Here is a 56,298-nt window from a genome sequence, read left to right on the forward strand (position 1 = left end):
TAACCGTCCTGGAAGAAGGTGTACTCCTGCTCGATGCCGAAGATCGGCTCCTGCGCGGCGAACTTCTCGGACACCTCGGCGAGCGCGGCACGCGTGTTGGACTCGTGCGGCGTCATGTCGATGTCGAGGACCTCGCACAGGACGAGAACGTCGTCGCCGCCGCGGATCGGGTCGGGGCAGGTGAAGACCGGCTTGAGGACACGGTCCGAGGAGTGCCCCTCGGCCTGGTTCGTGGAGGACCCGTCGAAGCCCCAGATCCCCAGCGCGTCGAGACCGGCGGGCTCGCCCGCGATGATCTTCGTCTTGGAACGGAGCTTCGCCGTCGGCTGGGTGCCGTCGATCCAGATGTACTCAGCCTTGAAGGTCACGGGCCACTTCCTTCGGGGTGTGTCTGACGCACTTGCGGGTGCTGCGGCGCTGCGGCACTGGGGCGCCGCCTGTCTGCCCGGCAGCTTGTCAACAGGCGATTTCCCGATCATTGCTCGAATGTGAACCCCGTGTTACCTGGTGGTTCTGTGGTGCGGCTCACGGTGTGAGCGCGCCGCCCCGGCCGGAAAGCGGCCGTTCGCGGACGCCGGCCGGGATGCGGGCGGAGAAGGGGGCGGGCTCGTATGCGATGGGGTTCCGCGCGCTTCCGCGCGCCGTGCACCCCGGAACGCGTCGGTCCTGCTGCCCGTGGCCGCGAGCAGCAGGACCGGTGACACCTGGGAGGTGTGTGCCGGGGCGCCGCCGGCTCAGAGAAGAGTCCGGCAGCCGGGGTTCACCCCACCTTCTCGATCAGGGCCCGCCGGATCAGGAACTTGCCGGGCTCCCGGACCTGTTCGAAGGCCGCGTTGTTGAGCAGGGCGCAACTGCCGGAGACCGAGGTCACCTCGACGGTCGTGGACTTGTTGTTGTCCAGGTTGGTCACCCTGAGCTTGGTTCCCGCCGGGAACTGGTTGCTCGACGCGGCCGGTGCACCGCCCTCGCCGGAGAGCGTGACCGTGGAGCCGTTGCAGACCTGCTGCCCGGAGGCGGCACCGCCGCCGTTTCCCGCGTTCCCCGTGTTGCCCGCGTTGCCGGCCGGTGCGGAAGCGGCGGGCGCGGAGGCCGCCGGTGCGGAAGCGGCCTGCGAGGGCTGCGTCGCCTGGGAGCCCTGAGCCGACTCCCCAACGATGCACCCGGACGCCTGCTGCTGCACCTTGATCTGCGCGATGACCGCCTCGCGGTTGGCGATCCGGGCCGCGGACTGCGCGTCCGGGTTCGCCTTCTGGCCCTCGATGAATTTCTGGTTGTTGCCGAGGGCTGTGGCCAGCCCCCCGCAGACGGTCGGGTCCCCGGCGGACAGCGTGTTGGCGTTCTGCGTGTCCTGCGAGGCGTTCGAGGTGGACGCCATTGCGAAGGCCCCGGCGCCCGCCACCGCCGCGGCGCTGACGAGCAGCGCGATCTTCTTCTTCGTACCGAGAGTTCTCCTGCGCGACATGCGCGCCTCCTGAGGGATAGGGGAACGTACGCCGGTATGTACGAGATACCGAACGAAGCTACTCAGCGGTCACCGATGCCAATCGAAGTGGCGTGCGTCACACCGGAGTCGGCGGCGGGTGGTCGCGGTCAGCTCCTCCCGTCCTCGTAGGCCACCACGGTGTCGTTGACGTGCTGGAGCAACCCCTCCGCCTGGGCGGTGAGTTCGGCCTCTCCCGTTTCCGAGCCGTCACTCCACTGCCCGTTCGCGAACACCACCGACCGGACGGTCATCGTCCGCCGGAAGACCCCGGCCGAACCCGGCGGCACCGTCGGCAGACCGGCCCGCGGGGGCGGATCCAGCGAGACCACCTGATAGGTGACCGGGTCCATGGAGGACATCATGAACACGCGTGAGGCGTCCTGCACCCGCTCGAAGCTCAGCACGGTGACCGTCACCTGGGAGCGCCGCGCGGCGTCCGTGAACAGTGCCGCCGTCGACCGGACGCATTCCCCGCCCTGTTCGATCAGCTGGGCCAGTTCGGGCGACATGCCCCGGGCGCAGTCGATGGTGGTGGCCAGGTCGACGCGCGCGTACCGGGAGCCGTCCTGGAGCCGGACGCTCGTCGAGGGGAAAGCCTGCTCCGGCCGGATGACCGGGCGGGCCAGGAGCGAGGGCAGTGTGCTCGGGGCGTCGGACGGGAGGCTCGCGTCCACGGACGGGACGGCCGCGAGGCCCGAGGCGGCCGCGGTCGTCGCCGACGCGGTCACCGGGGGAGCGGACACGTGCCGGTCGGCGTCGCCCCCGTCCTCGATCAGCACGGCGCCGACGGCGACGGCGGTGACGAGGACCGCGCCCGTCCAGGCGGTCGTCGTCCGCCCGGTCCGCCGACGCCGCCGTATGCGCTCCTGCTCGGGAACGAACCCGAGTCCTTGATCACCGAAGGTCATGGCGGCGGAGGGTAGCAGCGTCCGGCACGCCGACTCCCGCCGCCGGACCAACCGTCGGCTTCCCGGCTAACGGGACAGAGCGTCCCGTACGGCCTCGTCCGTGCGGGCCACCAGCGCGGTGCCGTCGTCCGCCGTGATGATCGGGCGCTGGATGAGCCGGGGATGCGCGGCGAGCGCGGTGATCCAGCGTCCGCGCGTGTCCGCGTCCCGCGCCCAGTCCTTCAGGCCGAGTTCCGCGGCCTCGGCCTCCTGGGTGCGGGTGATGTCCCAGGGCTCCAGACCGAGGCGGTCGAGCACCGCACCGATCTCGTCCTCGCTCGGCACGTCCTCCAGGTAGCGGCGGACGGTGTAGTCGGCGCCCTCGGCGTCGAGGAGTGTGAGGGCGCTGCGGCACTTGGAACAGGCGGGGTTGATCCAGATCTCCATGCCATACACGGTAGCGGTCGAAGGGGCCGAAAGGCCTTGTGATCAGGGGCGTTTGTCAGTGGTGGACGGTAGAATAGAAGCAGTGTTCGAGGGTTCGCCGGAGGTTCCGGACCGGGCCCTGACCGCGACAGGAGGATGCCTGTGCCCGCTGCCGCACTGAAGCCGAAGCCGTTGCCGACCCAGTCCACCGCCAAGCGTTCCGTGCAGCTCGATCTGCCCTATGTGCCCGTCGACAAGCGGCCGTTGCCGCCCGGGCGACCGCGCGAGTGGTACGTCATGCACAACCGCCGCCTCAAGGCCATGCGTCTGGCGATCGCCCTGCTCGACCTGGGCGTGTATATGCCGAACCAGGCCCGCAACGAGAAGATCCGCAGCACGGCGCAGCTGATCGGCGTGCACGCGCCGTCGGACACCACGTGCCACATGGTGCGGGCGCTGCTGCGGTACAGCCGGTGAGGCGGGCGCCGGGTGCCGTCGTGCGTGACGGCGCCCGGCGCCTGTGGCCGGTGTCCGCGCCGGTGAGCCGGGTCCGCCGCGGTGGCCGGTGTCCCACACCGCGGGTCCGGGCGCCGGCTCCTCGTCTCGCGCGCCGCCGTGCGGCCCCCGCAGGACGGTCACCTCACCAACTCCTTCTCCACCGGTGTCCGGAACCTCGGCGTCACCCTGGTGGTCCCCAGCCACCCCGCCAACCGCTCGGCCTCCGCCCCGATCGCCGCCTCCGCCCCGCCGCCCACGCCGTCGTCGGCCAGGATCCGCCAGACGATCTCGCCGTCGGCCCGCTGGGCCCAACCCCCCACCACCCGCCCGTTCCACCACACCGTCGGGCCCACGTTCCCGCTGTAGTCGAACAACTGGGGGCGCAGCTCCGGGGCCAGATACCAGTCCCGGCCCTGCCAGCCCATCGCCGTGGGATCGAGAGCGGGCAGCAGGGCCGCCCACGGCTGAGCCGGGGCGGACACCGCGTCCACGTCGTCCTCGACGACGTACCCCGTCCCCTCGTCCAGGGTCACCGCCCGCGCCCCGATCGCCTTCAGCGCCCGGCGGACGTCCGTCACCCGCCAGCCCGTCCACCACTTCAGGTCGGCCTCCGTGGCCGGGCCGCACGCCGTCAGCCAGTGCCGCAGCAGGTCCGACTGGGCCTGCTCCACGGGCAGTTCGGCGTGCTCGGGAGCGAGGGCCCAGCGGAACTGGCTCGACGTCCACGAGCCCAGGGGGCGCCCCCTGACCACCTTGCCCTCCACCCCCAGCACCCTCAGCAGCCGTGTCACGACGGTGTGGACGCCTTCGTAGGGCTTGCCCGCCGCGTACACGAACTGCTCCCGCAGACGCGGTTCCTCCCGGGCCAGTTCGGCCGCGGTCGCCTGGCCGAGCCGGCCCAGAGCGGCCAGCGCCGACTCCTCGACCTCCTTCAGCCAGCCCGCGTCCGGTGCGCCAGCCTTCGCCATGTCCTTCACCAGGCCGGCCCGCTCCCGCGCGGCGACCGCGAGGCCGGTCGAGGCGTGCACGACCGCCGTGGACCCCGTGGGGAACACGAAGACGGTGTGCCGCATGCCGTGCATCCGCACCAGGCTCCGGTCCGCGTACAGCGCGCGGTCGGTCTCCGGCACCGTCGCCGCCGGGTCGGCGAGGCGGGCGCCGACCGCCAGATACACCGTCGCCGGGTCCGAGCCGTGCAGGGCGAGCAGCGCGTCCGCCACCGCCTCGGGTGTCGCGACCCGCGCCTGCGGGGCCAGCCGGTGCCGCAGGGCCAGCCGCGCCCGCCGCTCCTGGGCATCGATGTACCGCACCCCGTCGCCCGTCCCGTCGCCCATCCCGGCCTCCACCCGTCCTCGCCTCGTCGCGCTGTCGCCGTCCGGCACTCGTCCCTGTCCGCATCCTCTCCGACCCCACTGACAATCGGCCCCGCCTCCCGTGACGGCCGACGCCCCGCCTCGGCGCCCCCTGGCCGCCGAGGCCGACTGTCATCACCCGTTCGGCCTACCCGGCATGCGGCCGGCCCCCTGCCGCCCTTCACTGCGAACAGGGGCCGCAGACGCCGCGAAGTACCGAGAACCGGGAGGCGATCGTGGTGCGGAGACGACGCGCATGACCACCCCCGCCGACCGTGCCCGGCGCGGCAGGGACGCCCGTAAGCGCGTCCCCCGTTCCGCCCACGCCGTCTGGATCCCGTCCGTCGACCGGCCCGATCCCGTGGCCCTGCTGGAGCGGCAGGGCCGCGACCGGCTGCCCGAGCTGCTGCCGATCCGGTACGGGCGGATGGCCGCCTCGCCCTTCGCGTTCCTGCGCGGCTCGGTCGCCGTGATGGCCGCCGACCTGGCGTCGCAGCCGCACACCGGACTGACTGTGCAACTGTGCGGCGACCCCCACCTGCTCAACTTCGGGCTGTACGCCTCCCCCGAGCGGGCGCTCCTCTTCGACCTCAACGACTTCGACGAGACGTTCCCCGGGCCCTTCGAATGGGACGTCAAACGGCTCGCGGCCTCCGTCGCCGTGGCCGCCCGGGAGAACGGACACCCCGAGCCGAGGGTGCGGCGCGCCGCACTGGAGGCCGTGGCCGCCTACCGCACCGCCATGCGGCGACTGTCCCGGCTCGACGAGCTCGCCGTCTGGTACGAGCGCATCGACGCCGAGCGGCTGCTGCCCCTGCTGCGTTCCGCCCGGCACCGCGGACGGGACGGGGCCAGCCTCACCCGGGCCCGCCGCCGCACCAGCCTCCTGGCCCTGCACAAACTCACGGAGGTCGTCGACGGGCGCCGCCGCATCATCCACGACCCACCGCTGATCGAACCCGCCGGCGCCTCCGACAGCGCCGCCCTGCGCAAGATCTTCAGCGACTACCGTTCCACCCTCGCCGGGGAGCCCCGACTGCTGCTGGAGCGCTACCGCTTCGTCGACGCCGCCCGCAAGGTCGTCGGCGTCGGCAGCGTCGGCACCCGCTGTTTCATCGTGCTGCTCGCCGGGCGCGACACCGACGATCCGCTGCTCCTCCAGATCAAGGAGGCCCGCGCGTCCGTCCTGGAGGAACACCTGCCGCACGGCCCCTACGTCCACCCCGGTCACCGGGTGGTCGCCGGGCAGCGGCTGCTCCAGGCCGCCGGGGACGTCTTCCTGGGCTGGATGACCGGGCCCCAGGGCCGCGCGTTCTACTGGCGTCAGCTGCGCGATCTGAAGGGCGCCGCCGGCGTCGCCGGGATGTCCCCGGCCGAGCTCACGGCCTACGCCCGGCTCTGCGGAACCGCCCTGGCCCGCGCCCACGCCCGCTCCGGCGACCGCATCGCCATCGCCGGCTACCTCGGTGGCGCCGACACCTTCGAACGCGCCGTCGCCGACTTCGCCCTGGCCTACGCCGACCGGACCACCGCCGACCACGCGGTGCTGGGCGCGGCGGTCGCGGCGGGCGTGGTGCGCGCGGCCCCGGGCGTCTGACCACCGGCTGCCACCGGGCCGGTGAGGACGGCGTCCTCACCCCTTCCCGCCCGTCCGGGCAACGGGGCCGGACCCGCCCGTCCCTGAAACGGGGCCGGATCCCCGCCCGTCCGGGCAACGGGGCCGGATCGCCGGATCGCCGGTGCGCTCCCGTTCACTCACGGAGCCCGCCGCGCCCGGCTCCGGGGCCCCGGAAAAGGAGATGCACGGTGAGTGACGGATTCCGTACGCTGGAGACGCCCACCCGCCCCCACCACCACGCTCAGTAGTCGTTCCTGCCCAGGAAAGGAGGCACACCATGGGTACCGTCGTTCTCTCCGGGGCCGTCGTCCTGGTGGTCCTGGGATTCGGAAACCCGCTCTACTGGCTCGCCGCGGCCGGCGTCCTGTTCCTGTACGTGCGATACGGGCTCGGCTCGTCCGCACCGTCCGCCGGGTCCACGGGCCCCGCGCCGAGTGCGGCCCCCGCGCCGACGACGTACAAGGCATACCGTGACCGCCGGGACAAGCAGGCCAAGTGGGAGCGTCGCTACCGTCGCGAGCGCCCCATGGAGTCCCGCCGTCAGGAGCGCGAGCGCGGCAAGTAGGACCGCCGGGCGGATCCGCCTAAAGGCCGGGGGCTCCCCAGACCGGGAACCAACGGCTCAGGTCCTGCTCGATCCGCAGTTCGCCCGCGAGGGCGGCCCGCACCTGCAACTCCAGTGCGCTGTCGCGCCGCTGCCCCGGACCGGGCAGCGGCGCGAACGGATAGTACGAACCCCGTTTGTACAGGTACACGAGCGCCAGCCGCCGTCCGCCCGCCGCCTGTCCGGCGGCCCGCTGTTCCTCGAACCCGGCCAGCGAGCACAGCAGTTGCGGCCCGAAACCGTTGACCTCCATCGCGCTGTTCACCGCGTGCAGATCGTTGACCAGCTGCGGCAACTGGTCGGGGGCTCGCTGCGAGACCAGCCAGGAGTAGCCGTAGTCGTCGCGCACCAGCCGCACCGGGGGACCGGTGCGCTCGGTGTCCGCGTCGAGGAGGGCCTGGACCTCGCGGTGCGTCTGCTCGAAGGCCGAACCCTCGACGGTCGCGAAGCACACGGCACCCTGCCCGGTCGGGGTGAACCCGGCCGCCGCCTCCAGCGTCACCGCCGCCGAGGGCAGCGCGAACAGCCGGTCCAGGTCGGGTACGCCCGGCTTGGTCCGGCCGAGCAGGATGTCCAGCAGCCCCATGATCAGCCCGCCTTCCCCGGGGTCGCCGCCTCACCGAGTTCGGCCGAGATCCGCCCCAGCTGTTCGAGCCGCTGTTCCAGGCTCGGATGGGTCGAGAACAGCCCCGCCACCCCGGGCTCGGAGCCCAGCGCAGGCGTGAAGTAGAACGCGTTGAATGCCTGGACCGTGCGGAGATCCTTCGTCGGGATACGGGCCAGGTCGCCGGAGACCTTCGTCAGCGCGGAGGCCAGCGCCGAGGGACGGCCGGTCAGCTGGGCCGCCGCCCGGTCCGCCGCCAGCTCCCGGTACCGGGACAGCGCCCGGATGAGCAGGAAACTGATCGCGTACACGGCCGCCGAGACACCCATCACGACGGCGAAGACGACGGCGGCGTTCTGGTCCCTGCGCGCGCCGCCGAACATCTGAGAGTAGAACGCGAACCGCACGATCAGCCCCGCGATCACGCCCAGGAACGAGGCGATCGTGATCACCGCCACGTCCTTGTGCGCCACATGCGACAGCTCGTGCGCGAGCACACCCTCCAGTTCGGCGGGCTCCAGCCGCCTCAGCAGTCCCGTCGTCACACACACCACCGCGTGGTCGGGGTTGCGCCCCGTCGCGAACGCGTTCGGCATGTCCATCTCCGAGACGGCGACCACCGGCTTCGGCATGTCCGCGATCGCGCACAGCCGGTCGATCACGGCATGCAGCTCGGGATACTCCTCCCGCTCCACCACCCGCCCGCGCATCGCGAACAGCGCGACCCGGTCGGAGAACCAGTACTGGGCGCCCAGCATCGCCACCACGACGACCACGACCAGCACCCACGACTTCAGCAACACGACCAGCGCGGCGACGAACGCCACGTACAGCAATCCGAGCAGGAACAAGGTGACCGTCATCCGCACGGTCAACCGCCGGTCGCTCCGGAAACGGCTCTGCATCTGCATCACCCCGCAGTCAGGCACTCGCCCCACTGCCAGTGTGCACCGCACCCACCCCATGAACGGGTCCCGAACGGTCCTGGGCGGAGCAAAAGCTCCCGCCGGCGACCGTTGGGTACGGGCGCCGGCGGGACCGCGGGCGGCACGCCCGCCCCCGCGCCCCTTCTAGTACGGCGCCCGGAACCGCAGGTACCCCAGCAGCAGGATCACCGAGGCCACGCAGCCCAGCACGAGTGCCGTCGACAGCCAAGAGGACCGGGGCGACGCCACCCGGTCCGGGTCGCCGCGGAACGGCACCGGCTCGGGCGGGTTCTCCTTCCAGCGCGCCGCCAGCATCCGGGCCCGCGCCGAGGGCTCCTTGTGCGCCGCGCCGTCGGCCCACTTGAGGTCGAACTCCCGCTCTGTGTCGTCCTGTTCGGGCATCCCCGTATCTCCCCCGTCACCTCTGTCGAGGTCTCCTCGTCGAACAGCAGTGCCAGAAAATATACGACGCCGCCCCCGCCCTGAGAAACAGGAACGGGGGCGGCGGCACGGCCCGCAGGCCGATGACTCACGGGCCGACGACTCACGGGCCGGTCGGCCCGGGGCCGATCACACGTCGAAGTACAGCTCGAACTCGTGCGGGTGCGGACGGAGCTGGAGCGGGGCGATCTCGTTGGTGCGCTTGTAGTCGATCCACGTCTCGATCAGGTCGGACGTGAAGACGTCACCGGCGAGCAGGAACTCGTGGTCCGCCTCGAGGCGGTCCAGGACGGCCGGGAGCGAGGTCGGGACCTGCGCGACGCCCGCGTGCTCCTCGGGGGCCAGCTCGTAGAGGTCCTTGTCGATCGGCTCGGCCGGCTCGATCTTGTTCTTGATGCCGTCCAGGCCCGCGAGCAGCAGCGCAGAGAACGCCAGGTACGGGTTGCCGGAGGAGTCGGGCGCGCGGAACTCGACGCGCTTGGCCTTCGGGTTGGAGCCCGTGATCGGGATACGCATCGCGGCGGAGCGGTTGCGCTGCGAGTACACCAGGTTGACCGGCGCCTCGAAGCCCGGGACCAGGCGGTGGTAGGAGTTCACCGTCGGGTTGGTGAAGGCCAGCAGCGACGGGGCGTGCTTGAGGATGCCGCCGATGTAGTAGCGGGCCATGTCCGACAGGCCCGCGTAACCGGCCTCGTCGTAGAACAGCGGCGAACCGCCGGTCCACAGCGACTGGTGGACGTGCATGCCCGAGCCGTTGTCGCCGAAGATCGGCTTCGGCATGAAGGTCGCGGTCTTGCCGTTGCGCCAGGCGACGTTCTTCACGATGTACTTGAAGAGCTGGAGGTCGTCGGCCGCGGCGAGCAGCGTGTTGAACTTGTAGTTGATCTCGGCCTGGCCGGCCGTGCCCACCTCGTGGTGCTGGCGCTCGACCTGGAGGCCGGACGCGGCCAGCTCCAGGGAGATCTCCGCACGCAGGTCGGCGAAGTGGTCGACCGGCGGGGTCGGGAAGTAGCCGCCCTTGTAGCGGACCTTGTAACCGCGGTTGTCCTCGAGCGCACCGGTGTTCCAGGCGCCGGCCTCGGAGTCGATGTGGTAGAAGGACTCGTTCGCGGAGGTCTGGAAGCGCACGCTGTCGAAGACGTAGAACTCGGCCTCGGGGCCGAAGTACGCGGTGTCGGCGATACCGGTCGACGCCAGGTACGCCTCCGCCTTCTTCGCCACGTTGCGCGGGTCACGGGAGTACTGCTCGCCCGTGATCGGGTCGTGGATGAAGAAGTTGATGTTCAGCGTCTTGTCACGGCGGAACGGGTCCACGCGCGAGGTCGACAGGTCGGCGCGCAGCGCCATGTCGGACTCGTGGATGGCCTGGAAGCCGCGGATCGACGAGCCGTCGAAGGCGAGCTCCTCGTCCGGATCGAACGCCTCGACGGGCAGCGTGAAGTGCTGCATGACGCCCGGCAGGTCACAGAAGCGGACGTCGACGAACTTGACGTCCTCGTCCGCGATGAACTTCTTGGCCTCGTCGGCGTTCTGGAACATCCAGCTCCTCCTACTCCCGGCCGTCGAGCCGGGGTGGTAGTTCGTTCGTGCGGCCAGTGCGGTGGCACACGCTGTCGTCGACCCTAGGGACGGGTGATTTCTCGGGCGTGACCCATTTGTTTCGCACAAGTTAACCGGAGCCTGCCCGGTGTACCCCACCTGTCCGTATCGCGAAACGGGCGCAGTACCGTGGTCGGGTGGACAACAGGGATGCAATCGGCTCGTGGCTCTCCGGCCCCCGCGCGGCCGCCGAGGAAGCCGGTGTCGACTTCGGATACCGGGGCGAGCAGCTCGGTCTGCCGGAGGAGGGACCCGGCTCGATCGCCCGCCCCGGCAGGCGGCTCGGCGCCCTGGCCGTGGACTGGGGCCTCAGCGTCTTGATCGCATACAGCTTGATCACCGACGGCTACCGACCCCCGGCCACGACCAACTGGGCCCTGCTCGTCTTCCTCGTGATGAGTCTCCTGACGGTCGGCACGGTCGGCTTCACCCCGGGCAAGCGCCTCTTCGGCCTGCGCGTGGTCTCCGTCGGGACGGGCACCGTCAGCCCCGCGCGCTCCGCGGTGCGCACGGTCCTGCTCTGCCTGGCCGTCCCGGCCCTGGTCTGGGACCGTGACGGCCGCGGCCTGCACGACCGGCTGGCCCGAACGGTGGAAGTACGGATCTGAGACCGAGCCCCCGCGCCGACCGCACCAGCCGCACAGGCCGCACCAGCCGCACAGGCCGCACCAGCCGCACAGGCCGCACAGGCCGCACCGGCCACACCGGCGGGACAGGCCGACGGTACGACGAAGGGGCGCCCGGAGTGATCCGGGCGCCCCTTCGTGGGTGAGGCGGGGGGAGCGGCTCAGCGGGCCTTGCCGCCGCCGCCCTTCGGCAGGCGCATGCCCTTGGGCATCGGCCCCTTCGGCAGCGGCATGTTGCTCATCAGGTCGCCCAGGGCGCGCAGCCGGTCGTTGGTGGCGGTCACCTGCGGGCCGGCCAGGACCCGCGGGTACTTCAGCAGGGTGGTGCGCAGCTTCTTCAGCTCGACCTGGCCCTCGCCCGTGCCGACGATCACGTCGTACACCGGCACGTCCGCGACGATGCGGTTCATCTTCTTCTTCTCGGCGGCCAGCAGGCTCTTCACCCGGTTCGGGTTGCCCTCGGCGACCAGGACGATGCCGGCCTTGCCGACGGCCCGGTGCACCACATCCTGGCTGCGGTTCATCGCCACCGCGGGGGTGGTCGTCCAGCCGCGGCCGATGTTGTCCAGGACGGCGGCGGCCGCGCCCGGCTGGCCCTCCATCTGACCGAAGGCGGCCCGCTCGGCACGGCGTCCGAACACGATCGCCGTCGCGAGGAAGGCGAGCAGGAAGCCCAGGATGCCCAGGTAGACCGGGTGGCCGATCAGGAAGCCGATCGCGAGAAAGACGCCGAACGTGATGAGGAAGACACCCGCGAGGACAAAACCGATCGTCTTGTCGGCCTTGTGGGTCATCTTGAACGTCAGGGCGATCTGCTTCAGTCGCCCGGGGTTAGCGGCGTCCGCCGCGCTGTCACTTCTCGCCATGCCACGAAGTCTACGTGGCCCGGGAAGCGCCTACGACGGCAGGAGGGGAGGTGTGGGGAGGGGTGGGTCAGGGGCGGACGGAGGTGACCGCTTCGAGGACGCGCTGCGCCTCGACCCGGTCCTTGGCGCGACGGCGGTCCTCCAGCACGGAGGTCCAGGCGTTGCGACGGGCGGTGCGCTGGCCGCTGCTCATGAGCAGCGACTCGACGGCGCGCAGCGCGGTGCTGAAGGTCGGGATCGCGGTGGCGCGAACGGGCGCGGCCTGCATGGTGGGTGTCCCCCTCGGACGGCTTCGGGTACGGGGCTGGAGCGGGGCGGTGCGCGGCTGGTGCGGTGCCGGATGTACGTGAAGTGATACCAGCGTCACTGTTTGGTGTTACCAGGGCGTGACCGACCGGTCAAACACGAATGAAACCTTGGTGCGCTGGGCCGAAACGCTGACGCGGCCCCGGCGTACGCCCTCATCTGCGAGGACGGCCGGAGCCGCGTCGAATCGGTCAATACTGGCGAGTAGCAACTTGTGCGGGAATTCACACACTCGGCCTGCGTCCGTACGGCGCAAGCGGGCTGACGTCCTGTCAGACGGCCTGCGAGGCGATGAACGCCCCGCGCTTCTCGACGGCCATCTGGTACAGGCGCCCGGCACGGTAGGAGGACCGTACCAGCGGGCCCGACATCACGCCGGAGAAGCCGATCTGCTCGGCCTCCTCCTTCAGCTCCACGAACTCGTGCGGCTTGACCCAGCGCTCCACCGGGTGGTGGCGCACCGAGGGCCGCAGATACTGCGTGATGGTGACCAGCTCGCAGCCGGCCTCGTGCAGCTGCCGGAGCGCCTCGCCGACCTCCTCGCGGGTCTCGCCCATGCCGAGGATCAGGTTCGACTTGGTGACGAGCCCGTAGTCACGGGCGGCCGTGATGACGCCGAGCGAACGTTCGTAACGGAAACCGGGCCGGATCCGCTTGAAGATCCGCGGAACGGTCTCGACGTTGTGCGCGAACACCTCGGGCCGCGAGGAGAAGACCTCCGCGAGCTGCTCCGGAACGGCGTTGAAGTCGGGGGCGAGCAGCTCCACCTTCGTGCGACCGGCCTCCCGCTCGGCGGTCTGCGCGTGGATCTGCCGGACGGTCTCGGCGTAGAGCCAGGCGCCGCCGTCCGCCAGGTCGTCGCGGGCCACGCCGGTGATGGTGGCGTAGTTCAGGTCCATCGTGACGACGGACTCACCGACGCGCCGCGGCTCGTCGCGGTCCAGCGCCTCGGGCTTGCCGGTGTCGATCTGGCAGAAGTCGCAGCGCCGCGTGCACTGGTCGCCGCCGATCAGGAAGGTGGCCTCACGGTCTTCCCAGCACTCGTAGATGTTGGGACAGCCGGCCTCCTGGCACACGGTGTGCAGCCCCTCGCTCTTCACGAGGTTCTGCATCTTGGTGTACTCGGGACCCATTTTCGCCCGGGTCTTGATCCACTCGGGCTTGCGCTCGATGGGGGTCTGGCTGTTACGGACCTCCAGGCGCAGCATCTTGCGTCCGTCGGGTGCGACTGCGGACACGTCGGCTCCCTGCCTGTCTGCTTGGACTTTCGATTCTTCGGCGTACACCAGGGTACGCCCGTGTTTACCGGGCTCTGCTGTGAGCCCGGCCTCGGACCCGGGGGGCCCGTTCCCGGTCAGGCCGTCGCCTTCTCGATCTCGCGCGGCCGGGGTTCGGCGTTCTCGAGGACGTCCTTCAGGTGCCGCTCCACCACCGGCAGCACCTCGTCGATCGTGATGTCCCGGCCCAGCTCGTTCGCCAGCGAGGCGACGCCCGCGTCCCGGATCCCGCACGGGATGATCCGGTCGAACCACTGGTTGTCCGGGTTCACGTTGAGCGCGAAGCCGTGCATCGTGACGCCCTTGGCGACCCTGATCCCGATTGCCGCGACCTTGCGGTCCTCGCGCCGCTGACCCGCGTTGGAGGGGGCGTACTCCGGGCCGTTCAGCCGGGGATCGAACTCCTCGTCGGTGAGCCGGGGATCGAAGTCGAGCGACAGGCCGCCGAGCGGCGGGCGCCCCTCCACGGGGTCGCCGAGCACCCACACTCCGCTGCGGCCCTCGACCCGGGACGTCTCGAGGCCGAACTCGGAGCACACCGCGATCAGCGCGTCCTCGAGGCGCCGCACATGGGCGACGACGTCCACCGGCCGCGGCAGCTTCAGGATCGGGTAGCCCACGAGCTGCCCCGGCCCGTGCCAGGTGATCTTGCCGCCGCGGTCCACGTCCACGACCGGGGTGCCGTCCAGGGGGCGCTCGTCGTCGGCGGTGCGCCGGCCCGCCGTGTACACGGGAGGGTGCTCCAGGAGGAGCACGGTGTCCGGAACCTCGTCGGCGAACCGCGCCGCGTGCACGCGGCGTTGCTCGTCCCACGCCTCCCGGTACTCGACGGCGTTCCCGCCGAACCCCATCCGGACGAACCGCAGCTCGCTCACGGCAAGCGCCTCCCTGAAAGTCGTCAGGCACGTAACGCGCCCAAGCCACTGTACGTCCGCGCGTTTCGCGTCAGCCCCGGGGTCAATCCTCACACGATCGGATGAATGAACGTCGAGATCTGCGACCGTCTGCTTACGCTCCGCTACATTCGCGCCGTTCACGAGGCCAAACGGGCTGCTGACAGCAGCAGGGCACTTCATCCGGGCACGTCAAAGGCCCGGCAGGCAGGAGACCGCACCGCAGATGACGGAACGACCCGCGCAGCGCACTCCCAACCGCCAGCTCGCCGCGCTCATCGCAGAAGCAGGCTTCTCCAACGCGGGGCTGGCCCGTCGCGTCGATCAGCTCGGCCTCGAACACGGGCTGGACCTCAGATACGACAAGACATCCGTGACCCGGTGGCTGCGCGGGCAGCAGCCACGGGGCACCACCCCCGCGCTCATCGCCGAGGTCTTCACCCGGCGTCTGGGCCGCCGCCTCACCGCCCAGGACCTCGGGCTGGACGCCTGCGCCCCCGTCTACGCGGGTCTGGAGTTCGCCGGTACCCCCGAGGAGGCCATCGACATCGTCGGCGGGCTCTGGCGCAAGGACTCCGGCAGCCACGCCGAACTCCGCAAGATCGCCTTCACGCCCGCCGGGCTCGTCGTGCCCAGCCGTGACTGGCTGATCGGGCGGGCCGACGAGAAGGTCGCCCGCAGCGAGCCGGTCGCCCGGGTACCCGTCCAGGGCCGCCCGGCCCTGCGGTCCACCGCTTCCCAGCAGCCCCCGTCCGGGCATCCGGGGCCGGCGCCCGCCCTGGTGACGCCCGGACCGGCGGCCGTGCCCCGGCAGCGCGGGCAGGGCGGCGAACGGGGCCTCGGCAGTGAACGGGGCCCCGGCCAGCGGGTCACAGGCGGCGACATCTCCGCGCTCCGTTCGGTCGGCGAGCTGTTCCGCACGCTCGACGACCGGTACGGCGGCGGTCACGCCCGCCAGGCCCTCGTGCGCTACCTGGAGCACGAGTGCGAGCCGATGCTGCGCGGCGCCTACGGCGAGCAGACCGGCCGCCGGCTGTTCGGCGCGGCCGCCGATCTGACCCGTCTCGCGGGCTGGACCTCCTTCGACATCGCCGCGCACGGCCTGGCCCAGCGCTACTTCGTCCAGGCCCTGCGCCTCTCCCAGGCGGCCGGCGACCGGGCGTACGGCTCCTTCGTCCTCGTCACCATGAGCCGCCAGGCCGTCTATCTCGGCCACGGGCGGGAGGCCGTGCAGCTGGCGCGGGTGGCCCAGCAGGGGGTCGGCTCGGGCGCCCCGCCCGTCGTGCAGGCGCTGCTGCACTCGGCGGAGGCACGCGGGCACGGGGTGCTCGGCGAGGTGCGCGCCTCCACCGCCGCGCTCGTCCGCGCCGAGCGGGCGCTGGAGGCGGCCAAGTCCGGCGACGAGGTGCCCCACTGGGCGCGCTTCTTCGACGAGGCGCAGCTGGCCGACGAGTTCGGGCACTGCCACCGCGACCTCCAGCAGTTCCGGGCGGCCGCCCAGCACGCCGAACGCTCCCTCCAGCTGCGGCCCGCCGCATACGCCCGCAGCCGGCTGTTCTGCCGCGTCGTGCTCGCCTCCGCCCGTCTCGGCCTCGGCGAACTCGACCAGGCGTGCCAGCTGGCGGCCGAGGCCGCGGGGCAGGCGGCGGAGATGCGGTCCGTGCGCGCGCTGGAGTACGTACGGGACTTCGAACGCAGGCTCGAGCCGTACAAGGACGCGACTCCCGTCCGCATGTACCGCGACAAGGTCGCAGCCCTGGCCTGACCAACCTCGAGGGTTCCGCCCCCAGACCCCCGTACCGGCCCTGAACGGGCCTCGTCCTCACACGCCGGACGGGCGGAAATGCCTGGCCGTGGCCTCCCCACCGACCGAGACGGGTGAGGGGTGGATGAGTGAGCCGAGGCCGGGGGTCTGGGGCGGAGCACCTCAGGGGTGCCCCGGTCACGGCTCATGCCGCTGCCTGCTCCTCGCGGGCCGTCGGCGAGGGTTCGGCGGCGTCCAGCGATCCGGCGGCGCCCAGATCGGAGACGATCGCCGACGCGGCCCGGTGCGCCGAGTGCAGCGCGCCCTGCACGGTGCTGGTGTCCCGGTGGTCGCCGCACACGTACAGGCCCGCGAGCAACCGCACCGCCCGCCGCAGATCGTGCGGCGCCCGCATCGCCGGCACCGCCTCGGCGGTGTGGTGCACGGCCAGCGTCTCCCAGCGCGCGGTCGAGGTGCCGTACAGCCGGGACAGGTGCATGCGTACGGCGGTGTCGACGCCCGGCGGGGGTGTGCCGAGGACGGTGGACGAGATCAGCGCGCGCCCCCCGGGCGCGCGGCTCGGGTCGACCCGGCTGACCACCGCCGTGTGCGCGACCGGCCCGCCCCGGTCGGCGTCGAGCAGCAGCGAGGCGCCGGTCGCGGGCGGCTCGTCCGTCGTGTGGTGGAGGACCGTCACCGGGTGGAAGTCGGGCACCCGCAGGCCGGGCAGCAGCTGCGCCGCGGTGCGCGCGTCGGTGGCCACCAGCACGGCCCGGCAGCGGAACTCGCCGTGCTCGGCGGTGGTCACCGAGGTCGTGGAGACCGAGGTGACCCGCACGCCGGTGTGCACGGTGCCGGGTGGCAGCGTCCGCGCGAGCAGGTCCGGCAGCACCTCGGCGCCGCCTTCCGGCAGCGACAGCCGGCCGGCCGCGAAGGCGCGCAGCGCGAGGTCCGCGCACCGGCTGGAGGTGGTGAGGTCCGGGTCGCAGAGCAGAGCGGCGAGCAGCGGACGCAGGAAGCCGTCGATGGTGCGGGCGGGCAGTCCGCGGGCCGCGAGGGCCTGGGCGGCCGGCAGCTCCGGCCGGCGCATCAGCCGGTCGGCGGGGGTGGCGGCGAGCCGGGTGAGCGCGGCGCCCAGCCGGGCCTGGTCCACGGCGCTGCCCAGCGGGGCTCCCGCCCGGCTCCTCGGCGGGGCCGCCGTCCGCACCTGGGTGGACGGGGAGCCGCCCGCGCGCGGCCTGGGCAGCGCACTCGGTCGGGGAGCGCTCGCCAGGGCGCGTACGGCGTGCAATGCGCCCCTTGCGCTCCCCGCGCCCGCCTGCGCGCCGGCGCGGTGATGGCGTCCGTCGCTGTGCAGCAGCACCCCCGGCGCGAACGGACGCAGGACGAGCGCGTCCAGCCCCGGTGTCCGGTCCAGTTCGGGATACGCCGTGGACAGCAGCTGCCCGATGCGGTCGAGCCGGAACCCGTCGACCTTCTCCGTCGACATGCGGCCGCCCACCCAGGGAGCGGCCTCCAGGACTGCGGTCGTTACTCCTGCGCTGGCCAGCCGGTGCGCGGCGGAGAGTCCGGCGACTCCGGCTCCCACCACGACGACATCTGCCTGGTACGCGGGCTCAAGCACGTGCCCCTCCTCGAGGTTGCGCGGCCGGTGCAGACGTCATGCCCCCAACAGCCGTCCCGGATACCCGAGTTCGGATCGAGGTTAGGGCCGTGACCGGTCAGGAACAGTCGCGCATCGACAGGGCACGGTCGCACGCCGGTCGCATACGGTCACGTGCAGGATCAGGCTGCCCGGACGGCGTCCTCGATCCCGGGGAACGCGAAGGTGAACCCGGACTCCAGCAGCCGCTTCGGCACCACCCGCGCGCTGCCCAGCACGTCCCCGGCCATCTCGCCCAGCACCGTCCGCAGCACCGGCGCCGGCACCGTGAACAGCGTCGGCCTGCGCAGCACCCGCCCCATCGCCTCGGTGATCTCACGGTTCGTCAGCGGCTCGGGCGCCGTCAGGTTGAACGGCCCCGAGAGGTCACCGCGGTCGAGCAGATGCCGGATCGCCGCCACCTCGTCGTGCAGCGCGATGTACGACCAGTACTGCCGGCCGTCGCCCATCCGCCCCCCGAGCCCGGCCGCGAAGAGAGGGAACAGCCTGCCCCAGGCCCCGCCGCCCCGCGCCACGACCAGCCCGGTCCGGGTGAGGACCGTGCGGACGCCCGCCTCCCGCGCCGGACCCGCGGCCGCCTCCCACTCCACGCACAGCTCCGGCAGGAAGCCGCTCCCGGCGGGCGAGTCCTCGTCCACGACCCGCTCGCCCGTCTCGCCGTACAGACCCATCGCGCTGCCGTTCACGAACACCCGCGGCCGTTCGTCGAGCGAGGCGACGGCTTTCGCCAGCGCCGCCGTACCGTGCACCCGGCTGTCGTGGATCCGCTTCTTGTACGCGTCGCTCCAGCGCCGTTCGCCGACCCCCGCCCCCGCCAGATTGACCACGGCGTCGCAGCCGGCGAGCCCCGCCGTGTCCACCTGCCCCCGCTCGGGATTCCAGCGCACCTCGTCCGCGCCCCGGGGCGCATGGCGCACCAGACGCACCACCTCATGCCCGTCCGCGGTCAGGGACCGCACCAGGGCGCTGCCGATCAGTCCGGACGCGCCGGCCACCGCGATTCGCTCACGTTCCATGCGGCCATCCTGCCCGGTCGCCGGAGAAAACCCCGGTCCGGTACCGCCGCCCCGCCCTAGGGTGACGGTCATGCCCGAACCTTCCGCACCCCGCATCCGCACCGCACGGTCCGCCGACGCCGAGGCGCTGGCCCTCGTGGACCGGCTGACCTGGTCCCCCCTGCACGCGGTCATGCCCGAGCCGGAGCCGCCCTACCACCCCTTCTTCGACGAGCGCCATGTCCCCGAGGACTATCTCGTCGCCGAGCTGGACGGCCGTGTCATCGGGTACATCCGCCTCGCCCTGTCCACCTCGCTCGCCTGCAACGCGCACGTCCGGCAGATACAGGGCCTCGCCGTCCTCGACGAGGGGCGCGGACGGGGCGTCGGACGGGCGCTGGTCCGGGCCGCCGTCGAGGAGGCCCGTCGGCAGGGCGCCCGCCGCGTCACCCTGCGCGTCCTCGCCCACAACACCCCGGCCCGGAAGCTCTACGAGTCCGAGGGGTTCGTACTGGAGGGCGTGCTGCCGGAGGAGTTCCTGCTGGACGGGGAGTACGTGGACGACGTGTTCATGGGGCGCACCGTGTAGGTCCTCGCGCGGCTCACGAGGTCGTCAGTTTCCCCGTGTCCACCCGGTCCGTCGCCTTCGCCGCCCGTGCGGCGTCGTCGGCGACCTCGGCCGCCGTCAGCACGTAACCCGTCTCGTCGTCGGAGGTGGAGCGGGCGAAGACGACGCCGAAGACCCGGCCGCCGGTGGTCAGCAGCGGGCCGCCTGAGTTGCCGGGGCGGACGGTGGAGCGGATCGAGTAGATCTCACGGGTGACGATCTCGTCGTTGTAGATGTTCCGGCCGGTGGCCTTCACCCGGTTCGCGACCGTCGCCGCCTGGAGGTTCAGGTCGCCGTCCTGCGGATAACCGGCGACGACCGCGGAGTCACCGCGCTCGGCGTCCTCGTCGAAGCCCAGCACCGGGGCCTTCAGGTGCGGCACGTACAGCACGGCCACGTCCTTGTCCGGGTCGAAGAGCACCACACGCGCGTCGTACGACGGGCCGACGCCCCCGATGCGTACGGTCGGGTCGTCGATGCCCGCCACCACGTGCGCGTTGGTCATCACATGCTCGCTCGCGTACACGAAGCCGCTGCCCTCGCGGCCCTGGTCGCCCGCGACACCCTCGATCTTCACCGTGCTCAGCTTGGCCGCCGAGGTCGCGCTCGGGGTGACGCTGTCGCCGGTGGGCTTGGCGACCGCGGCCGTCGACTCGTTCTCGAACGGGTTGAAGACCTGCGGGAAGCCCGCCTGGGTCAGGGCCGAGGTGGCCCGCGAGAACCAGGTGGGCGTGGTGTCCGGCATGGCGTCCTGGACCGCCCCGAGCAGCCGCGAACCCCGTATGGACGAGGTGACCACCGGCGAGGAGGAAGCGCCCAGCACGCTCGCCGCCACCCACGCCACGATCAGCACCGCCACCGCGTTGGCACCCGCCCCGCCGACCCCGTCGGCCACCCTCAGCGGTCCGCGGTCCAGCTCCCGCCGCAGCCGCAGCGCCAGCCGCCCCGCCAGCTCGTGCCCGGTCACCGCGGGGACGAGGACCGTGAACACCGCCGTCACCGTCGCCGCCGTGGTCCCGGGCGTCACCAGGTCCATCATCCACGGCAGGACCCACACGCCGATCACGGCGCCGCCCACGAACCCGGCCAGCGAGACACAGCCGGCCACCAGCCCCCGCCGGTAGCCGGAGCCGGCGTAGGCCAGCATCACCAGCACCAGCAGGATGTCGAGCAGGTCCACACGGCCGCCTTTCTCTTCGAGCCCCTGGTTGAGTACGTGCGGGAGGGGCCCAGTGATCAGCTACCCATCGATCACGCGCGCGTGACAACGCGAACCGGCCACGCGTGCGTGTACCCCGAAAAACGTCGTGGAGCGGGAGGATGGTTCCGCCAGGTGGCACAGCACACATCGCGGGCGGACCGGAACAGGCCGACAGTGAGTCCATGTGTGCCCTCCGACCGGCCGCCCGGGGCGCCCGGGGAACGCGTGGACGGCGCTCGGCGCGGATACCGGGCCCGCTGCTCGTGCTCGTCGGCTGCCTGCCCGGGTTCGTGGCCGTCGCCGCCCTGGCGCTGTGCGCGGGAGGCGACGGCCACACCGTCACGGCCGTGGGCCGCCCGCCCGCAGCCCGGCCCGCCGGCGCCCACCGGGCGGCCCGGCCGCCCGTCGTGCCCCGCGCCGCCTGGCTGGACGACCTCGCCCGGCACGCGCAGCCGCCCCCGCGCTACGACGACAAGGTCGTCGCCGTCTTCGTGCACCACACCGATTCGCCCAACGGCTACGCCTGCGCCGACGCGCCCCGCATCATCCGCTACCTGTACGCGGGCCAGATCGGCGCCCGGGACTGGGACGACATCGGCTACAACTTCCTCGTCGACCGCTGCGGCACGATCTACGAGGGCCGTGCGGGCGGGGTCGACCGGCCCGTCACCGGTGCCCACACCCAGGGCTTCAACCACCGCACGGCCGGTATCGCCGCGCTCGGCACCTTCACCGCCGGGGTCCCGGTGCCGCAGGCGATGATCGACGCGATCGCCGCGCTGGCCGCCTGGAAGCTCGGGCTGTCCGACGTGGACCCGCGCGCGGACGTCCGGCTCACCTCCAGCAACAGCCGCAGCCGGTACGCCTCCGGCACCACCGCCACGCTCCCCGCCCTGGCCGGCCACCGGGACGGCTACATGACCAGCTGCCCCGGCGCCGCCCTCGCCGCCCGTCTTCCGGAGATCCGGGAGGCCGCGGCCCGGCTCCAGGGCAGACAGGGCAGCCAGGGAACGCAGCGCAAGCAGGTCAAAAGGGGCAAATGGGACGGCCGGGCCGGAACGGCCGGAACGGCCGGAACGGCCGGAACGGCCGCACGGACTCTCACAGCAACGCCTTAGGCGGTGTTCAGGGTTCTCCCATCCCCGCGTCCTACGGTCATGCACAAGACGAACCGACCGGAGGTGGGGATCATGGACAGCAGCCGTATCCGGCCCGCGGAGACCACGGGCGACGGGGGCGACACGGCGACCGCGGGGCAGGGGCCGGCCTGGAGCAGGGCCGCACGCAGCCCGTGGACCGTGCTGTGCGCCGTCGCCGCGGTCGTGCTGGGCCCGGCGGCGACCACCGCCTCCGCCCTGGAGCAGGCCAACAAGGCGCCGATGCACCACGCGGTGCAGATCGACCGGACGCAGGCGTACATCCCGACGGACAGCAGCCGCCGCAGGCTCACGGTGTGACCCGCCGACCAGGTCACCCGACGGCGGTCACTCCTTGAAGCGCTGCCAGAGCCGGGGATACCGCTCGGCGAGAGCTCCCTCGTTCTCGAAGTCGACGGGCGTGCCCTCGGGTTCGGCGGGCGCGGACGGAATGCCCAGGTCCGGGGCGACGGTCCCGGTGAGCTGCTCGTATGCCTCGTCGGCCGCGTAGCCGAGTTCCTCGCCGTCGCCGTCGATCTCCTCGTCGAAGTCGTCCAGCAGGTCGGCGAGCGAGTCCGGGTCGTTGTGCAGGGCACCCTCGAAGACCTCGCGGCCCTGGCCGATCAGCCAGCACCGGAAGAAGTCGAAGGCGTCGTCGCTTGCCCCGTCCAGCAGCAGCCAGGCGGCACCCCACAGGTCCCAGCGGTAGGCCCGGTTGAACCGGGACTCGAAGTGCCGGGCGAAGTCGAGCACGGACTCCGGGTCCAGTCGCAGCAGCCGCTCCACGAGCAGGTCGGCCTGCTCCTCCGGATCGCCCCCGGCGGCCTCGCGGGAGGCGTCCACCAGCTCCCAGAACTCCGTCTCGTCCATCACGCGTCCAGCATCGTGCCTCGCGCTGCCCCACGCACCCGGAGTGCCGGGCATTCCGGCCGGATCCTCACCCTCTCCCGGATCCTCACCCTCTCCCGGATCGGCGGCTGCTCCTCCGGGCCCGTGGCGCTCCTTCCGGATCCGCGGTGCTTCTCCCGGGCCTGCGGTGCTTCTCCCGGGCCTGCGGTGCTTCTCCCGGATCCGCGGTGCTTCTCCCGGGCCTGCGGTGCTTCTCCCGGGCCCGTGGCGCTTCTCCCGGATCCGCGGGTGCTTCTCCCGGGCCCGGGGTGCTCCTCCCGGGCCTGCGGTGCTTCTCCCGGGCCTGCGGTGCTTCTCCCGGGCCCGTGGCGCTTCTCCCGGATCCGCGGTGCTTCTCCCGGGCCCGCGGTGCTCCTCCCGGGCCCGTGGCGCTTCCCCCGGGCCTGCGGTGCTCCTCCCGGGCCCGTGGCGCTTCTCCCGGATCCGCGGGTGCTCCTCCCGGGCCCGTGGCGCTCCTCCCGGATCCGCGGTCCCTCTCCCGGGCCCGCGGCGCCCGTCCCCTCGGATCTGTGGCGCCCCTTCCGTGGCCCGTCCCGCCCCTCCCGTGCTCCGCAGAGCTATTCCGGAGAGCCGTAGAGCGCCGTCAGCCGTGCCGCCCCCGCGGCGAACCGCTCCCTCAGCGGGGCCGGGGCGAGCACCTCGGCCTCCGGCCCCAGGGCCAGAAGCTGTGTGTGGGCCACCTCCTCCGATTCCACCCGAAGGGTGACCGTCACCCAGCCCTCGGCGTCCGGCTCCGCGATCTCCGCCAGCGCGTCGCGTGCGGCCACCGGGTCCACGGCGTGGGGCAGATCGCGCACTCCCGCCGGCGACAGCCGCAGGACCACCTCCGACCGCAGGATCGACCGCGCGAACCGCTCGGCCTGGGCGCCCCAGAATCCGGGCAGATCGAAGTCCTCGTCCCTGAAGAAACGATCCTTCAGAATCTCGACGCCGACGAACCGGTCGATGCGGTAGGTCCGGAACGTGTCAGCCCCGCCGACGCGGGCGCACAGATACCAGACGCCCGCCTTCAGCACGAGCCCGTACGGCTCCAGCTCCCGCACCACCTCGCGCTCCCCGCGCCGGTAACGGGCGCTCACACACCGGTCGTCCCACACCGCGTCCGCGACCAGCGGCAGCAGAGCCGGCGCCGCCGGCTCCCGGAACCAGGCAGGCGCGTCCAGATGGAACCGCTGCGCCGCCGTACGCGGGGCGTCCCGCAGGGAGGGCAGCAGCGCCGCCGACACCTTCAGCCGCGCCGCCGACGCGATGTCCTCGAGACCCATCTCCCGCAGAGCCCCCGGCACCCCGCTCAGGAACAGGGCCTCGGCCTCGCCGCGCGCCAGTCCCGTCAGCCGGGTCCGGTATCCCCCGACGAGCCGGTAGCCCCCCGCCCGCCCGCGCTCCGCGTACACCGGCACGCCCGCCTCGGACAGCGCCTGCGCGTCCCGGGTGACGGTCAGCTCGGACACCTCCAGTTCCCGTGCCAGCTCGGACGCGGTCATGGTGGGCCGGGACTGGAGGAGGAGCACCATCTTGATGAGGCGGGCAGCGCGCATGGGGACATGATGCCGGGGACCGCCGACAGCGAAGGGGGGTACGGCGATCGCCGTACCCCCCATCGTCGAACCGTGACCTACAGGCCGTAGCGCTCCCGCGCCTCCTTCACCGAGGCCGCCTTGACCTCACCGCGGCGGGCGAGCTGGGCCAGGGCCGCGACGACGATCGACTCCGCGTCGACGCCGAAGTGGCGGCGGGCCGCCTCGCGGGTGTCGGAGAGGCCGAAGCCGTCCGCGCCCAGCGAGGACCAGTCCTGCTCGACCCACTGCGCGATCTGGTCCGGGACCTGGCGCATGTAGTCGGAGACCGCGAGTACCGGGCCCTCGGCGCCCTGGAGGGCCCGGCGGACGTACGGCAGGCGCTCCTCGCCGCGCAGCAGGGCCGCGTCGGCGTCCAGCGCGTCGCGGCGCAGCTCGGTCCAGGAGGTCGCGGACCACACGTCGGCGGCCACGCCCCACTCCTCGGCGAGCAGCTTCTGCGCCTTCAGGGTCCAGTGGATGGCCGTGCCGGAGGCCAGCAGCTGGATGCGCGGGGCGTTGGCCGCCGCCACCTGCACGCCCGCCGACTCCGCCGTGTTGAAGCGGTACAGGCCCTTGAGGATGCCCTCGTCGACGCCGGGCGCGGACGGCTTGGCCGGCTGCGGCATCGGCTCGTTGTAGACGGTGAGGTAGTAGAAGACGTTCGGGTCCTCGCCCGGGGCCGCCTCGCCGTACATCCGGCGCAGACCGTCCTTGACGATGGCCGCGATCTCGTACGCGAACGCCGGGTCGTAGCTGAGGGCGGCCGGGTTGGTCGCGGCGATGACCGGGGAGTGGCCGTCGGCGTGCTGGAGGCCCTCGCCCGTCAGCGTCGTCCGGCCGGCCGTGGCGCCGACGAGGAAGCCGCGGCCGAGCTGGTCGCCGAGCTGCCACATCTGGTCGGCCGTGCGCTGCCAGCCGAACATGGAGTAGAAGATGTAGAACGGGATCATCGCCTCACCGTGCGTGGAGTACGCGGTGGACGCGGCGATGAAGTCGGCCATCGAACCGGCCTCGGTGATCCCCTCGTTGAGGATCTGGCCGTTCTTGGCCTCCTTGTAGTACATCAGCTGGTCGCGGTCGACCGGCTCGTACGTCTGGCCCTTGGGCGAGTAGATCCCGAGCGACGGGAACAGGCTCTCCATGCCGAAGGTGCGCGCCTCGTCGGGGACGATCGGCACCCAGCGCCTGCCGGTCTCCTTGTCGCGGACCAGGTCCTTGACCAGCCGGACGAAGGCCATGGTGGTGGCCACGTTCTGGGAGCCGGAGCCCTTGTCGAAGGAGGCGAAGACCTTGTCGGCGGGGGCCGGCAGCGGGGCGAGGGCGTGCGTGCGGCGGGCCGGGGCCGGACCGCCGAGGGCCGCGCGGCGCTCCTGGAGGTAGCGGACCTCGGGGGAGTCGGCACCGGGGTGGCCGTAGGGGACCACGCCGTCGACGAACCGAGCGTCCGGGATCGGCAGCTCCAGCAGGTCGCGCATCGTCTTGAACTCGTCCACCGAGAGCTTCTTCATCTGGTGGTTGGCGTTCTTCGACGCGAAGCCCTCACCGAGGGTGTGGCCCTTGACCGTCTGGGCCAGGATGACCGTCGGGGCGCCCTTGAACTCCACGGCCGCCTTGTAGGCCGCGAACACCTTGCGCGCCTCGTGGCCGCCGCGGGAGAGGTGGAAGCACTCGAGGATCTTGTCGTCGCTCAGCAGCTTCGCCAGCTCGGCGAGCGCCGGGTCCTTGCCGAAGAAGTCCTCGCGGATGTAGGCGGCGCCGCGCGTCTGGTACGTCTGCACCTGGGCGTCCGGTACCTCGCGCAGCCGGCGTACCAGCGCGCCCGTGGTGTCCAGCTGGAACAGCTCGTCCCAGGCGGAGCCCCACAGCGACTTGATCACGTTCCAGCCGGCGCCGCGGAACTGGGCCTCCAGCTCCTGCACGATCTTGAAGTTCGCGCGGACCGGGCCGTCGAGGCGCTGGAGGTTGCAGTTGATGACGAAGGTCAGGTTGTCGAGACCCTCGCGGGAGGCGAGTGCGAGTGCCGCCGTCGACTCGGGCTCGTCCATCTCGCCGTCGCCGAGGAACGCCCACACGTGGGACGCGGAGACGTCCTTGATGCCGCGGTTGGTGAGATAGCGGTTGAAGCGCGCCTGGTAGATGGCGGAGAGCGGGCCGAGACCCATCGACACCGTCGGGAACTCCCACAGCCAGGGCAGCCGGCGCGGGTGCGGGTACGACGGGAGACCGTCGCCGCCCGCCTCCTGACGGAAGTTGTCGAGGTGCTGCTCGCTCAGCCGGCCGTCGAGGAAGGCGCGGGCGTAGATGCCGGGGGAGGCGTGGCCCTGGATGTAGAGCTGGTCGCCCGAGCCGTCGGCCTCCTTGCCCTTGAAGAAGTGGTTGAAGCCGGTCTCGTAGAGCCAGGCGGCGGAGGCGAAGGTGGCGATGTGGCCGCCGACGCCGTGTTTGCTGCCCCGGGTCACCATCGCGGCCGCGTTCCAGCGGTTCCACGCGGTGATCCTGCGCTCCATCTCCGGGTCACCGGGCGCGGACGGCTCGGCGGCGGTGGGGATGGTGTTGACGTAGTCCGTCTCGAGCAGCTTGGGCAGCGCGATGCCGTTGCCCTCGGCGCGCTCCAGTGTGCGGCGCATCAGGTACGCGGCACGGTGCGGCCCGGCCGCCTTGGCGACCGCGTCCAGGGAGGCCTGCCATTCGGCGGTCTCCTCCGGGTCCCGGTCGGGGAGCTGGTCGAGCGCGCTCGGCTGGATGGCCTGGGGGTCGGTCATGTCGCCGCCTTCCTCAGTCGAAGGGGGTTCCCTGTGAGGTGTTGATCGGGGGGTGCCCTTGGTCTTTGGCAGGACAGGGCGTGGGGCGCCGGCGCGATACCGAGGTGCGGCTCCGCCGACGGCCCGTCGGTGACTGTAACTCCCTGATCGATGATCGATCAAAGGGTGGAAGGGCAAAACCTCTCGATTACGAGAAAGTAGGCACGGGGTGCCTTGCCGACAGGCACCCGGTGCCGCGTCAGGGGAGGGTTTTCGCAGGTCGGAGGCCACGTATGAGCGCGTGTACGCTCCACTGAAACGAGGGCCGACGGCTGGGCCGGGCCGCGGGAAGCGTCGACGCCGGACAGGCCCTACGCCCGGTCCGGACGGGCCCTACGCCCGGGGAGCGCATCCGAGGACATGTGCCTTCACCAGCTCGGCGATCCTCGGGTCCTGCCGCCGGAACGCCTGCACGAGCGCCTCGTGCTCCTCCGCGTACGACTGCTGCACGGTCCCCAGCCAGCGGATCGACAGCGCCGTGAACACCTCGATGCCCAGGCCCTCCCAGGTGTGCAGGAGCACCGAGTTCCCGGCCGCCCTGACCAGCTCACGGTGGAATCCGACGGTGTGCCGCACCTGGGCCGTGCCGTCCGCCTCGCGGTCCGCCTCGTACAGGGCGGCGACATGCGGTTCCAGGGCCGAGCAGTCCTCCGCGAGCCGCTGAGCGGCCAGCTCCGCCGCGATCGCCTCCAGGCCGGCCCGCACCGGGTAGCTCTCCTCCAGGTCCGCGGCGGTGAGGTTGCGCACCCGTACGCCCTTGTTGGGCGCGGACTCGATCAACCGCAGCGACTCCAGCTCGCGCAGCGCCTCCCGCACCGGCGTCTGGCTGACCTCCAGCTCGGTCGCGATCCGCCGCTCCACGATCCGCTCGCCCGGTTTCCAGCGCCCGCTCACGATCCCCTCCACGATGTGCTCGCGGATCTGTTCGCGCAGCGAGTGGACGACGGGCGCGGTCATGAAGGCTCCTTCGAGAGGGGCCGCTCGGGCCTCCGGGGGCGTTTGACGTTTAGACAATACGGCCGTGAGCGCTTTCCAGAAGGGCACGCGGGGGTGCTTTTACGCAGGTGAGACGAGACTTACACGAGCGTGACCGGGGCCGGCCCGCCGGTCGGCCCCAAGTCGGCTCAGAGGTCGAGAACCGCGCGCAGCGCGTTGTCGACGAGTGCCATCTGCCCGGGGCCGATGTTGCCGTGCGCGGTGCCCGTGCCGAAGCGGGCCGCGCTGACCTGGAGCAGGTTGACGGCAACAACGGACGCCTCGATGGGCGAGGTCAGGCGGACGCTCATCGCCGTGTCGGGGTGTACGGCCGGGGCGTGCAGCACCAGGACGACCACCGCCCCGTAGGCGTCGGCGAGCCCGTCGAGGCTCACGACGAGCACCGTGCGGACGCCCTTGCCCGTGTCGACGTCCCACACGTCCCCCTTGCGGACGGTCACAGGGCGTCACCTTCTCCTTCGAGGTCAAGCGTGCCGAGGGCGGCCAGCTTGTGTGCCGCGTCCAGCGTCATCTGTCGACGGAGGGCTCGCAGTATGTAGTCGTTGAGGGAGGGGGCGTCGGCGGCGGCGTCCCGCAGGGCCTTGTCCATGGAGTCCGGGATGCGCAACGTGATGGCACTCATGACGTCAAATATAGTGGCGCACATGGCTTCATGAGTGGGTTCGCCGGAACCGGGACAAAGGTGCCCCCGCCCGGAGAACCGGACGGGGGCACCTGTGCTGCTGGAGCGACGGGGTCAGAGGCCGAGCTCGACCTCGAACTCGCCGGCCTCCAGGATGGCCTTGACCGCGGTCAGGTAACGGGCCGCGTCGGCGCCGTCGACCAGACGGTGGTCGTAGGACAGGGTCAGGTACGTCATGTCGCGGACGCCGATGACCGTGCCCTCCTCCGTCTCGATGACGGCCGGACGCTTGACCGTGGCACCGATGCCGAGGATCGCGACCTGGTTCGGCGGCACGATGATCGTGTCGAACAGCGCGCCGCGCGAACCGGTGTTGCTGATGGTGAAGGTCGCGCCGGACAGCTCGTCCGGGGTGATCTTGTTCGCGCGGACCTTGCCCGCCAGGTCGGCCGTGGCCTTGGCGATACCGGCGATGTTCAGGTCGCCCGCGTGCTTGATGACCGGGGTCATCAGGCCCTTCTCGGAGTCCACCGCGATACCGATGCTCTCGGTGTCGAAGTAGGTGATCGTGCCCTCGTCCACGTTGATCCGGGCGTTGACGGCCGGGTGGGCCTTCAGCGCCTGGGCCGCCGCCTTCACGAAGAACGGCATCGGCGAGAGCTTGACGCCCTCGCGGGCCGCGAAGGAGTCCTTCGCCTGCGCGCGGAGCTTCATCAGCCGGGTGATGTCGACCTCGACGACCGACGACAGCTGCGCCTGCTCGTGCAGCGCCTTGACCATGTTGTCGCCGATGACCTTGCGGATGCGGGGCATCTTGACGGTCTGGCCGCGGAGGGGGGAGGCCTCCAGGGCCGGCGCCTTCCTGGCTGCCGGGGCAGCGGCGGCCGGAGCCGGAGCGGCGGCGGCCTTGGCGGCCTCGGCGGCGGCGACGACGTCCTGCTTGCGGATACGGCCGCCGACGCCCGTGCCCTTGACGGCGGCCAGGTCGACGCCGTTCTCGGCGGCGAGCTTGCGCACCAGCGGGGTCACGTACGCGCCGTCGTCACCCGCGGGAGCTGCGGGCGCGGGGACGGCGGGGGCGACCGGAGCCGGAGCGGCCGGCGCGGGAGCCGGGGCGGCGGCGACCGGAGCCGGGGCCGGGGCGGCCGGGGCGGGAGCCGGGGGGGCCGGGGCGGGAGCCGGGGCAGCGGCGGCGGGCGCCGGAGCCGGGGCGGCCGGAGCCGGAGCCGGGGCGGCCGGAGCCGGGGCGGCGGCCGGAGCCGCGCCCGGGGCACCGATGACGGCGAGCTTCGCGCCGACCTCGGCGGTCTCGTCCTCGCCGACCGTGATCTCGAGCAGCACACCGGAGACGGGCGCCGGGATCTCGGTGTCGACCTTGTCGGTCGAGACCTCGAGCAGCGGCTCGTCCTCCGCGACCTCCTCGCCGACCTGCTTCAGCCAGCGGGTGACGGTGCCCTCGGTGACGGACTCGCCGAGCGCGGGCAGGACGACGTCCGTGCCCTCGGCGGAGCCGCCGCCGGTGGCGGCCTCGGCGGTGGGAGCGGGGGCCGGGGCAGCCTGCTCGGTGGACGGCGCGGCAGCGGCCGGCTCCGGGGCGGGCTCGGCGACCGGCTCGGCGGCCGGAGCCGGAGCGGCGGCGGGGGCGCCGGTGCCGTCGTCGATGACGGCCAGCTCGGCGCCGACCTCGACCGTCTCGTCCTCGGCGACCTTGATGGAGGCCAGGATGCCGGCGGCGGGGGAGGGGATCTCGGTGTCGACCTTGTCGGTCGAGACCTCGAGCAGGGGCTCGTCGGCCTCGACGCGCTCACCCTCGGCCTTCAGCCAGCGGGTGACAGTGCCCTCGGTGACGCTCTCGCCGAGCGCCGGAAGGGTTACGGAAACCGCCATGGTTTCGGTTGCTCCTTAACGATTGCGGAAGTCTGAGTCGTCGCTTCGTCGACCGAGGGGTCAGTCGTGCGAGTGCAGCGGCTTGCCCGCCAGGGCCAGGTGGGCCTCGCCGAGCGCCTCGTTCTGCGTCGGGTGGGCGTGGATGAGCTGCGCGACCTCGGCGGGCAGCGCCTCCCAGTTGTAGATCAGCTGGGCTTCGCCGACCTGCTCGCCCATGCGGTCGCCGACCATGTGGACGCCGACCACGGCACCGTCCTTCACCTGGACGAGCTTGATCTCGCCCGCGGTGTTGAGGATCTTGCTCTTGCCGTTGCCCGCGAGGTTGTACTTCAGAGCGACGACCTTGTCCGCGCCGTAGATCTCCTTGGCCTTGGCCTCGGTGATGCCCACGGAGGCGACCTCGGGGTGGCAGTACGTCACCCGGGGGACACCGTCGTAGTCGATCGGGACGACCTTCTGACCGGCAAGGCGCTCCGCCACCAGCATGCCCTCGGCGAAGCCGACGTGCGCGAGCTGGAGCGTGGGGACCAGGTCACCGACGGCGGAGACGGTCGGGACGTTGGTACGCATGTACTCGTCGACCAGGACGTATCCGCGGTCCATGGCGACGCCCTGCTCCTCGTAGCCGAGACCGGCGGAGACGGGCCCGCGGCCCACCGCGACCAGCAGGACCTCGGCCTCGAACTCCTTGCCGTCGGCCAGCGTGACCTTGACGCCGTCGCCGGTGTACTCGGCCTTGGAGAAGAAGGTGCCCAGGTTGAACTTGATGCCGCGCTTGCGGAAGGCGCGCTCAAGAAGCTTGGAGGAGTTCTCGTCCTCGACCGGGACGAGGTGCTTGAGGCCCTCGATGACCGTCACGTCGGAGCCGAAGGACTTCCACGCCGAGGCGAACTCGACGCCGATGACGCCGCCGCCCAGGATGATCGCGGACTTCGGCACGCGGTCCAGGACGAGGGCGTGGTCCGAGGAGATGATCCGGTCGCCGTCGATCTCCAGACCCGGCAGCGACTTCGGCACGGAGCCGGTCGCGAGCAGCACGTGGCGGCCCTGGACCCGCTGACCGTTCACGTCGACGGAGGTCGGGGAGGACAGGCGGCCCTCACCCTCGATGTACGTCACCTTCCGGGAGGCGATCAGCCCCTGAAGGCCCTTGTACAGACCGGAGATGACACCGTCCTTGTACTTGTGGACGGCGGGGACGTCGATGCCCTCGAAGGTGGCCTTGACGCCGAACTGCTCGCTCTCGCGGGCCTGGTCGGCGATCTCACCCGCGTGCAGCAGGGCCTTGGTGGGAATGCAACCCCGGTGCAGGCAGGTGCCGCCGACCTTGTCCTTCTCGATCAGGGCGACGTCCAGGCCCAGCTGCGCCCCGCGCAGGGCCGCGGCGTAACCGCCACTACCACCGCCGAGAATCACTAGGTCGAAAACGGTGCTGGCGTCGTTCGCCACGTCACGTCCTCCATGCATGTGCGCCGTGCGCCGGTCGTCGCTGACCGCCGGCGGCTGGTGTCCGGCCGCTCTTTCTTCGGCCCTGTGGTGGGGGCCCTGTCCTGCCGAGGCCCATCTTCGCACTTGCAGGAGGCGAACGAGACGCGGGGCCGGGGTGTGAGACACCCCACGCTCACTTGTGACAGATGTGAGGAGACGTGCTCCGGGGCGCGGGGAACCGCGCGACCGGCCACGTCGGGCCCGCACCCGCCACATGACGGACGGACCCGAGTGATCAGGCGCACAGTCCCCCTCTGCCGGAGGGACTAGCCGAGGTCGCCGGAGGCGGTCAGCTCGGCCAGCCGCACCAGCGTCCGCACCGCGGTGCCGGTACCGCCCTTCGGGGTGTAGCCGAACGGGCCGCCCTCGTTGAACGCGGGCCCGGCGATGTCCAGGTGCGCCCAGGTGATCCCCTCGCCCACGAACTCGCGCAGGAAGAGACCGGCCACGAGCCCGCCGCCCATCCGCTCGCCCATGTTCGCGATGTCCGCGACCGTGGAGTCCATGCCCTTGCGCAGGTGCTCCGGCAGCGGCATCGGCCACGCCGGCTCGCCGACCTCCTCCGCCGCCTCGTGCAGCGTGGAACGGAAGGCGTCGTCGTTGGCCATGATGCCGAAGGTCCGGCTGCCCAGCGCCAGCATCATGGCGCCGGTCAGGGTCGCGACGTCGACGATCGCGTCCGGCTTCTCGGCGGAGGCCGCCCACAGCGCGTCCGCGAGGACCAGGCGGCCCTCGGCGTCCGTGTTGAGGACCTCGACGGTCTTGCCGCTGTACATCCGCAGAACGTCACCCGGGCGGGTGGCGGAGCCGGACGGCATGTTCTCGGCGAGCGCCAGCCAGCCGGTGACGTTCACCTCGAGACCGAGCCGTGCGGCGGCGACGACCGCGGCGAAGACCGCCGCCGCACCGCTCATGTCGCACTTCATCGTCTCGTTGTGCCCGGCCGGCTTCAGCGAGATGCCGCCCGAGTCGTAGGTGATGCCCTTGCCGACGAACGCGAGGGTCTTCTTCGCCTTGGAGGAGGTGTACGACAGCTTCACCAGGCGCGGGGCGGAGGCCGAACCGGCGCCGACGCCCAGGATGCCGCCGTAGCCGCCCTTGGTGAGGGCCTTCTCGTCGAGCACCTGCACCTTGATGCCGTGCTCCTTGGCCGCCGTCTGGGCGAGAGCGGCGAACGCCTCGGGGTCGAGGTCGTTCGGCGGCATGTTGATCAGGTCGCGGGCGCGGTTGAGCTCCTCGCCCACGGCGGCGGCCCGCAGCAGCGCAGCCTTGTGGGCGGCGTCGCGCGGCTTCCCGCCGAGCAGGGCGGCCTCGGCGAGCGGGGCCTTGCCGTTCTTGGAACGGGTGTCGTCGCCGTTGTGCTTGTACGCGTCGAAGGAGTACGCGCCGAGCACCACGCCCTCGCCGACCGCGCCGAGATCCGCGGCGTCGGTCACCGGCAGGACGAAGACGGCCTTCTTCGCGCCGGTGAGGGTGCGGGCAGCCGATCCGGCCGCCTTGCGCAGCGCCTCGGGGTCGAAGCCGGAGTCCTTCGCGGGCTCCGTGCCGAGCCCCACCGCGAGCACGAGCGGTGCCTTGAAACCGGCCGGGGCGGGCAGCTTGGTCACCTCGCCCTCGGCCCCGGAGGCGCCGAGGGTTTCCAGGACGGCGGCGAGCCGGCCGTCGTAGGCCTTGTCGACGGCTTCGGCGCCTGGGGCAACGATCGGGCCTTTCGCGCCCTTGGCGACACCGATCACGATCGCGTCGGCCCGGAGGCCGGGCGCCGCGGCGGTGCTGAGAGTGAGAGCAGTCACGGTGGTGAAATCTCGCTTCCGATGTGGAGTTGCGGTGGCCGGAATGTGTGGGTCGACCGGGCCCGACAGCCGACCCTAGAACCGGGTCGTGGGTGCGGTCGTATCCGGGGGTGCCTCACCGGCGCGGCGGACCGGCGTGACGAATCCCGGAACGAGCGTACGCGTGCGTGTGCGTTCGCTCATGCACGCGAGTGTTCACCCGTCGGCGACGTCGTGGCCACCTCCCGATCCTCGCACTCCATGAACCGCGTCACACCCGTCGGGTCGGGTGTGACGCCCGGGGTGCGGGGACGCGGCACGGCGGCATGGGCGATCATCGTCGGGTATGCCGTCGCACAACCTGGAGCCCGCCCGGTGAGACGCCCGATCCTGCTGCTGTCCCTCCTCGCGCTGCCGCTCGCGGGCTGCGCCTCCGCTCAGGACCGCACAGCGGACGGGACGCCGCACCCGGCGTCGGGCACGGCGTCGGGCACGGCGTCCGGCCGTACGCCGGACGGGAGTACGGGCGCCGGCCCGTCGGCGGGCAAGCGCTGGCAGCCGGCTCCGGGCACCGGCTGGCAGTGGCAGCTGAGCGGCCGCCTGGACACCACCGTCGACGTGCCGGTCTACGACATCGACGGGTTCGACCACACCGCGGCCACGGTCGCCGCTCTGCACGACGACGGCCGCAAGGTCATCTGCTACCTCTCCACCGGCGCCTGGGAGGACTGGCGCCCGGACGCGGCGGAGTTCCCCGGGTCGGTGATCGGCGAGGGCAACGGCTGGAAGGGCGAACGCTGGCTCGACATCCGCGCGTTGGACGTCCTGGAACCCCTGATGGCGGCCCGCCTCGACATGTGCCGCGACAAGGGGTTCGACGCGGTCGAGCCGGACAACATGGACGGCTACGAGAACACCACGGGCTTCCCGGCCGAGGCCGCCGACCAGCTCCGCTACAACCGCCTCATCGCCCGGCTCGCCCACGACCGGGGCATGTCGGTCGGCCTGAAGAACGACCTCGACCAGATACCCGAACTCGTCGACGACTTCGACTTCGCGGTCGACGAACAGTGCGCCCAGTACGGCGAGTGCGAGCAGCTCACCCCCTTCATCGAGGCGGGCAAGGCCGTCTTCCACGTCGAGTACGAACTCCCCACGAGCGACTTCTGCGCCGACTCCCGCCGTCTGAAGCTGAGTTCCCTGCTCAAGAAGTACGAGCTGGGCGTGTGGCGCGAGGCGTGCTAGTGCCGCGGCGGGCAACGTTTGCCCGTCAAGGAGCGGCGTCCGGTGCGTGCTCTCGGCGTGCCGGCCGGAAGTCCTCGTACTGGACGTACCTGGGCTTTCGGCCGGTGCGGCGAGAGTGCGTGCCGGGCGTCGCGACGGGGCGAACGTTGCCTGTCGCGGCACTAGCCGGCGCTAGCGGCCCAGGCACAGCAGCAGGAGCGTGACGGTCGCCGCCGTCTCCGCCAGCCCGCCGAACACGTCCCCGGTGATCCCGCCGAAACGGCGCGTGCAGTGCCGCAGGAGGACTTCGGCGGCGACCAGGGCGCCGAGGACGGCCAGTGCGGTACGGACGGCGTCGTACGGCTCCAGAAGGGGCCCCGGATCGACCGCCCCGATGACGGCGCCGACGCCACCGTCGTACGGTCCGAACCACCCGCCCGCGACCGCCGCCGCCAGCGTGACGAGTACGGCGGTGAGTACCGCGCCCCGCACCGGGACCACACCGGCCACCGCCGCCCCGAGCCCCTCCGGCCGCGCGGCCGGCACCCCGTCGCGGGCCGCCAGGGTCAGTGCGAGACGCGCGGCGACCGCCGAGACGACGGCGGCCAGCGCGCCCCGGGCCCAGGAGGCGTCGTAGAGCTGCGTCAGCGCGGCGACCTGGGCGAGCAGCACGAGGATCAGGGTGAGGACGCCGAACGGACCGATGTCGGACTGCTTCATGATCCGCAGCGCGTCCTCGGCGGGCCTGCCGCTGCCGAGACCGTCCGCGGTGTCGGCCAGCCCGTCGAGATGCAGACCGCGGGTGAGGGCGGCGGGCACGGCGGCGGAGGCGACGGCGGCGAGCAGCGGGCTGGCGCCCAGGTACAGCAGCAGCAGACCGAGCCCGGCCGCACAGCCGCCCACGACCAGCCCGGCCACCGGGGCGCTCAGCATGCCCCCGCGCGCGGTCTCCCGGTCCCAGCGGGTCACCCGGACCGGGAGCACGGTGAGGGTGCCGAAGGCGAAGCGGAGGCCGTCGAAGGGCGAGGTCATGGACACGGCGGCAGACTAGCCCGGACGCCGCACCCACGCGGCAGCCCGTCCCGCACCCCGGGAGACTGGCGGCATGGGCCAGTGGGTGCAGCGCAACATCGTCGAACCGGGCAAGGTCCCCCTGCTCGTCGCCCTGACCGCGTTCGTCCTCACCTTCCTGATCACCCGGGTCATCACGCGCCTCATCCGCGCGGGCAAGGGCCCCTTCGGCAACATCAGCTCCGGCGGGGTGCACATCCACCACGTCGTCCCCGGCGTGGTCCTGACCGTCACGGGCGGCTTCGGCTCGGTGGCGAGCGGCCGGAGCGGCTTCGGGGCGGTCGCCTTCGCGGTGGTCTTCGGCATCGGTACGGGCCTCGTCCTCGACGAGTTCGCGCTGATCCTGCACCTCGACGACGTGTACTGGACCGAGGCGGGCCGCAAGAGCGTGGAGGCGGTGGTCCTGACGGCGGCGCTGGGCGGGCTGCTGCTGGTGGGCTTCGCGCCGTTCGGCGTCAACGACATGAGCCAGGACGAGCTTCAGGACCGGGGCAGTGTCATCTCGACCGTGGTGCTCAACTTCGCGTTCTCGCTGGCCGTGCTGAGCAAGGGCAAGGCCAAGATGGCGGTGTTCAGCGTCTTCATCCCGTTCCTGGGACTGCTGGGCCTGGTACGGCTGGCCCGGCCCGGCTCACCGTGGGCCCGCCGGTTCTACCGGCGGCGGCCGCGGGCGCGGGCGAAGGCGGTGCTGCGCGCCTACCATCACGACCGCCGCTGGGCGGGGCCCCGGCGGATCGTGGGGGACTGGCTGGGCGGGAAGACCACCGCGGAACTGGCCCGGTCCGAGGGGCACAAGTGAGGGCGGCCCGCTCGGAAGCGGCCCCCGGCCGCACGGCGCCCCCGGGACATCAGGCCCGTTCACGCCTCACGCCGCACCCGTGGACGAGCACGGCACCCCGGCCCTCGGCGGGGCGTTCAACCCCGCAGTCGCCTCGCGCCGGCCGGCGAGGCCGGGTGCCGGTGCCGCCCGGTGAGGGTCGGCGGTGCCAGGAGCCGGAACCGTCCCGCGGCCCGTGACCGGGCCGTGGGACGCCGACCGTCCCGGGGCTTTCGGCGGAGCCGTGAGCCGCCCCGGCCCCCTGCCCTGCGGCGCAGCCATATGACGGCGCGACGGCGTGCCCTGCGCAGGAGGGTGCCCGTTCCGCCGCGCGTGCTCCGGGTGGGCTCACCCGGGGTTCGCCGGTCATGGCGCCGGTCACGGGCACGGCGTCGCGCGTGCGTCTCCGTCACCGCGGACAGCACCAGTACCGCCGCGATCGCCGCCAGGTGCTCCTGGCCCGCCAGGTTGTTCTTCAGCAGGACCTCGGCCACTATCGCGACGATCACCGCCACCGCCGTCGCGTACGCCCGATAGCGCCGGCCCAGGAACACCGCGAGGCCGACCACGGCCGCCGACGGGCCGGTGTCCACGATCCGGGCGTCGGCGGCGGGCAGACCGAGCGGGCTGCCGGGGCCGAGGGCGATGCCCACGCGCGCGTACAGCGTGCCGGCGAGCGTGGCGGCGTAGGCGACGCCGAGCGTCCGCCACCAGCCCAGGCACAGCTCCGCGATCCCGAAGACCAGCAGGATCTGTGCGAGGGCGCCCCAGACCGGCAGGTCCAGCGCGGGCACGAACAGGGACAGCGGGGTGCGCAGCAGGGCCAGCCACAGAGGGTCTTCGGCCCGTACCGCCCCGATGCCCTGGACCGGTCGGTACCCCCACGACTGGTTCTGCACGACCTGGGTCACCGACGTCAGACACACCGCTGCGAGGGTCATCGGGACCGCCCGCCGGCGCCGCCGCGCAGCCGACGCCCGCGCGGCCTCGTACAGCGGCCCCCATTCGGCGCGGGCCCAGCGGACGACCGTCCTCACCGGTGGGTCTCCAGGTGCGCCCGGCGCAGCCACCCCGGCAGCCCCGGCGCCTCCAGGAAGCCCTCCGCCCGCGCCGACGCGATCCCGATGCGGGGCAGGTCCGCGCTCTTCTCGAAGAGCAGGAACCGGGGCTCCCAGATCGGCCGGTACTTGGCGTTGGCGCGGTACAGCGACTCGATCTGCCACCAGCGGGAGCAGAAACTGAGCAGCGAGCGCCACAGCCGCAGCACCGGCCCCGCGCCGAGCCGAGCGCCCCTTTCGAAGACCGAGCGGAACACCGCGAAGTTCAGCGAGACCTGGGTGATCCCGATCTCCCTGGCCTCCCGGGCCCGCCGGAGCAGCTCGATGACCATGAACTCCATCAGCCCGTTGTCGCAGTCACGGTCCCGCCGCATCAGATCGAGGGACAGCCCGCGCGGCCCCCAGGGCACGAAGGAGAGCAGGGCCCGCAGCTCCCCCCGGGCGTCGGTGCACTCCAGCATCACGCAGCGGCCGTCCCGCGGGTCCCCGAGCCGCCCCAGCGCCATGCTGAACCCGCGTTCGGTGGCCCCGTCCCGCCAGTCGTCGGCGCGTCGGAGCAGGAACGCCATCTCGTCGGCCGGGATGTCCTCGTGCCGTCGTACGCGCACCGAGTACCCGGCCCGCCGGACCCGGTTGTACGCCTGGCGGACGGTCCGCATGGCCCGCCCCTCGAGGGTGAAGTCGCCGACCTCCACCAGGGCCTCGTCCCCGAGCTCCAGCGCGTCGAGCCCGTGCCGGGCGTACACGGTGCCGGCCTCCTCGCTCGCGCCCATCACCGCCGGGATCCACCCGTGCGCCCGTGCCTCGGTGAGCCACGGCCCGATCGCCCCAGGCCACGCCTCCGGATCGCCGATCGGGTCGCCGGACGCCAGTGACACCCCGCCGAGGACGCGGTAGGCGACGGCGGCCTTCCCGGTCGGCGACCAGCACACGCTTTTCTCCCGGCGCAGCGCGAAGTAGCCGAGCGAGTCCCGCTCGCCGTGCCGGTCGAGGAGCTCCCGAAGCCGTTTCTCGTCGTCGTCGGTGAGCGGGTCGACGGTCCGCCGGGAGCGGAACGCGGCGTACAGGACGGCGAGCACCAGCACCGTGCTCAGCACGTTGACGGCGACGTCGACCCAAGTGGGCGGGGCGATCCCGTGGACGCGGCGGTCGTCGGCGGCGACGGAGACCAGCCGCAGGGCGCCGTAGCGCCAGCGTTCGAGGAAGGTGGAGGGCGTGGACGCCCGGTCGGTGACCGTCACCAGCAGCGCCGCCAGCAGCGAGGCCCCCAGCAGCCCGCCCGCGCCGACGGCCGCGGCAAGCCTCGGATTGGACCGGTCGCCCTTCGCGTAGAACTCCCGCCGTCCGGCGAGCAGCGCCGCGACGAACGCGGCGGTCAGCGCGAGCGAGACCCAGTTCTGCGGTTGCCGCCGGACCTCCGGGAATGCCATGGCCAGCGCGAACAGCACCAGGAACGCCCCGCTCAGACCCAGGTTCAGGAGCCACGCGGCCCGTTTGCGCCGCCGCATCGTGACGGCCAGGAAAGCGGTGAAGACGCCGGAGGCGAAGCCGGCCGTCAGCAGATAGGGCGTGAAGAGGTTCTCCTGGTTGTGCCGCCGCACGTCCTGCCCCAGGGAGACCCACACCGCACTGAGGAAGTTGACGAACGCGACGGCACGCAGGTACCAGACGGCGAAGGCGGCGGCGCCCCGGGTATTGCCCATGAGAGGTGATCATATGGGTGCACTTCAGGGAAACCGCTCTTTTGGCGCCGCCTGTCCCTTCTTGCCCCTTTACTGCTCCTTCGGTTCCTCCACTGAAGCCCCGGCCGCCTCGCCCTGAACCCCGGTCGACCCGCCGAAACTCCCGGTCGGTTCCCCGGAAGCGTCGGCCCCCTCGTCGGAGACCGCGGACTCCTCGTCGGAGGTCCCGGTCTTCTCGTCGGGCACTTCGGGCTTCTCGGGAAGCTCCGCCGCCAGTGCGGCCGCCGCCTGCACCAGGGGCAGCGCGAGCAGGGCGCCGGCGCCCTCCCCGACCTTCACGCCCTGGTCGAGCAGCGGTTCCAGGGCCATCCGGTCGAGCGCCTTCGCCTGTCCCGGCTCACCGCTGCGGTGCGCGGCCAGCCACCAGTCCGGCGCCCGGAACGCGACCCGCTGCCCGACGAGCGCACAGGCGGCCGCCACGACGCCGTCCAGGACGACCGGCAACTTCCGTACCGCGCACTGGAGCAGAAAACCCGTCATGGCGGCGAGGTCGGCCCCGCCCACCGTCGCCAGCAGCTGCAACTGCTCCCCGAGCACCGGCCGCGCCCGCCTGAGCGCGTCCCGGACGGCGGCGCACTTGCGCATCCACGCCAGGTCGTCGATCGCCTCCCCGCCGCGCCCCGTCACCACGGACGCGTCGGTCCCGCACAGCGCGGCCACCAGCACACCCGCGGCCGTGGTCCCGCCGACGCTGATGTCGCCGAGCACGACCAGATCCGTACCGGAGTCGGCCTCCTCGTCAGCGACGGCCACGCCCGCCAGGAAGGCCGCCTCTGCCTCCTCGAGGGTCAGCGCGTCCTCGATGTCGATACGGCCGCTGCCACGCCGCACCCGATGCCGTACGACGTCCTCGGGGAACGCGTCCGGCTCGCAGTCCAGCGCCATGTCCACGACCCGCACGGGCACGCCGAGGCGGCGGGCGAGCACGGAGACGGGACGGCCGCCCTCGATGACCTCCCGTACCAACTCCGCGGCGCTGCCCGCCGGCCGGGCCGAGACGCCCAGCTCGGCGATGCCGTGATCGCCCGCGAACAGCACCACCCGCGGCCGCTCGACCGGCCGCACGGGCGCCGAGCCCTGCGCCGCCGCCAGCCACTCGCCCAGGTCGTCCAGGCGGCCCAGCGAGCCGGGCGGCACGATCTGACGTTCCCGGCGCGCCTCCGCGTCGCGGCGCACTCCGCCGTCGGGGCGCTCGATCAGATCGGTGAAGTCGTCGAGATTAAGCGAGCTCATTCGCCGAACAGTACCGGCACCGATCGAACAGTTCCGCGCCACATCGTCACCACGCCCGCGTGACGTCATTGCGTCAAAGATCGGTATCCCATACGTTCCGTTTTGCCGCTAATTGTCGTGCCGCGGACCGCCGTCCGCTCCCGATGCCGTCCCCGGAGCCGCTGATGCCCCCCAGGCCCGTCCACGAGCCGCGCAGAGACGACTGCCCCTGGTGCGGCTCGAAGCACCTGCGCACCCGGGTGCGCGCACCGGACCTGCGCCACCGCAGGCCCGGCACCTTCGTGGTCGACGAGTGCCGGGACTGCGCCCACATCTTCCAGAACCCGCGGCTGACGGCCGAAGGGCTGGCGCTGTACGACGCCGACGGCGACGAACGGGCCGGCCGCGCGCACCTCACGGCGACGGCGCGGGCGATGCTGCCCTTCCCCGAGCCGGAGAGCTGGCTGGACGTGGGCACGGGGGACGCCGCCTTCCCCGAGGCGGCGAAGGAACTGTTCGCCTACACGGCGTTCGACGGGGTGGACCCGACCCCCAGGGTCGAGCGGGCGAGGGCGGCGGGCCGGCTGGAGGAAGCGCACGTGGGCGGCCTGACGGCGCCCGAGGTGCTGTCCCGGGTGCGCGGCCGCTACGACGTGGTCAGCATGCTGCACCACCTGGAACACACCCCGGACCCCCGGCGGGAGCTGGCGGCGGCGCTGACGGCCCTGCGTCCCGGGGGCCATCTCCTCCTCGAACTCCCCGACCCGGCCAGCGCGTCCGCGGCCGTGCTGGGCAGGTGGTGGAGCTCCTACGACCAGCCCCGCCACCTCCACCTGATTCCCCTGACCAACCTCCGGGCCGAACTCGAGGTCCAGGGCTGCGACATCGTGGTGACGGACCGCCGCACCGCGCACACCCCGCACGACCTCGCGGCGGCCGCCGCCCTCTGCACGAACCGCACCCGTTGGCGCCGGGCGGCCGCAGCCCTGCGTGTCCTGGCGGCCGCACTCGACCACCTCCTGGCCCCCGCCCTGAGCCGCACCCGCTTCTCGAACACGTACCGGGTCATCGCCCGAAGAAGGTGACCGTCGGAGCACGGCCCCGCAGCCGGGTTCACACGACCGTCCCGTGGCAGGTGCCCACGCAGCCGGTGACCGTCGGCCGAAGGCCGTCCCGTGCCGGTGCGTGCGCAGCCGGTGATCGTCGGGTGGCGGCGCCGGTGCCGGGTGTCCGCGCGCGAGGGCGGAAGGGGCAGGCGGCGGCCGTCCCGGGCCGGTGCCCGCGCAGCGGGTGACCGTCGGCCGACGGCCGTCCCGTGCCGGTGCGTGCGCAGCCGGTGATCGTCGGGTGGCGTGGTGCCGGGTGGCCCTCGCAGCCGGTGACCGTCGGCCGAGGGCCGTCCCGTGCTGGTGCCCGCGCAGCCGGTGTCCGTCAGTCGACGGCCGTCCCGTGCCGGGGCGCGCGCAGCTCGTGGCCGTCGGGTGGAGGCCGCCCCCGTGCCGGTGACGCGCGCAGGGGCGGGGGCTCAGGGGCCGGTCGCCGGGCCGCGCAGGACCAGTGCCTGGCCGGCCACCACCAGGACCACTTCCTCGCACTCGGCGGCGATCGCCGCGTTCAGCCGCCCCAGCTCGTCGCGGTACCGGCGTCCCGACGCCGTGGCCGGAACGATCCCCGAACCCACCTCGTTGGACACCAGTACGACGGTCCGCCGGGCGGAGCGCACGGCCTGTGCCAGCTCCGCCACCCGCGAGCGCAGCGCCCGCTCGCCGCCGTCGGCCCACTGCGCGTCGTCCCACGCCCCGGCGGAGTCCATGACGTCGGTCAGCCACAGCGACAGACAGTCGATCAGCAGCGGTGCGCCGTCCTCGGCCAGCAGCGGCACCAGGTCGCAGGTCTCCACGGTCCGCCAGGACCCCGGCCGCCGGTCGCGGTGCGTGGCGACCCGGGACGCCCACTCGGTGTCGCCGCCCCGGGTCCCCCCGGTGGCGACGTAGAGCACGGCGGGGAAGGACTCCAGCCGCCGCTCCGCCTCCACCGACTTGCCCGACCGGGCCCCGCCCAGCACCAGAGTGCGCCGCGGCACGTCCGGCACGTCCTCGTACACCCCCACGGTCAGCGTCGACCCGTCCGGCACCGCCCGCGCCCCGGCCGCCGCGAGCCGCCGCCGCAACTCCGCGCCCGGCGGCACGTCGTGGTCCAGGTGGACGGCGACCACGTCGGTCGTCGGCCCCACCGCGCCCACCGCCCGCAGCTTCGCCAGCGCGTCCGGCCGACCCACCAGGTCCGCCAGGACCATGTCGTACCGCTCGGCGGTCCCGGACCCCTCCTCGAGTCCGGCCGGTGCGCCCCCGGGCGGCAGGTACAGCAGCCGCTGCCCGTCCGGGCCGGCCACCGCGTACCCGGTGCCGGGCGCGTCCATCGCCACCGCCCGCACCCGATGCCCCGTCAGCAGCGTCAACTCCCGTCCGTCCGGCGCCCGGCCGGGCTGCGGCAGCCCGGCCGGCACCTCCACCGGGGGGCCGTCGTGCGGGTGCGTCAGCAGCACCTGCCGCACCCCGCCCAGCGAATGCCCCGTCCGCGCGGCCGCGAACGCGGCGCCCGGTGTCAGGTCGAGCAGCAGGGCGCCGTCGACGAGCAGCGCGGTCGCGGCCCGCGCGTGCTCCCCGAGCGAGGTCGCGCACACGGCGCAGGGACAGTCGGGGCGGGGCAGGCCCGCGGGGGCACCGGTACCGAGCAGAGTGACTTCCACGAAGCTGATTTTCGCGTGTCTGACCAGGTCTTGCGCATCCGACTAGGCTGCACAGCAGAAGCCGGACCAAGATCCGGCTTCTGCTCTGCTCGTGGTCACAGCTGGGAGGCGTACATGGCGGCATGGACGTGGCGGTTCGAGAAGGCCGACGGGACGGAGGTCCAACCCGCGGTGGAACCCGAGGAGTTCACCACGCAGGGGGACGCCGAGTCCTGGATCGGGGAAGCCTGGAAGGACCTCCTCGAAGGCGGTGCCGACCAGGTGCGGCTCTTCGAGGACTCCACCGAGATCTACGGCCCGATGAGCCTGCACGCGAACGAGGCGTAGCCCTCAGTCGGGGTGGTCGCCGCACGGCCACCCCGGCCACCGCTCACCCGTACGAGTGAATAACGCCGGCCCGGCCAACGGCGCACGGCCCCGGGTGGCGCACAGTCCCAGCCGCGCACGGTCCCGGGCGGCGCACCGACCGTCTCAGCCGCGGACACCGCACAGATGCAGCAGCGCCGCCACCTGCCGGTAGGGGTCGGTCCGTCCGGCCCGCTCCTCGGCGGCCAGCAGACTCTCCCGCTCCCGCGGGTCCTGCGGGATCTCCGTCCCGTCCGCCGCCGTGTCCGTGAAGACCCGCACGCCGTACCAGGCCTGGAGCGGAGCCCCGATCCCGGCGAGCGCGCCGGTCAGTGTCGACAGCCTGTCCGCCCTCACGTCGAGCCCCAGCCGGTTGCGGTAGGCGACGGAGTCGAAGGAGCCCAGCGCACCCGCCCAGTCGCCGGACAGCCCCGGCCGCATGGCCAGCGCGTCCGCGTTGCGCACGAGCAGCGACAGCAGTCCGCCCGGGGCCAGCATCCGCGCGAGCCCCGCGAGCAGGGCGTCCGGCTCCTCGACGTACATGAGCACGCCGTGGCAGAGCACCACGTCGAAACTGCCGGGCAGGAAGTGCACACCGGTGTCCCGGCCGTCGCCCTCGATGATCCGCATCCGCTCCCGGATGCCCTCGGGCTCGCCGCACAGGGCGTCACGGGCCGCGGCGATCATCGTCGCGTCCCGCTCCAGCCCGGTCACCTGGTGACCGAGCCGGGCCAGCCTCAGCGCCTGCGTGCCCTGGCCCATCCCCACGTCGAGCACACGTAGCCGCTGCCCCACCGGGTAGCGCCCCACTATCTGTTCGTCGAGCTGCCGGGCCACCAGCTCCTGCCGTACGACATCGCGCAGCCCACCCAGCCTGTTCAACCAGGCCTCGGCCGCCCCCCCGGAGAAAGCCGCAGTGCTCAGGGCCGCGCTCCACGCTTGACCTGCGGCTTGGGCAGCCGGAGCCGGCGCATCTGTAGGGAGCGCATCAGCGCGTAGGCCACCGCGCCCCGCCGGTTCTGGTCGGGGAAGCGCTCGGCGAGCCGCTTGCGCAGCCGGAAGGCCGTGACGAACGAGTCCAGCACGATCAGCACGATCACGACGAGCCACAGCAGCAGCGCGATGGTCTGCAACGAGCCCACCCGCACCATGCTCAGCACGAGGATGACCACGGCCATGGGCAGGAAGAACTCCGCCACGTTGAACCGGGAGTCGATGAACTCGCGCGCGAACTTGCGGACGGGGCCCTTGTCGCGGACCGGCAGATAACGCTCGTCCCCGCCGGCCAGCGCCTGGCGCTGCCTGTCCAGCTGGGCGCGGCGCTCGCTGCGCTGACGCTTGGCGGCGTCCTTGCGGGACGTCGACGTGTTGGCGACGCTGCGGCGCTGGGAATGGGCCTCACTGCGCTTGGGCGTGGGCCTGCCCTTCTTGGCCTGCGGGTCGCGGGGCTGCATGGAGTCGGTCACCACGGCCTTGTCGGCGGGGGCCTTCTCTTCCTTGGCACGGCTTCGGAACACAAAACCCAAGGGTAAGCGCTCGCGGGCATGGACCCCAGCCCGGAGGGGAACGATCCGGCAACGCCAGTCGTCTGTAGAAGGGACAGACCGGGACAGGAGCAGGGAAGAGGGGGCGCAGGGTGACCTTTCGCTCACCCTGAAGGTCACCTACTCCCTACGCCGGAGCAAGCTCCCGGTCAGTCGTCCTTGGGGATGAGCGCATCCGTCCCCGAACAGTGCGTCAATGGATGCAGGGCCCGTACTGTGGGTTCTGTCGCAGAGCTGGAGCTGGACGTCAGAAGGGGGCGCGCGAAGCCCATGAGCGGTGTCATGAAGCGTATGGGGATGATCTTCCGCGCGAAGGCGAACAAGGCCCTTGACCGGGCCGAGGACCCGCGCGAGACCCTCGACTACTCCTATCAGAAGCAGCTGGAGCTCCTCCAGAAGGTCCGCCGCGGCGTCGCCGACGTCGCGACCTCCCGCAAGCGCCTGGAACTCCAGCTGAACCAGTTGCAGTCGCAGTCCTCCAAACTGGAGGACCAGGGCCGCAAGGCGCTCGCGCTCGGCCGTGAGGACCTCGCCCGCGAGGCGCTCTCCCGCCGCGCGGCCCTCCAGCAGCAGGTCACCGACCTCGAGACGCAGCACTCCACGCTCCAGGGCGAGGAGGAGAAGCTCACCCTCGCGGCGCAGCGACTCCAGGCCAAGGTGGACGCCTTCCGTACGAAGAAGGAGACCATCAAGGCCACCTACACGGCCGCCCAGGCCCAGACCCGCATCGGTGAGGCCTTCTCCGGCATCTCCGAGGAGATGGGCGACGTGGGCCTGGCCATCCAGCGCGCCGAGGACAAGACCGCCCAGCTCCAGGCCCGGGCCGGCGCCCTCGACGAGCTGATGGCCTCCGGAGCCCTGGACGACCCGACGGGCATCGCCAAGGACGACCTCCAGGCCGAGCTGGACCGCCTCTCCGGTGGTACGGATGTAGAGCTGGAACTTCAGCGCATGAAGGCCGAACTCGCCGGCGGCACCCCGCAGCAGGCCATCGAAGGCGGCACGGGCGGGCCGCAGTCCCAGCAGCAGCCGCAGGACACCCCGCGCTTCGACAAGCAGTAGCCCTGCGCGGGGGACCGGAGCCGAGGAGGGCGACATGATCGTTCGGATCATGGGGGAGGGCCAGTGGACACTGGCCGACTCCCGTCTCGTCGAACTGGACGAGCTGGACGACGAACTGCTCGCGGAGATGGAAGGCGGCGACGAGGACGGCTTCCACCGCACCCTCGGCGCCCTCCTGGATGCCGTCCGCCGCCTCGGCGAGCCCCTGCCGGACGACGCCCTGGAACCCTCGGAGCTGATCCTCCCGGCCCCGGACGCGAGCCTGGAGGACGTCCGGGAGATGCTGAGCGACGACGGGCTGATCCCGGGCATCCCGAGCTGAGAGGCGGCAGCCTCCCGGCGCCGGGCACGGTGGTCCGACCGGTCCGGGACGCCCCCTGTGGGGGACGTCGGCGACGAGGCCCGTTCAGGACCGACAGCGGGGGTCCGGGGGCGGTGGCTCCCGGCCACGGCACGGAAAGCGACGGCAACCGAGAAGTGACCCCCCTGAAGTGACCCCCTTCGCCCAGGCCCAGCGCCGGCTGAGAGCCCACCCCCTCGCCCTGGACGCCGCGCTCGCCGCGGGCGTCCTCGTCTGCATGCTGGCCGGCTCCTTCGTCGACCCGCACGGGGAGCACGGCGTCAGCTGGAGCGTCCGCAGCCCGGACCCGCTCAGCCTGCTGCTGATGACCCTGTCCGCCGTCGCCCTGGTCTTCCGCCGCAGCGCCCCCATGACGGTCCTCGCCCTCACCGGCACCGCCTCCGTGATCGAGTCCGTCACCGGCGACCCCCGCGCGCCCGTCGCCATGTCCGCGGTGATCGCGCTGTTCACCGTCGCGGCCGGCACCGACCGCGCCACCACGCTGCGCGCCGGACTGCTCACCATGACGATCCTGACCGGCGCGGCCATGCTCGCCGGCCCCCTGCCCTGGTACGCCCAGGAGAACCTGGGGATCCTCGCCTGGACCGGCATCGGCGCCACCGCCGGTGACGCGGTCCGCAGCCGCCGGGCCGTCGTCCAGGCCATCCGGGACCGCGCAGAGCGCGCGGAACGCACCCGGGAGGAGGAGGCCCGTCGCCGGGTGGCCGAGGAGCGGCTGCGCATCGCCCGCGACCTGCACGATGTCGTCGCCCACCACATCGCCCTGGTCAACGTCCAGGCCGGAGTCGCCGCGCACGTCATGGACAAGCGGCCCGACCAGGCCAAGGAAGCCCTCGCGCACGTCCGCGAGGCCAGCCGCTCCGCGCTCAACGAACTGCGGGCGACCGTCGGCCTGCTGCGCCAGTCCGGCGACCCGGAGGCCCCCACCGAACCCGCCCCCGGCCTGGACCGGCTCGACGAACTCGCCGACACCTTCCGCAACGCCGGTCTCCAGGTCGAGGTGGCCCGCGCCGACCAGGGGACCAAGCTCCCGGCCGCCGTCGACCTGGCCGCCTACCGGGTCATCCAGGAGGCCCTGACCAACGTCCGAAAACACGCGGGATCCGAGGCGAAGGCCGAGGTCAGCGTCGTGCGCGTCGGACCGAACATCGAGGTCACCGTCCTGGACGACGGACATCCCGCGGACGACGGGGCACCGGCGGCCGGCGGCGGTCACGGGCTGCTCGGCATGCGCGAGCGGGTCACCGCCCTGCGCGGCACGCTGACCACCGGTCCCCGCTACGGAGGCGGTTTCCGCGTCCATGCGATCCTGCCGGTCAAGACCCGCACGGCCACCACGGGGGAGAGCGCATGACCATCCGCGTCCTGCTCGCGGACGACCAGGCGCTGCTGCGCAGCGCGTTCCGCGTGCTCGTCGACTCGGAGCCCGACATGGAGGTGGTCGGCGAGGCGTCGGACGGCGCCGAGGCGGTCCGGCTGGCCAAGGAGCAGTGCGCCGACGTCGTCCTGATGGACATCCGCATGCCCGGTACCGACGGACTCGCCGCGACCCGGCTGATCAGCGCCGATCCCTCTCTGGCACAGGTCAGGGTGGTCATCCTGACGACCTTCGAGGTCGACGACTACGTGGTGCAGTCGCTGCGGGCCGGCGCCTCAGGCTTCCTCGGCAAGGGCAGCGAGCCGGAGGAGCTCCTGAGCGCCATCCGGGTCGCCGCCGGCGGGGAGGCCCTGCTCTCCCCGACCGCCACCAAGGGCCTGATCGCCCGCTTCCTGGCGCAGGGTGGCGCGGCCGACGACGACCGCGACCCGGCGCGCTCCGCCCGGCTGGACGCGCTCACCGTGCGCGAGCGCGAGGTTCTCGTGCTGGTCGCCGGCGGGCACTCCAACGACGAGATCGCCGAACGCCTCGAGGTCAGTCCGCTGACCGTGAAGACGCACGTCAACCGGGCCATGGCGAAGCTGGGCGCCCGCGACCGGGCCCAGCTCGTGGTGATCGCGTACGAGTCGGGGCTGGTACGTCCGAGGGTGGAGTGAGCCGGGTCCCGTCGTGCTGCTCCCGGAGTGGGCGCGGGACAGGTGAAGGGACCCGGAGCGTACGGACGCCGTACCGGCATCGCCCAGGGTGAGGAGGCGGCACGTTCCGCACCGGCACATCGCCCACCACGTCACCCGTCCGCCACGCCCGGCACCCTTCTGCCGATCACCCCGGACGTGTGGGAAGAACCCGCGACCGCCCGGGGTCCGACCGTGCCGCGCCGGTGCCCTTCCGCCGTACGGGTTCCCTATCCTGTGAGCTCGAACTGCTCGGCGGGGGAAGGGGACCGGGACGTTGGCGCTGCACAAGGACGACCCGAAGGCGCTCGGCGGATACCGGATCCTGGACCGGATCGGGACCGGGGGCATGGGCGTCGTCTACCTGGGCCGGTCCCGGTCGGGGCGCGAGGTCGCCGTCAAGCTGGTGCACGCCCAGTACGCGCAGGACGGGGTGTTCCGGGCTCGCTTCCGGCAGGAGATCGAGGCCGTCCGCAAGGTGAGCGGCGCCTTCACCGCCCCGGTCGTGGACGCCGATCCGGAGGCCGTCCGGCCCTGGATGGCCACCCAGTACGTGCCCGCACCCGCGCTCTCCGCCCGGATCAGGGGTGGCGGCCCGCTGAAGGGCGCGGAGCTGCGGCGGCTGGCCCTGGGACTGCTGGAGGCGCTGCGCGACATCCACCGGGTCGGGGTCGTCCACCGTGACCTGAAGCCCGCCAACGTCCTGATGGCCGAGGACGGTCCCCGGGTCATCGACTTCGGTATCTCGCGCGCCACCGAGAACCAGACCCTCACCGAGACCGGTCACGCGATCGGCACCCCGCCGTTCATGTCCCCGGAGCAGTTCAAGGACGCCCGGTCGGTCGGCCCCGCCTCCGACGTCTTCTCCCTCGGCGCGCTGCTGGTGTTCGCCGCGACCGGGCGCGGACCCTTCGACGCCGACAGCCCCTATCTGACGGCATGGCGGGTGATGCACGAGGAGCCGGCGGTGGACGCGGTCCCCGAGCCGCTGCGCGCGGTCCTGACCCGCTGCCTGGCCAAGGACTCCGCCGACCGGCCCGGACTCGACGAGCTGGCCGAGGAGTTCGGGCGGGCGCTGCCCGAACCCGCCCCGGGCGACGCGGAGACGGTGACCCTGCGCCTGCCGCCCCCGCCCGCGGTGGGCGAGGAAGCGGGCAGGCCCGAGGCCGCGCCCCGCAGCCCGGGCGCTGGCTCCCGGCTGCGCCGCGGTCCGGTCCTGGCCGCGGTGGCGGGCCTGCTGGCCGTGGCGTTCACCGGCTACCTCCTCTTCGACCCGTTCACGAGGAGCGAGACGTCGGGGGAGTCCGGCAGCACCGGCCCGGAGGCCCGGGAGTGGGATGCCCTGCCCAACGGCTGGAAGCCCTGGCGGACCTCGGTCTACGGCACCGCCGCGAGCGGGGTGGCGAAGCCGCTGGAGGACGACGGGACCTCCTGGGGCAATTCCCTGTCCTGCGCGATGGGCAAGGGCGCCCTCTACTGCGGGGGCGACGGCGTCCTTCCGGTCCGCGTCGACGGGGCGACGGGCCGTCTCGCCTGGCGGGCGGATTCCCAGCCTCCGGGCCTGGCCCGGGAGAGGTACGACAGCACGGTTCTCGGGGAGCACGACGGCGTGCTGCTGACCGAGCAGTCCGTTCTGAACAGCGCGCGCAACGGCCAGACCCGCCATGCCGTCGCCCTCGACTCCGCCACCGGAAAACGGCTCTGGTCACGCCCGTTGCACGACACGGGCTCCGTCGATCCCTCGGTCGTCGGCGATCTGCTGATGACCGCGGACGGCTACCGCGTGACCGCCCGCGAAGTGCGCGACGGCACCGCACGCTGGACGGCCGCCCTGCCGATCGGTGACGGCTACCACTGCCGGTTCCACCTCGTCGGCAGCCTTCCGTACGCCGGCTGCACCGACGCCGCCAACGTCGGGGAGACCACCCGCAACGTGCTGTTCGCCCTCGATCCGGCCGACGGCTCCACCCGGACGGTGAGGGTGCCCGACGTCGAGGCCGTCCCGCTCGGTGCCGTCGGCGGCGACCTGGTCTTCGTGGTGTACGCCGCGCGCGACTCCCGGGTCGCCGGGGAGTCGGTGTTCGGCGAGGTGCTGCTGCTCGACCCGGACACCGGCGCCGTACGCAGGAAGAAGCTGTCCGGCGACCCGCGCGGCGAGCCGGCGCTGGTGGGCGGTGTGCTCTGCTTCGCCTCGTCCGCGGGTCGGCTGACCGCCCACTCGCCCGACACGGGCGCGCGACTGTGGCAGACCTCGACGACCCTCCAGCAGCCCGGCACACCCGTCGCCGACGGGCGGGGGCAAGCGGTGTTCGCGGCCAGCGCCTCCGGACGGGTCGCCGCCCTCGACATCGCGACGGGCAGCCTGCTGTGGGAGTCCACGGCGCGGGCCGAGCGGGTAGGGGGCGGCGCCGGCGCCGGCTACGCCGCGGCACAGGTGTTCCTCGACGAGGGAGCCCTAGTGGTGCTCAGCCCCGACGGGACCGTCTTCACACTGGACCCCGCTCACCCCGACCGGCAACCGCGGTCGGGGTGAGCGGGAGCCACGCGTCGGGCCGGGGCGCCGCCGGTCAGGGCAGCGCCAGCATGCGCTCCAGCGCCAGCTTCGCGAACGCCTCGGTCTCCCGGTCGACCTCGATCCGGTTGACCAGCTTGCCCTCGGCGAGGGACTCCAGGGTCCAGACCAGGTGCGGAAGGTCGATCCGGTTCATCGTCGAGCAGAAGCAGACCGTCTTGTCGAGGAAGACGATCTCCTTGCCCTCGGGTGCGAAACGGTTCGCCAGCCGGCGCACCAGGTTCAGCTCCGTGCCGATGGCCCACTTGGAGCCGGCCGGGGCCGCCTCCAGCGCCTTGATGATGTATTCGGTCGAGCCGACGTAGTCCGCCGCGGCCACGACCTCGTGCCGGCACTCCGGGTGCACGAGCACGTTCACCCCGGGGATCCGGGCGCGGACGTCCTCGACCGACTCCAGGCTGAAGCGGCCGTGCACGGAGCAGTGGCCGCGCCACAGGATCATCTTCGCGTCGCGCAGCTGCTCGGTGGTCAGCCCGCCGTTCGGCTTGTGCGGGTTGTAGAGGACGCAGTCCTCCAGGGACAGGCCCATGTCCCGCACGGCCGTGTTGCGGCCGAGGTGCTGGTCGGGCAGGAAGAGGACCTTCGTCGTCGAGGGCTCTCCCTGTCCGAACGCCCACTCCAGGGCACGCTGTGCGTTGGAGGAGGTGCAGATCGTGCCGCCGTGCTTGCCCGTGAACGCTTTGATGTCCGCGGAGGAGTTCATGTACGAGACGGGCACGACCTGCTCGGCTATGCCGGCCTCGGTCAGCACGTCCCAGCACTCGGCGACCTGCTCGGCGGTGGCCATGTCGGCCATCGAGCATCCGGCGGCCAGGTCGGGCAGGACCACCTTCTGGTCGTCGGAGGTCAGGATGTCCGCGGACTCGGCCATGAAGTGCACACCGCAGAACACGATGTACTCGGCCTCCGGGCGGGCGGCCGCGTCCTTGGCCAGCTTGAAGGAGTCGCCCGTGACGTCGGCGAACTGGATGACCTCGTCGCGCTGGTAGTGGTGGCCGAGCACGAAGACCTTGTCACCGAGCTTCTCCTTGGCGGCGCGGGCGCGCGCGACCAGGTCCGGGTCCGAGGGCGAGGGCAGGTCGCCGGGACACTCGACGCCCCGCTCGCTCCTCGGGTCGGCCTCACGGCCGAGCAGCAACAGGGCGAGCGGAGACGGCTGTACGTCGAGCTCCGTGGTCTGGGCGGTGGTCACGACACGCACCCTTTCTACTTTTCGTCGATCTGACGTTATCTATCATAACCCGCTTCACGTCACTTTGACGATGGTCATCGCGTCGGTGTGACGTGAATCCCCACCGCGGGACCGGAGCCCTGCCCGCGCGGGCCCGGAGGGCGCTGTCCCCCGCATCGCACGTGTGCGAGCATGAAAGGGAAGAAGAAGAGGAAAGAAGTGGAGACACGGTTCCTCGGCCCGGAATGAATCCGCGGCCCCGGCGGTTGGAAACGTCGGCAAGCAGTCTCCGTACAACCCGGGAGAGATGTAGATGTCCGTATCGGACGAGAAGACCACTGTCAGCGACGGCATCCTCCTGTCCGACGCCGCCGCGGCGAAGGTCAAGGCCCTGCTCGAACAGGAAGGCCGTGACGACCTGGCCCTGCGTGTCGCCGTTCAGCCCGGCGGCTGCTCCGGCCTGCGCTACCAGCTCTTCTTCGACGAGCGCGCGCTCGACGGTGACGTGGTGAAGGACTTCGACGGCGTCAAGGTCGTCACCGACCGCATGAGCGCCCCGTACCTGGGCGGCGCCTCCATCGACTTCGTCGACACCATCGAGAAGCAGGGCTTCACGATCGACAACCCGAACGCGACGGGCTCCTGCGCCTGCGGCGACTCCTTCAGCTAGGTCGTCGGTTCGCACCTCTGAACGACGCGAAGGCGGCGGCCCCCTCCAGGGGGTCGCCGCCTTCGCGTGCGCACCGCTCGGACCGCCGCGCCGGATTACTGCGCCTGCGGCAGCCGCGCCCCCGCCTTCTCCAGCGGGATCGCCCGGCCGTCCGTGCCGACCACCTTCCGGCCGTCCAGCGGCTCGTCCAGCCGCACGGTCTGGTGGTACTCCTTGGCGATCATGATGCAGACCTTGTTCGGCCAGGGCGTTGCGGTCACGGTGACCTTGACCTCGTCGCCGCTCCGGGCCGCCGTGGCCTTGTAGTCGGCGCACACCCCGCCGGTGAAGCTCACGGTCAGCTCGTCGCCCTCGGCGGTGTAGCCGTCCACCTTGACGTCATGCGCTTTCGAAGAGGAGGAGCCGGTCGGCGTGGGTACGGGCGCGGGTGTCGTGGCGGACTTCAGATACGCCGGCTCGACGGCCGGCTGCGTCACCGTGTAGCCGTCCGCGGTCCCCGCCGCCCGCACCTCGAACAGCCAGGACGGCACGAGCACCTGCCGACCGCCCGAGGTGTGCGGGGCGAGCCCGAGCACCGCGTCCTCGACCGTCGCCGTCTGAGCCTTCGGAGCGGCCGTGGACGCGTTGCACGGGCTCTCCAGCCGGTCCTTCAGCGGCACCGGGCCAGTACAGCCGCCGATGCCCATCCGGTGGCCGGTCCCGGGCGCCGCGTTCAACGCGTCCAGCGCCTCCCGCGCGCTGAGCAGCGGGTACGTGGCACCCTTCACCGGAGTTTCCAGCTGCCCGTTGCCGCCGACCACGGTGCCCTGGGCGCCGACGCTGATCCCGGTCGTCCAGCCGTAGGTGGGCAGGGAGCCGATCACGGGGTCGGCGTTCACCACCCGCTGGGTCCCCATGACCTGGCTCGCGTCCACCTCGGCGCCGCCCTGTCCGACCGCTGCCAGGACCGGCGCCGCCGCCTTCTTCGCGGCCTCCTCGCTCACCGGGTCGCCGGCCGGGGTGACGGACGTCCCGGCGCATTTGTCGGTGCCGGCCGTGCAGTTGTCGGTGCCGGGCGCGTACCGGGTGAACGTCCACATCCCCGGCGCCTGTCGGTTCACCCGCAGCACCGGCCCCGAGCCGTCGTTCCCGGAGCCGACCTTCCATGCCGCCCCGTCGGCCACCGGCGTCCCCTCTGCCCCCAGCACCTTCGCCAGCCGCGCCACCTCGTCCTTGGCGACCTCGCCCTTCGCCCAGTACACGGGCGCGGTGCCCGGACCGTCGGGAAGCGGGCCCGCGGTCTTGTAGGTCACCCCGTAGGGGTTGGGCTCGCCGGGCGCGATGCCGTTCGTACCGCCCTGCGAGGCACCCGCACCCGCACCCGTACCCGCGGAGTAGTCGTCCAAGGGGAGCGCCGAGGGCGTCCCGTCCCCGGACGGCGACCCGGCTCCGGCGCTCCCGCCGGAACCGCCGGTCGCACTGGCGGTCAGATAGGCTCCGCCGCCCCCCACCAGCAGCACGGCGGCCGCGACGGAGGCGATGAGGACGGGGGAGCGGCGCCGGGGGCCGGCAGCGGACCCGCCGTGGACCGCCGGCCCGACGACGGGCTCGTCCGGCCCGGAGTCGGCAACGGAGGCCACCTCGGCAGAGTCGGAGTGGGGGAGGGGGTGCCGCTGACCCGGGTCGGCGTCGGCATCGGCGCCCGCGTCGGAATCGGAGGGCTCTCCGGCAGTGGAGGCCGGGGCAGGCTCCGATGCGGAGACGGCGGGCTTCACCGCGGCGGAGACCGAAGCGACCCCGGCGTCCGAAACGGCCGGAGGCCCGGAGGGACCCGTCTCCTCAGGAGCGCCGGCCTCATCGGCACGCGCCGCGCCCGCCTCGCTCTCCCCGGCCGGGGTGTCCCCGGGCCGCGCGTCTGCGCCCTGCGCCTCCCGGACCTCGGCGTCCTCGGCCGTGGCCTTCTCGGAACCGGTCTCCTCCGGCTCGCGCGCGGCGTCGTCGTTCTCGGGTCGCTCGGTGTTCACCGCATCGCTCCTTCGGCTGCCCTGCTGTCGTACCCCACATCCCTACTACGAGGGACGGCGATGGGACGCGACGGGGGAGCGCACGGTTCCCTTCCGTGCGCCGTACCGAAGAATTCGAGGGTTTACCCCTAGTTGCCGTAGTCCGGCATGGCCTCCAGAAGTCGTGCCGACGTCGCCGGAACGGTCACTCCGTGGATGAGTGACGGGGAGACCGGACGGGAAGCGATCTTCTCGGGGGCCGCCCAGTGCCGGGCCATCCGGACGCAGTCACCGCGCAGCGACACGAGGTCGCCGTCGAGATCGGCCGGAGCGGGCGTGTGGAACTCGAGGTTCTTCATAGCCGAACCGTAAGCACGCTGGAGCCCGCGAAGAAAGATCTACTATCGGGTAGTTTCGGCTGCTTCAGTGGCGCGAGTCGACCGGGTAGCGTGAACTGTCAATCCCCCTCCCCTCAGGAGAGTCCACGCCGTGCGCATCGCAGTCACCGGCTCCATCGCCACCGACCACCTCATGACGTTCCCCGGCCGCTTCGCCGACCAGCTCGTCGCGGACCAGCTGCACACGGTCTCGCTCTCCTTCCTGGTCGACAACCTGGACGTGCGCCGGGGCGGTGTGGGCGCGAACATCGCCTTCGGAATGGGACAGCTGGGTACCCGGCCCATCCTGGTCGGCGCCGCCGGCGCCGACTTCGACGAGTACCGGGCCTGGCTGGACCGGCACGGCGTCGACACCGGGTCGGTCCGTATCTCCGAGACCCTGCACACGGCCCGCTTCGTGTGCACCACCGACGCCGACCACAACCAGATCGGCTCCTTCTACACCGGCGCCATGAGCGAGGCCCGGCTCATCGAGCTCAAGA

At 72.4% G+C, this 56,298-nt stretch carries 53 protein-coding genes and 1 pseudogene (2 of these 54 running past the window's edge); 19 read left to right on the top strand and 35 right to left on the bottom strand.

The annotated features are described in order from the left end of the window. From glnII to OHS71_RS29445, 4 genes are all read right to left on the bottom strand, one after another. Positions 1 to 368 carry the 5' end (the start) of a glutamine synthetase gene (gene glnII, locus OHS71_RS29430; RefSeq protein ID WP_328482345.1) on the bottom strand. 664 nt of this gene lie to the left of the window's left edge, so 368 of the gene's 1,032 nt are visible here — the first part of the coding sequence; it begins with the start codon at positions 366 to 368; its stop codon lies off the left edge, out of view. Positions 369 to 760: 392 nt separating this feature from the next. Next, positions 761 to 1,462: a hypothetical protein gene (locus OHS71_RS29435; protein ID WP_328482346.1), complete on the bottom strand. Its 702-nt coding sequence runs from the start codon at positions 1,460 to 1,462 to the stop codon at positions 761 to 763. 128 nt (positions 1,463 to 1,590) lie between these two features. After that, a complete protein-coding gene (locus OHS71_RS29440; protein WP_328482347.1) occupies positions 1,591 to 2,391 on the bottom strand; it encodes a hypothetical protein in 801 nt (266 codons plus the stop codon). 66 nt (positions 2,392 to 2,457) lie between these two features. Continuing rightward, positions 2,458 to 2,817, bottom strand: coding sequence for an arsenate reductase family protein (locus OHS71_RS29445; protein ID WP_328482348.1), 360 nt, complete (start codon positions 2,815 to 2,817; stop codon positions 2,458 to 2,460). A gap of 141 nt (positions 2,818 to 2,958) precedes the next feature. Between OHS71_RS29445 and OHS71_RS29450 the strand changes: the two genes are divergently transcribed. Beyond that, positions 2,959 to 3,273: a hypothetical protein gene (locus OHS71_RS29450; RefSeq protein WP_328482349.1), complete on the top strand. Its 315-nt coding sequence runs from the start codon at positions 2,959 to 2,961 to the stop codon at positions 3,271 to 3,273. A 158-nt stretch (positions 3,274 to 3,431) separates the two neighbouring features. On the opposite strand, the gene OHS71_RS29455 is transcribed toward OHS71_RS29450, so the two are convergent. Further along, on the bottom strand, positions 3,432 to 4,628 hold the full coding sequence (locus tag OHS71_RS29455; protein WP_328482350.1) for a winged helix DNA-binding domain-containing protein: 1,197 nt from the start codon (positions 4,626 to 4,628) through the stop codon (positions 3,432 to 3,434). A gap of 274 nt (positions 4,629 to 4,902) precedes the next feature. On the opposite strand from OHS71_RS29455, the gene OHS71_RS29460 reads away from it, so the two are divergent. Both OHS71_RS29460 and OHS71_RS29465 read left to right on the top strand, forming a co-directional pair. Continuing rightward, positions 4,903 to 6,243: a DUF2252 domain-containing protein gene (locus OHS71_RS29460; RefSeq protein WP_328482351.1), complete on the top strand. Its 1,341-nt coding sequence runs from the start codon at positions 4,903 to 4,905 to the stop codon at positions 6,241 to 6,243. Between the two features lie 298 nt (positions 6,244 to 6,541). Beyond that, positions 6,542 to 6,829 (top strand): hypothetical protein, encoded by a 288-nt coding sequence (locus OHS71_RS29465; protein ID WP_328482352.1) that lies wholly within the window; start codon positions 6,542 to 6,544, stop codon positions 6,827 to 6,829. A gap of 19 nt (positions 6,830 to 6,848) precedes the next feature. On the opposite strand, the gene pspAB is transcribed toward OHS71_RS29465, so the two are convergent. The 4 genes from pspAB to glnA form a co-directional block, all read right to left on the bottom strand. Beyond that, positions 6,849 to 7,454, bottom strand: a complete 606-nt coding sequence (gene pspAB / locus OHS71_RS29470; protein WP_328482353.1) for a PspA-associated protein PspAB — start codon at positions 7,452 to 7,454, stop codon at positions 6,849 to 6,851. 2 nt (positions 7,455 to 7,456) lie between these two features. After that, on the bottom strand, positions 7,457 to 8,377 hold the full coding sequence (htpX, locus tag OHS71_RS29475) for a zinc metalloprotease HtpX (RefSeq protein ID WP_328482354.1): 921 nt from the start codon (positions 8,375 to 8,377) through the stop codon (positions 7,457 to 7,459). Between the two features lie 165 nt (positions 8,378 to 8,542). Continuing rightward, on the bottom strand, positions 8,543 to 8,800 hold the full coding sequence (locus tag OHS71_RS29480) for an SCO2583/SCO2584 N-terminal domain-containing protein (protein WP_328482355.1): 258 nt from the start codon (positions 8,798 to 8,800) through the stop codon (positions 8,543 to 8,545). Between the two features lie 168 nt (positions 8,801 to 8,968). Continuing rightward, a complete protein-coding gene (gene glnA / locus OHS71_RS29485; RefSeq protein WP_307162921.1) occupies positions 8,969 to 10,378 on the bottom strand; it encodes a type I glutamate--ammonia ligase in 1,410 nt (469 codons plus the stop codon). Positions 10,379 to 10,575: 197 nt separating this feature from the next. On the opposite strand from glnA, the gene OHS71_RS29490 reads away from it, so the two are divergent. Then, complete coding sequence (locus OHS71_RS29490; RefSeq protein ID WP_328482356.1) at positions 10,576 to 11,046, top strand: RDD family protein; 471 nt, start codon at positions 10,576 to 10,578, stop codon at positions 11,044 to 11,046. A gap of 179 nt (positions 11,047 to 11,225) precedes the next feature. Here OHS71_RS29490 and OHS71_RS29495 read toward each other — a convergent pair whose 3' ends face one another. From OHS71_RS29495 to lipB, 4 genes are all read right to left on the bottom strand, one after another. Next, the gene (locus tag OHS71_RS29495; RefSeq protein WP_328482357.1) at positions 11,226 to 11,930 is read right to left on the bottom strand and encodes a DUF4191 domain-containing protein; all 705 of its coding nucleotides are present in this window, start codon (positions 11,928 to 11,930) and stop codon (positions 11,226 to 11,228) included. A gap of 67 nt (positions 11,931 to 11,997) precedes the next feature. After that, a complete protein-coding gene (locus tag OHS71_RS29500; RefSeq protein ID WP_109006070.1) occupies positions 11,998 to 12,198 on the bottom strand; it encodes an SCO2195 family GlnR-regulated protein in 201 nt (66 codons plus the stop codon). A 310-nt stretch (positions 12,199 to 12,508) separates the two neighbouring features. Next, positions 12,509 to 13,474, bottom strand: coding sequence for a lipoyl synthase (lipA, locus tag OHS71_RS29505; protein ID WP_328482358.1), 966 nt, complete (start codon positions 13,472 to 13,474; stop codon positions 12,509 to 12,511). A gap of 116 nt (positions 13,475 to 13,590) precedes the next feature. Further along, positions 13,591 to 14,388: a lipoyl(octanoyl) transferase LipB gene (gene lipB, locus OHS71_RS29510; protein ID WP_328482359.1), complete on the bottom strand. Its 798-nt coding sequence runs from the start codon at positions 14,386 to 14,388 to the stop codon at positions 13,591 to 13,593. Positions 14,389 to 14,632: 244 nt separating this feature from the next. Between lipB and OHS71_RS29515 the strand changes: the two genes are divergently transcribed. Beyond that, complete coding sequence (locus tag OHS71_RS29515; protein ID WP_328482360.1) at positions 14,633 to 16,171, top strand: regulator; 1,539 nt, start codon at positions 14,633 to 14,635, stop codon at positions 16,169 to 16,171. Between the two features lie 184 nt (positions 16,172 to 16,355). Here OHS71_RS29515 and OHS71_RS29520 read toward each other — a convergent pair whose 3' ends face one another. Both OHS71_RS29520 and OHS71_RS29525 read right to left on the bottom strand, forming a co-directional pair. Continuing rightward, positions 16,356 to 17,774, bottom strand: a complete 1,419-nt coding sequence (locus OHS71_RS29520; protein ID WP_328482361.1) for an NAD(P)/FAD-dependent oxidoreductase — start codon at positions 17,772 to 17,774, stop codon at positions 16,356 to 16,358. A 161-nt stretch (positions 17,775 to 17,935) separates the two neighbouring features. Beyond that, a complete protein-coding gene (locus tag OHS71_RS29525; protein WP_328482362.1) occupies positions 17,936 to 18,829 on the bottom strand; it encodes a TIGR01777 family oxidoreductase in 894 nt (297 codons plus the stop codon). 70 nt (positions 18,830 to 18,899) lie between these two features. Here OHS71_RS29525 and OHS71_RS29530 point away from each other — a divergent pair, with 70 nt between their 5' ends. Then, complete coding sequence (locus OHS71_RS29530) at positions 18,900 to 19,397, top strand: GNAT family N-acetyltransferase (protein WP_328482363.1); 498 nt, start codon at positions 18,900 to 18,902, stop codon at positions 19,395 to 19,397. Positions 19,398 to 19,410: 13 nt separating this feature from the next. On the opposite strand, the gene OHS71_RS29535 is transcribed toward OHS71_RS29530, so the two are convergent. Then, positions 19,411 to 20,595 (bottom strand): MarP family serine protease, encoded by a 1,185-nt coding sequence (locus OHS71_RS29535; RefSeq protein WP_328482364.1) that lies wholly within the window; start codon positions 20,593 to 20,595, stop codon positions 19,411 to 19,413. A gap of 203 nt (positions 20,596 to 20,798) precedes the next feature. Between OHS71_RS29535 and OHS71_RS29540 the strand changes: the two genes are divergently transcribed. Together OHS71_RS29540 and OHS71_RS29545 are read left to right on the top strand one after the other, a co-directional pair. Then, a complete protein-coding gene (locus OHS71_RS29540; RefSeq protein WP_328482365.1) occupies positions 20,799 to 21,734 on the top strand; it encodes a peptidoglycan recognition protein family protein in 936 nt (311 codons plus the stop codon). A gap of 72 nt (positions 21,735 to 21,806) precedes the next feature. Then, positions 21,807 to 22,073 carry a hypothetical protein gene (locus OHS71_RS29545; protein WP_328482366.1) on the top strand — a complete coding sequence of 89 codons (267 nt, stop codon included), beginning with the start codon at positions 21,807 to 21,809 and terminating at the stop codon, positions 22,071 to 22,073. Between the two features lie 27 nt (positions 22,074 to 22,100). Here the strand turns inward: OHS71_RS29545 and OHS71_RS29550 are convergent, their stop codons facing one another. The 9 genes from OHS71_RS29550 to OHS71_RS29590 form a co-directional block, all read right to left on the bottom strand. Then, positions 22,101 to 22,622: a DUF4240 domain-containing protein gene (locus OHS71_RS29550; protein ID WP_328484683.1), complete on the bottom strand. Its 522-nt coding sequence runs from the start codon at positions 22,620 to 22,622 to the stop codon at positions 22,101 to 22,103. 596 nt (positions 22,623 to 23,218) lie between these two features. Further along, positions 23,219 to 24,199: a helix-turn-helix transcriptional regulator gene (locus OHS71_RS29555; RefSeq protein ID WP_328482367.1), complete on the bottom strand. Its 981-nt coding sequence runs from the start codon at positions 24,197 to 24,199 to the stop codon at positions 23,219 to 23,221. A 77-nt stretch (positions 24,200 to 24,276) separates the two neighbouring features. Continuing rightward, the gene (gene aceE, locus OHS71_RS29560; protein ID WP_328482368.1) at positions 24,277 to 26,982 is read right to left on the bottom strand and encodes a pyruvate dehydrogenase (acetyl-transferring), homodimeric type; all 2,706 of its coding nucleotides are present in this window, start codon (positions 26,980 to 26,982) and stop codon (positions 24,277 to 24,279) included. Between the two features lie 372 nt (positions 26,983 to 27,354). Continuing rightward, positions 27,355 to 27,978: a GntR family transcriptional regulator gene (locus OHS71_RS29565; protein WP_328482369.1), complete on the bottom strand. Its 624-nt coding sequence runs from the start codon at positions 27,976 to 27,978 to the stop codon at positions 27,355 to 27,357. 167 nt (positions 27,979 to 28,145) lie between these two features. Then, complete coding sequence (locus tag OHS71_RS29570; protein ID WP_328482370.1) at positions 28,146 to 28,457, bottom strand: type II toxin-antitoxin system PemK/MazF family toxin; 312 nt, start codon at positions 28,455 to 28,457, stop codon at positions 28,146 to 28,148. After that, positions 28,454 to 28,639, bottom strand: a complete 186-nt coding sequence (locus tag OHS71_RS29575; protein ID WP_328482371.1) for a hypothetical protein — start codon at positions 28,637 to 28,639, stop codon at positions 28,454 to 28,456. Before OHS71_RS29575 ends, OHS71_RS29570 begins: the two co-directional genes overlap by 4 nt. A gap of 114 nt (positions 28,640 to 28,753) precedes the next feature. Continuing rightward, entirely contained in the window at positions 28,754 to 30,526 is a 1,773-nt protein-coding gene (sucB, locus tag OHS71_RS29580; RefSeq protein WP_328482372.1) for a 2-oxoglutarate dehydrogenase, E2 component, dihydrolipoamide succinyltransferase, read from the bottom strand. A gap of 60 nt (positions 30,527 to 30,586) precedes the next feature. Beyond that, positions 30,587 to 31,975, bottom strand: coding sequence for a dihydrolipoyl dehydrogenase (lpdA, locus tag OHS71_RS29585; protein ID WP_328482373.1), 1,389 nt, complete (start codon positions 31,973 to 31,975; stop codon positions 30,587 to 30,589). A gap of 305 nt (positions 31,976 to 32,280) precedes the next feature. Continuing rightward, positions 32,281 to 33,807: a leucyl aminopeptidase gene (locus OHS71_RS29590; protein ID WP_328482374.1), complete on the bottom strand. Its 1,527-nt coding sequence runs from the start codon at positions 33,805 to 33,807 to the stop codon at positions 32,281 to 32,283. A gap of 354 nt (positions 33,808 to 34,161) precedes the next feature. On the opposite strand from OHS71_RS29590, the gene OHS71_RS29595 reads away from it, so the two are divergent. After that, a complete protein-coding gene (locus tag OHS71_RS29595) occupies positions 34,162 to 35,031 on the top strand; it encodes an endo alpha-1,4 polygalactosaminidase (protein ID WP_328482375.1) in 870 nt (289 codons plus the stop codon). Between the two features lie 171 nt (positions 35,032 to 35,202). On the opposite strand, the gene OHS71_RS29600 is transcribed toward OHS71_RS29595, so the two are convergent. Beyond that, a complete protein-coding gene (locus tag OHS71_RS29600) occupies positions 35,203 to 36,042 on the bottom strand; it encodes an adenosylcobinamide-GDP ribazoletransferase (RefSeq protein ID WP_328484684.1) in 840 nt (279 codons plus the stop codon). A gap of 73 nt (positions 36,043 to 36,115) precedes the next feature. On the opposite strand from OHS71_RS29600, the gene OHS71_RS29605 reads away from it, so the two are divergent. Further along, the gene (locus OHS71_RS29605) at positions 36,116 to 36,880 is read left to right on the top strand and encodes a hypothetical protein (protein ID WP_328482376.1); all 765 of its coding nucleotides are present in this window, start codon (positions 36,116 to 36,118) and stop codon (positions 36,878 to 36,880) included. Between the two features lie 362 nt (positions 36,881 to 37,242). Here the strand turns inward: OHS71_RS29605 and OHS71_RS29610 are convergent. The 3 genes and pseudogenes from OHS71_RS29610 to cobT form a co-directional block, all read right to left on the bottom strand. Further along, positions 37,243 to 37,935, bottom strand: a pseudogene (locus OHS71_RS29610) (hypothetical protein); the annotation flags it as partial. Continuing rightward, a complete protein-coding gene (locus OHS71_RS29615; RefSeq protein WP_328482377.1) occupies positions 37,932 to 39,659 on the bottom strand; it encodes a phosphatidylglycerol lysyltransferase domain-containing protein in 1,728 nt (575 codons plus the stop codon). The gene OHS71_RS29615 and the pseudogene OHS71_RS29610, both read right to left, overlap by 4 nt. Positions 39,660 to 39,728: 69 nt before the next feature. After that, positions 39,729 to 40,931 (bottom strand): nicotinate-nucleotide--dimethylbenzimidazole phosphoribosyltransferase, encoded by a 1,203-nt coding sequence (gene cobT, locus OHS71_RS29620; protein WP_328482378.1) that lies wholly within the window; start codon positions 40,929 to 40,931, stop codon positions 39,729 to 39,731. A 164-nt stretch (positions 40,932 to 41,095) separates the two neighbouring features. On the opposite strand from cobT, the gene OHS71_RS29625 reads away from it, so the two are divergent. Further along, positions 41,096 to 41,995 (top strand): class I SAM-dependent methyltransferase, encoded by a 900-nt coding sequence (locus OHS71_RS29625; protein ID WP_328482379.1) that lies wholly within the window; start codon positions 41,096 to 41,098, stop codon positions 41,993 to 41,995. A 440-nt stretch (positions 41,996 to 42,435) separates the two neighbouring features. Here OHS71_RS29625 and OHS71_RS29630 read toward each other — a convergent pair whose 3' ends face one another. Next, positions 42,436 to 43,659 carry a bifunctional adenosylcobinamide kinase/adenosylcobinamide-phosphate guanylyltransferase gene (locus tag OHS71_RS29630; RefSeq protein ID WP_328482380.1) on the bottom strand — a complete coding sequence of 408 codons (1,224 nt, stop codon included), beginning with the start codon at positions 43,657 to 43,659 and terminating at the stop codon, positions 42,436 to 42,438. Positions 43,660 to 43,773: 114 nt separating this feature from the next. Between OHS71_RS29630 and OHS71_RS29635 the strand changes: the two genes are divergently transcribed. Then, complete coding sequence (locus OHS71_RS29635; protein WP_328482381.1) at positions 43,774 to 43,986, top strand: hypothetical protein; 213 nt, start codon at positions 43,774 to 43,776, stop codon at positions 43,984 to 43,986. Positions 43,987 to 44,130: 144 nt separating this feature from the next. Here the strand turns inward: OHS71_RS29635 and OHS71_RS29640 are convergent, their stop codons facing one another. Both OHS71_RS29640 and OHS71_RS29645 read right to left on the bottom strand, forming a co-directional pair. Next, positions 44,131 to 44,841, bottom strand: coding sequence for a class I SAM-dependent methyltransferase (locus tag OHS71_RS29640; RefSeq protein ID WP_328484685.1), 711 nt, complete (start codon positions 44,839 to 44,841; stop codon positions 44,131 to 44,133). 83 nt (positions 44,842 to 44,924) lie between these two features. After that, positions 44,925 to 45,521, bottom strand: coding sequence for a DUF3043 domain-containing protein (locus OHS71_RS29645; RefSeq protein ID WP_328482382.1), 597 nt, complete (start codon positions 45,519 to 45,521; stop codon positions 44,925 to 44,927). Positions 45,522 to 45,818: 297 nt separating this feature from the next. On the opposite strand from OHS71_RS29645, the gene OHS71_RS29650 reads away from it, so the two are divergent. The 5 genes from OHS71_RS29650 (at position 45,819) to OHS71_RS29670 (ending at position 51,556) form a co-directional block, all read left to right on the top strand. Continuing rightward, entirely contained in the window at positions 45,819 to 46,610 is a 792-nt protein-coding gene (locus OHS71_RS29650) for a PspA/IM30 family protein (RefSeq protein ID WP_328482383.1), read from the top strand. A 34-nt stretch (positions 46,611 to 46,644) separates the two neighbouring features. Continuing rightward, entirely contained in the window at positions 46,645 to 46,932 is a 288-nt protein-coding gene (gene pspAA, locus OHS71_RS29655; RefSeq protein ID WP_328482384.1) for a PspA-associated protein PspAA, read from the top strand. Positions 46,933 to 47,101: 169 nt separating this feature from the next. Next, positions 47,102 to 48,325 carry a sensor histidine kinase gene (locus tag OHS71_RS29660; RefSeq protein ID WP_328482385.1) on the top strand — a complete coding sequence of 408 codons (1,224 nt, stop codon included), beginning with the start codon at positions 47,102 to 47,104 and terminating at the stop codon, positions 48,323 to 48,325. After that, the gene (locus OHS71_RS29665) at positions 48,322 to 49,005 is read left to right on the top strand and encodes a response regulator transcription factor (RefSeq protein WP_328482386.1); all 684 of its coding nucleotides are present in this window, start codon (positions 48,322 to 48,324) and stop codon (positions 49,003 to 49,005) included. The genes OHS71_RS29660 and OHS71_RS29665 overlap by 4 nt, the downstream gene beginning before the upstream one ends. Before the next feature lie 295 nt (positions 49,006 to 49,300). Next, a complete protein-coding gene (locus OHS71_RS29670) occupies positions 49,301 to 51,556 on the top strand; it encodes a serine/threonine-protein kinase (protein WP_328482387.1) in 2,256 nt (751 codons plus the stop codon). A 34-nt stretch (positions 51,557 to 51,590) separates the two neighbouring features. Here the strand turns inward: OHS71_RS29670 and nadA are convergent, their stop codons facing one another. Then, positions 51,591 to 52,787: a quinolinate synthase NadA gene (gene nadA, locus OHS71_RS29675; RefSeq protein WP_328482388.1), complete on the bottom strand. Its 1,197-nt coding sequence runs from the start codon at positions 52,785 to 52,787 to the stop codon at positions 51,591 to 51,593. Positions 52,788 to 53,079: 292 nt separating this feature from the next. On the opposite strand from nadA, the gene OHS71_RS29680 reads away from it, so the two are divergent. Next, positions 53,080 to 53,436: a HesB/IscA family protein gene (locus OHS71_RS29680; protein ID WP_328482389.1), complete on the top strand. Its 357-nt coding sequence runs from the start codon at positions 53,080 to 53,082 to the stop codon at positions 53,434 to 53,436. Between the two features lie 95 nt (positions 53,437 to 53,531). Here the strand turns inward: OHS71_RS29680 and OHS71_RS29685 are convergent, their stop codons facing one another. Further along, the gene (locus OHS71_RS29685) at positions 53,532 to 55,439 is read right to left on the bottom strand and encodes a hypothetical protein (protein ID WP_328482390.1); all 1,908 of its coding nucleotides are present in this window, start codon (positions 55,437 to 55,439) and stop codon (positions 53,532 to 53,534) included. Positions 55,440 to 55,567: 128 nt separating this feature from the next. Further along, complete coding sequence (locus OHS71_RS29690) at positions 55,568 to 55,777, bottom strand: hypothetical protein (protein WP_328482391.1); 210 nt, start codon at positions 55,775 to 55,777, stop codon at positions 55,568 to 55,570. Between the two features lie 130 nt (positions 55,778 to 55,907). On the opposite strand from OHS71_RS29690, the gene OHS71_RS29695 reads away from it, so the two are divergent. After that, a protein-coding gene (locus tag OHS71_RS29695; protein WP_328482392.1) for a carbohydrate kinase family protein crosses the window boundary here: on the top strand, positions 55,908 to 56,298 show its 5' portion. Its footprint extends 584 nt past the window's final position; only the first 391 of its 975 coding nucleotides appear in the window; the start codon lies at positions 55,908 to 55,910; the stop codon falls past the right edge of the window.

This window comes from Streptomyces sp. NBC_00377 (genome assembly GCF_036075115.1).
Classification (GTDB): domain Bacteria; phylum Actinomycetota; class Actinomycetes; order Streptomycetales; family Streptomycetaceae; genus Streptomyces.

Coding starts and splice junctions, on each gene's coding strand:
- OHS71_RS29435 (WP_328482346.1), bottom strand. CDS start 1,462: ATGTCGCGCAGGAGAACTCTCGGTACGAAGAAGAAGATCGCGCTGCTC.
- OHS71_RS29440 (WP_328482347.1), bottom strand. CDS start 2,391: ATGACCTTCGGTGATCAAGGACTCGGGTTCGTTCCCGAGCAGGAGCGC.
- OHS71_RS29445 (WP_328482348.1), bottom strand. CDS start 2,817: ATGGAGATCTGGATCAACCCCGCCTGTTCCAAGTGCCGCAGCGCCCTC.
- OHS71_RS29455 (WP_328482350.1), bottom strand. CDS start 4,628: ATGGGCGACGGGACGGGCGACGGGGTGCGGTACATCGATGCCCAGGAG.
- OHS71_RS29460 (WP_328482351.1), top strand. CDS start 4,903: ATGACCACCCCCGCCGACCGTGCCCGGCGCGGCAGGGACGCCCGTAAG.
- OHS71_RS29465 (WP_328482352.1), top strand. CDS start 6,542: ATGGGTACCGTCGTTCTCTCCGGGGCCGTCGTCCTGGTGGTCCTGGGA.
- pspAB (WP_328482353.1), bottom strand. CDS start 7,454: ATGGGGCTGCTGGACATCCTGCTCGGCCGGACCAAGCCGGGCGTACCC.
- htpX (WP_328482354.1), bottom strand. CDS start 8,377: ATGCAGAGCCGTTTCCGGAGCGACCGGCGGTTGACCGTGCGGATGACG.
- OHS71_RS29480 (WP_328482355.1), bottom strand. CDS start 8,800: ATGCCCGAACAGGACGACACAGAGCGGGAGTTCGACCTCAAGTGGGCC.
- glnA (WP_307162921.1), bottom strand. CDS start 10,378: ATGTTCCAGAACGCCGACGAGGCCAAGAAGTTCATCGCGGACGAGGAC.
- OHS71_RS29495 (WP_328482357.1), bottom strand. CDS start 11,930: ATGGCGAGAAGTGACAGCGCGGCGGACGCCGCTAACCCCGGGCGACTG.
- OHS71_RS29500 (WP_109006070.1), bottom strand. CDS start 12,198: ATGCAGGCCGCGCCCGTTCGCGCCACCGCGATCCCGACCTTCAGCACC.
- OHS71_RS29515 (WP_328482360.1), top strand. CDS start 14,633: ATGACGGAACGACCCGCGCAGCGCACTCCCAACCGCCAGCTCGCCGCG.
- OHS71_RS29525 (WP_328482362.1), bottom strand. CDS start 18,829: ATGGAACGTGAGCGAATCGCGGTGGCCGGCGCGTCCGGACTGATCGGC.
- OHS71_RS29530 (WP_328482363.1), top strand. CDS start 18,900: ATGCCCGAACCTTCCGCACCCCGCATCCGCACCGCACGGTCCGCCGAC.
- OHS71_RS29540 (WP_328482365.1), top strand. CDS start 20,799: ATGTGTGCCCTCCGACCGGCCGCCCGGGGCGCCCGGGGAACGCGTGGA.
- OHS71_RS29545 (WP_328482366.1), top strand. CDS start 21,807: ATGGACAGCAGCCGTATCCGGCCCGCGGAGACCACGGGCGACGGGGGC.
- OHS71_RS29550 (WP_328484683.1), bottom strand. CDS start 22,622: ATGGACGAGACGGAGTTCTGGGAGCTGGTGGACGCCTCCCGCGAGGCC.
- OHS71_RS29555 (WP_328482367.1), bottom strand. CDS start 24,199: ATGCGCGCTGCCCGCCTCATCAAGATGGTGCTCCTCCTCCAGTCCCGG.
- aceE (WP_328482368.1), bottom strand. CDS start 26,982: ATGACCGACCCCCAGGCCATCCAGCCGAGCGCGCTCGACCAGCTCCCC.
- OHS71_RS29565 (WP_328482369.1), bottom strand. CDS start 27,978: ATGACCGCGCCCGTCGTCCACTCGCTGCGCGAACAGATCCGCGAGCAC.
- OHS71_RS29575 (WP_328482371.1), bottom strand. CDS start 28,639: ATGAGTGCCATCACGTTGCGCATCCCGGACTCCATGGACAAGGCCCTG.
- sucB (WP_328482372.1), bottom strand. CDS start 30,526: ATGGCGGTTTCCGTAACCCTTCCGGCGCTCGGCGAGAGCGTCACCGAG.
- OHS71_RS29600 (WP_328484684.1), bottom strand. CDS start 36,042: ATGACCTCGCCCTTCGACGGCCTCCGCTTCGCCTTCGGCACCCTCACC.
- OHS71_RS29605 (WP_328482376.1), top strand. CDS start 36,116: ATGGGCCAGTGGGTGCAGCGCAACATCGTCGAACCGGGCAAGGTCCCC.
- OHS71_RS29615 (WP_328482377.1), bottom strand. CDS start 39,659: ATGGGCAATACCCGGGGCGCCGCCGCCTTCGCCGTCTGGTACCTGCGT.
- cobT (WP_328482378.1), bottom strand. CDS start 40,931: ATGAGCTCGCTTAATCTCGACGACTTCACCGATCTGATCGAGCGCCCC.
- OHS71_RS29625 (WP_328482379.1), top strand. CDS start 41,096: ATGCCCCCCAGGCCCGTCCACGAGCCGCGCAGAGACGACTGCCCCTGG.
- OHS71_RS29635 (WP_328482381.1), top strand. CDS start 43,774: ATGGCGGCATGGACGTGGCGGTTCGAGAAGGCCGACGGGACGGAGGTC.
- OHS71_RS29650 (WP_328482383.1), top strand. CDS start 45,819: ATGAGCGGTGTCATGAAGCGTATGGGGATGATCTTCCGCGCGAAGGCG.
- pspAA (WP_328482384.1), top strand. CDS start 46,645: ATGATCGTTCGGATCATGGGGGAGGGCCAGTGGACACTGGCCGACTCC.
- OHS71_RS29665 (WP_328482386.1), top strand. CDS start 48,322: ATGACCATCCGCGTCCTGCTCGCGGACGACCAGGCGCTGCTGCGCAGC.
- OHS71_RS29680 (WP_328482389.1), top strand. CDS start 53,080: ATGTCCGTATCGGACGAGAAGACCACTGTCAGCGACGGCATCCTCCTG.
- OHS71_RS29690 (WP_328482391.1), bottom strand. CDS start 55,777: ATGAAGAACCTCGAGTTCCACACGCCCGCTCCGGCCGATCTCGACGGC.